The organism is Maribacter sp. Asnod2-G09 (assembly GCF_045063795.1).
Classification (GTDB): domain Bacteria; phylum Bacteroidota; class Bacteroidia; order Flavobacteriales; family Flavobacteriaceae; genus Maribacter.
Genome location: NZ_JBEFOA010000004.1, coordinates 922,292 through 979,962 on the forward strand (window position 1 = coordinate 922,292; position 57,671 = coordinate 979,962).

The 57,671-nt window shown below is 35.1% G+C and carries 45 protein-coding genes and 1 tRNA gene (2 of these 46 running past the window's edge); 26 read left to right on the forward strand and 20 right to left on the reverse strand.

The window, feature by feature from the left end; all coding sequences use genetic code 11:
* On the forward strand, positions 1–170 hold the 3' end of the coding sequence (locus tag ACJJVT_RS11065) for a glutamine synthetase beta-grasp domain-containing protein (RefSeq protein WP_405398664.1). It extends 853 nt beyond the left edge of the window; only the last 170 of its 1,023 coding nucleotides appear in the window; its start codon lies beyond the left edge, outside the window; the stop codon is at positions 168–170.
* 88 nt (positions 171–258) lie between these two features.
* Here ACJJVT_RS11065 and ACJJVT_RS11070 read toward each other — a convergent pair whose 3' ends face one another.
* Entirely contained in the window at positions 259–1,197 is a 939-nt protein-coding gene (locus ACJJVT_RS11070) for a calcium/sodium antiporter (protein WP_405398666.1), read from the reverse strand.
* A gap of 581 nt (positions 1,198–1,778) precedes the next feature.
* Between ACJJVT_RS11070 and ACJJVT_RS11075 the strand changes: the two genes are divergently transcribed.
* Positions 1,779–1,931, forward strand: coding sequence for an SsrA-binding protein (locus ACJJVT_RS11075; protein ID WP_405398668.1), 153 nt, complete (start codon positions 1,779–1,781; stop codon positions 1,929–1,931).
* Here the strand turns inward: ACJJVT_RS11075 and ACJJVT_RS11080 are convergent.
* Complete coding sequence (locus ACJJVT_RS11080; RefSeq protein ID WP_405398670.1) at positions 1,928–2,440, reverse strand: adenine phosphoribosyltransferase; 513 nt, start codon at positions 2,438–2,440, stop codon at positions 1,928–1,930. The two genes, ACJJVT_RS11075 and ACJJVT_RS11080, sit on opposite strands and share 4 nt — an antisense overlap.
* A gap of 76 nt (positions 2,441–2,516) precedes the next feature.
* Between ACJJVT_RS11080 and ACJJVT_RS11085 the strand changes: the two genes are divergently transcribed.
* Both ACJJVT_RS11085 and ACJJVT_RS11090 read left to right on the forward strand, forming a co-directional pair.
* Positions 2,517–2,590, forward strand: a tRNA-Arg gene (locus ACJJVT_RS11085).
* Between the two features lie 230 nt (positions 2,591–2,820).
* Positions 2,821–3,483, forward strand: coding sequence for a phage integrase SAM-like domain and Arm DNA-binding domain-containing protein (locus tag ACJJVT_RS11090; protein WP_405398671.1), 663 nt, complete (start codon positions 2,821–2,823; stop codon positions 3,481–3,483).
* A gap of 179 nt (positions 3,484–3,662) precedes the next feature.
* Here ACJJVT_RS11090 and ACJJVT_RS11095 read toward each other — a convergent pair whose 3' ends face one another.
* From ACJJVT_RS11095 to ACJJVT_RS11150, 12 genes are all read right to left on the reverse strand, one after another.
* Positions 3,663–4,304 (reverse strand): bifunctional 4-hydroxy-2-oxoglutarate aldolase/2-dehydro-3-deoxy-phosphogluconate aldolase, encoded by a 642-nt coding sequence (locus ACJJVT_RS11095; RefSeq protein ID WP_405398674.1) that lies wholly within the window; start codon positions 4,302–4,304, stop codon positions 3,663–3,665.
* Positions 4,294–5,247 (reverse strand): 2-dehydro-3-deoxygalactonokinase, encoded by a 954-nt coding sequence (locus tag ACJJVT_RS11100; protein ID WP_405398675.1) that lies wholly within the window; start codon positions 5,245–5,247, stop codon positions 4,294–4,296. Before ACJJVT_RS11100 ends, ACJJVT_RS11095 begins: the two co-directional genes overlap by 11 nt.
* A gap of 111 nt (positions 5,248–5,358) precedes the next feature.
* Positions 5,359–7,050 carry a sodium:solute symporter family protein gene (locus tag ACJJVT_RS11105; protein WP_405398677.1) on the reverse strand — a complete coding sequence of 564 codons (1,692 nt, stop codon included), beginning with the start codon at positions 7,048–7,050 and terminating at the stop codon, positions 5,359–5,361.
* Between the two features lie 61 nt (positions 7,051–7,111).
* Positions 7,112–8,425: a mandelate racemase/muconate lactonizing enzyme family protein gene (locus ACJJVT_RS11110; RefSeq protein ID WP_405398679.1), complete on the reverse strand. Its 1,314-nt coding sequence runs from the start codon at positions 8,423–8,425 to the stop codon at positions 7,112–7,114.
* Between the two features lie 68 nt (positions 8,426–8,493).
* Positions 8,494–8,940 carry a YhcH/YjgK/YiaL family protein gene (locus tag ACJJVT_RS11115; protein WP_405398682.1) on the reverse strand — a complete coding sequence of 149 codons (447 nt, stop codon included), beginning with the start codon at positions 8,938–8,940 and terminating at the stop codon, positions 8,494–8,496.
* A 48-nt stretch (positions 8,941–8,988) separates the two neighbouring features.
* On the reverse strand, positions 8,989–10,173 hold the full coding sequence (locus ACJJVT_RS11120; RefSeq protein ID WP_405398684.1) for a mandelate racemase/muconate lactonizing enzyme family protein: 1,185 nt from the start codon (positions 10,171–10,173) through the stop codon (positions 8,989–8,991).
* The gene (locus ACJJVT_RS11125) at positions 10,161–11,081 is read right to left on the reverse strand and encodes a dihydrodipicolinate synthase family protein (protein WP_405398686.1); all 921 of its coding nucleotides are present in this window, start codon (positions 11,079–11,081) and stop codon (positions 10,161–10,163) included. Before ACJJVT_RS11125 ends, ACJJVT_RS11120 begins: the two co-directional genes overlap by 13 nt.
* Positions 11,082–11,374: 293 nt before the next feature.
* Entirely contained in the window at positions 11,375–12,391 is a 1,017-nt protein-coding gene (locus ACJJVT_RS11130; RefSeq protein WP_405398689.1) for a LacI family DNA-binding transcriptional regulator, read from the reverse strand.
* A gap of 1,979 nt (positions 12,392–14,370) precedes the next feature.
* On the reverse strand, positions 14,371–15,933 hold the full coding sequence (locus ACJJVT_RS11135; protein ID WP_405398692.1) for an arylsulfatase: 1,563 nt from the start codon (positions 15,931–15,933) through the stop codon (positions 14,371–14,373).
* A gap of 255 nt (positions 15,934–16,188) precedes the next feature.
* Entirely contained in the window at positions 16,189–17,967 is a 1,779-nt protein-coding gene (locus tag ACJJVT_RS11140; protein ID WP_405398694.1) for a RagB/SusD family nutrient uptake outer membrane protein, read from the reverse strand.
* Positions 17,968–18,015: 48 nt separating this feature from the next.
* The gene (locus tag ACJJVT_RS11145; protein WP_405398696.1) at positions 18,016–21,120 is read right to left on the reverse strand and encodes a SusC/RagA family TonB-linked outer membrane protein; all 3,105 of its coding nucleotides are present in this window, start codon (positions 21,118–21,120) and stop codon (positions 18,016–18,018) included.
* Between the two features lie 1,594 nt (positions 21,121–22,714).
* Positions 22,715–23,899 (reverse strand): glycoside hydrolase family 88 protein, encoded by a 1,185-nt coding sequence (locus tag ACJJVT_RS11150; protein ID WP_405398698.1) that lies wholly within the window; start codon positions 23,897–23,899, stop codon positions 22,715–22,717.
* A 349-nt stretch (positions 23,900–24,248) separates the two neighbouring features.
* Between ACJJVT_RS11150 and ACJJVT_RS11155 the strand changes: the two genes are divergently transcribed.
* Entirely contained in the window at positions 24,249–25,319 is a 1,071-nt protein-coding gene (locus ACJJVT_RS11155; RefSeq protein WP_405398699.1) for a beta-agarase, read from the forward strand.
* Between the two features lie 124 nt (positions 25,320–25,443).
* Here the strand turns inward: ACJJVT_RS11155 and ACJJVT_RS11160 are convergent, their stop codons facing one another.
* The 4 genes from ACJJVT_RS11160 to ACJJVT_RS11175 all read right to left on the reverse strand — a co-directional run bounded on the left by ACJJVT_RS11160 (position 25,444) and on the right by ACJJVT_RS11175 (position 29,595).
* Complete coding sequence (locus ACJJVT_RS11160; protein WP_405398700.1) at positions 25,444–26,400, reverse strand: 2-dehydro-3-deoxygalactonokinase; 957 nt, start codon at positions 26,398–26,400, stop codon at positions 25,444–25,446.
* 8 nt (positions 26,401–26,408) lie between these two features.
* A complete protein-coding gene (locus ACJJVT_RS11165; protein WP_405398702.1) occupies positions 26,409–27,572 on the reverse strand; it encodes a mandelate racemase/muconate lactonizing enzyme family protein in 1,164 nt (387 codons plus the stop codon).
* Between the two features lie 15 nt (positions 27,573–27,587).
* Positions 27,588–28,889 carry an MFS transporter gene (locus ACJJVT_RS11170; protein WP_405398703.1) on the reverse strand — a complete coding sequence of 434 codons (1,302 nt, stop codon included), beginning with the start codon at positions 28,887–28,889 and terminating at the stop codon, positions 27,588–27,590.
* A 442-nt stretch (positions 28,890–29,331) separates the two neighbouring features.
* Positions 29,332–29,595, reverse strand: coding sequence for a hypothetical protein (locus ACJJVT_RS11175; protein ID WP_405398704.1), 264 nt, complete (start codon positions 29,593–29,595; stop codon positions 29,332–29,334).
* A gap of 181 nt (positions 29,596–29,776) precedes the next feature.
* Between ACJJVT_RS11175 and ACJJVT_RS11180 the strand changes: the two genes are divergently transcribed.
* The 6 genes from ACJJVT_RS11180 to ACJJVT_RS11205 all read left to right on the forward strand — a co-directional run bounded on the left by ACJJVT_RS11180 (position 29,777) and on the right by ACJJVT_RS11205 (position 39,104).
* Entirely contained in the window at positions 29,777–30,001 is a 225-nt protein-coding gene (locus ACJJVT_RS11180; protein WP_405398706.1) for a RagB/SusD family nutrient uptake outer membrane protein, read from the forward strand.
* A gap of 315 nt (positions 30,002–30,316) precedes the next feature.
* Positions 30,317–34,549 carry a two-component regulator propeller domain-containing protein gene (locus ACJJVT_RS11185; RefSeq protein WP_405398707.1) on the forward strand — a complete coding sequence of 1,411 codons (4,233 nt, stop codon included), beginning with the start codon at positions 30,317–30,319 and terminating at the stop codon, positions 34,547–34,549.
* A 43-nt stretch (positions 34,550–34,592) separates the two neighbouring features.
* On the forward strand, positions 34,593–36,122 hold the full coding sequence (locus ACJJVT_RS11190) for a sulfatase (RefSeq protein WP_405398708.1): 1,530 nt from the start codon (positions 34,593–34,595) through the stop codon (positions 36,120–36,122).
* A 67-nt stretch (positions 36,123–36,189) separates the two neighbouring features.
* Positions 36,190–37,425, forward strand: coding sequence for a DUF6786 family protein (locus ACJJVT_RS11195; RefSeq protein WP_405398710.1), 1,236 nt, complete (start codon positions 36,190–36,192; stop codon positions 37,423–37,425).
* Between the two features lie 33 nt (positions 37,426–37,458).
* A complete protein-coding gene (locus ACJJVT_RS11200; protein ID WP_405398711.1) occupies positions 37,459–38,475 on the forward strand; it encodes an SMP-30/gluconolactonase/LRE family protein in 1,017 nt (338 codons plus the stop codon).
* A gap of 2 nt (positions 38,476–38,477) precedes the next feature.
* Complete coding sequence (locus ACJJVT_RS11205) at positions 38,478–39,104, forward strand: bifunctional 4-hydroxy-2-oxoglutarate aldolase/2-dehydro-3-deoxy-phosphogluconate aldolase (RefSeq protein WP_405398713.1); 627 nt, start codon at positions 38,478–38,480, stop codon at positions 39,102–39,104.
* A gap of 205 nt (positions 39,105–39,309) precedes the next feature.
* Here the strand turns inward: ACJJVT_RS11205 and ACJJVT_RS11210 are convergent, their stop codons facing one another.
* The gene (locus ACJJVT_RS11210; protein ID WP_405398715.1) at positions 39,310–40,167 is read right to left on the reverse strand and encodes an AraC family transcriptional regulator; all 858 of its coding nucleotides are present in this window, start codon (positions 40,165–40,167) and stop codon (positions 39,310–39,312) included.
* 158 nt (positions 40,168–40,325) lie between these two features.
* Here ACJJVT_RS11210 and ACJJVT_RS11215 point away from each other — a divergent pair, with 158 nt between their 5' ends.
* From ACJJVT_RS11215 to ACJJVT_RS11285, 15 genes are all read left to right on the forward strand, one after another.
* Positions 40,326–41,483, forward strand: a complete 1,158-nt coding sequence (locus tag ACJJVT_RS11215) for a cytochrome P450 (RefSeq protein ID WP_405398716.1) — start codon at positions 40,326–40,328, stop codon at positions 41,481–41,483.
* Between the two features lie 17 nt (positions 41,484–41,500).
* Entirely contained in the window at positions 41,501–41,809 is a 309-nt protein-coding gene (locus tag ACJJVT_RS11220; protein WP_405398718.1) for a 2Fe-2S iron-sulfur cluster-binding protein, read from the forward strand.
* A complete protein-coding gene (locus ACJJVT_RS11225) occupies positions 41,809–43,053 on the forward strand; it encodes an NAD(P)/FAD-dependent oxidoreductase (protein ID WP_405398719.1) in 1,245 nt (414 codons plus the stop codon). Before ACJJVT_RS11220 ends, ACJJVT_RS11225 begins: the two co-directional genes overlap by 1 nt.
* Positions 43,054–43,075: 22 nt before the next feature.
* Positions 43,076–44,191 (forward strand): Zn-dependent alcohol dehydrogenase, encoded by a 1,116-nt coding sequence (locus tag ACJJVT_RS11230; RefSeq protein ID WP_405398720.1) that lies wholly within the window; start codon positions 43,076–43,078, stop codon positions 44,189–44,191.
* Between the two features lie 6 nt (positions 44,192–44,197).
* Positions 44,198–44,995, forward strand: coding sequence for an alpha/beta hydrolase (locus ACJJVT_RS11235; RefSeq protein WP_405398722.1), 798 nt, complete (start codon positions 44,198–44,200; stop codon positions 44,993–44,995).
* A 207-nt stretch (positions 44,996–45,202) separates the two neighbouring features.
* A complete protein-coding gene (gene galK / locus ACJJVT_RS11240; RefSeq protein ID WP_405398723.1) occupies positions 45,203–46,363 on the forward strand; it encodes a galactokinase in 1,161 nt (386 codons plus the stop codon).
* 84 nt (positions 46,364–46,447) lie between these two features.
* The gene (locus ACJJVT_RS11245; protein WP_405398724.1) at positions 46,448–47,674 is read left to right on the forward strand and encodes a glycoside hydrolase family 117 protein; all 1,227 of its coding nucleotides are present in this window, start codon (positions 46,448–46,450) and stop codon (positions 47,672–47,674) included.
* A gap of 107 nt (positions 47,675–47,781) precedes the next feature.
* The gene (locus tag ACJJVT_RS11250; protein WP_405398725.1) at positions 47,782–48,573 is read left to right on the forward strand and encodes an IclR family transcriptional regulator; all 792 of its coding nucleotides are present in this window, start codon (positions 47,782–47,784) and stop codon (positions 48,571–48,573) included.
* 196 nt (positions 48,574–48,769) lie between these two features.
* The gene (locus ACJJVT_RS11255) at positions 48,770–49,786 is read left to right on the forward strand and encodes a zinc-binding dehydrogenase (protein WP_405398727.1); all 1,017 of its coding nucleotides are present in this window, start codon (positions 48,770–48,772) and stop codon (positions 49,784–49,786) included.
* Positions 49,787–49,804: 18 nt separating this feature from the next.
* Positions 49,805–50,569, forward strand: a complete 765-nt coding sequence (locus tag ACJJVT_RS11260; RefSeq protein ID WP_405398964.1) for an SDR family NAD(P)-dependent oxidoreductase — start codon at positions 49,805–49,807, stop codon at positions 50,567–50,569.
* A gap of 39 nt (positions 50,570–50,608) precedes the next feature.
* Positions 50,609–51,997 (forward strand): sulfatase, encoded by a 1,389-nt coding sequence (locus ACJJVT_RS11265; protein WP_405398728.1) that lies wholly within the window; start codon positions 50,609–50,611, stop codon positions 51,995–51,997.
* Between the two features lie 11 nt (positions 51,998–52,008).
* The gene (aldA, locus tag ACJJVT_RS11270) at positions 52,009–53,463 is read left to right on the forward strand and encodes an aldehyde dehydrogenase (protein WP_405398729.1); all 1,455 of its coding nucleotides are present in this window, start codon (positions 52,009–52,011) and stop codon (positions 53,461–53,463) included.
* Between the two features lie 42 nt (positions 53,464–53,505).
* Complete coding sequence (locus ACJJVT_RS11275; protein WP_405398730.1) at positions 53,506–54,597, forward strand: mandelate racemase/muconate lactonizing enzyme family protein; 1,092 nt, start codon at positions 53,506–53,508, stop codon at positions 54,595–54,597.
* 9 nt (positions 54,598–54,606) lie between these two features.
* The gene (locus ACJJVT_RS11280; protein ID WP_405398731.1) at positions 54,607–55,650 is read left to right on the forward strand and encodes an aldose epimerase family protein; all 1,044 of its coding nucleotides are present in this window, start codon (positions 54,607–54,609) and stop codon (positions 55,648–55,650) included.
* Between the two features lie 32 nt (positions 55,651–55,682).
* Positions 55,683–56,696, forward strand: coding sequence for an L-rhamnose/proton symporter RhaT (locus tag ACJJVT_RS11285; RefSeq protein WP_405398732.1), 1,014 nt, complete (start codon positions 55,683–55,685; stop codon positions 56,694–56,696).
* A 64-nt stretch (positions 56,697–56,760) separates the two neighbouring features.
* Here the strand turns inward: ACJJVT_RS11285 and ACJJVT_RS11290 are convergent, their stop codons facing one another.
* Positions 56,761–57,671 carry the 3' portion of a family 16 glycosylhydrolase gene (locus ACJJVT_RS11290; protein ID WP_405398734.1) on the reverse strand. Its footprint extends 58 nt past the window's final position, so the window shows 911 of its 969 coding nt (coding positions 59–969); its start codon lies beyond the right edge, outside the window — the gene reads right to left on this strand; it ends in the stop codon at positions 56,761–56,763.

A 57,671-nucleotide genomic window follows, 5' to 3' on the forward strand; every position in this document is an offset into this window, starting at 1 on the left:
CAGATTTCTCTTGGGGAGTTTCAGATAGAGGAGCTTCAATACGTATTCCAATTATTGCTGTTGAAAAAGGATATAAAGGATGGTTAGAAGACAGAAGACCTGCTTCAAATGCTGATCCATATAAAATTGCAGCTAGAATTATTAAGACGGTTAAAACTGCAAAGATTTAATACCAAATTAATTGTTGATTATACTAAAAACGCCTTGGAATCTTTCCAGGGCGTTTTTTTATTGATAGTATTTTAAAAATAATATTACTTATCCAATAGTCACATATATAAAGGCTAGATAAACACTAATCAATATTAAACCATCTCTCCAACCCAACCTCAATCCTTTAGGTATAAAAACTAATGGAAGAATTAGGAAAGATATGCCTAACATCCAGAAGATATCATTTGTCAAAAGACCCTGATCCATAACGGTAATTGGTGTAATTATAGAGGTTATACCTAATACAGCAAGCAGGTTGAAAATATTAGAACCAATTAGATTTCCTAAAGAGATTGCTTTTTCTTTCTTTATCACTGCAATTATAGACGCTGCAAGTTCAGGAATACTTGTACCGACAGAAACTATCGTTATACCTATTACACGCTCACTTACACCAAAAACAGTTGCCATACCCACTGCACCATTAATTAACATCTCAGAACCTCCCCAAAGGGCACCACCACCTAAACCTAAAAATAAAGCCGTCTTATAGGTAGGCATCATAACATCTGGTTCATCTTCTTCATCTATAACCGCAGGCTTTTGAAAACGTAACAGATATACCAAGAATAGAAAAAGAAAGACTACCATTATTATACCTTCATATTGCACGAGTACTCCGTCAAAGTATATAAAGAAGAAAAACAATAAAGAAGCAAGCATCATTACAGGCCAGTCAGTAGTATAGAAACTCTTACTTACATCTATAGGGCTCAACAAAATAGTAATAGCAAGCACTAAACCTAGGTTAGCTATATTAGATCCCACTACGTTACCAAGTGCCAAATCTGGAAATCCGTCCAGAGCTGCATTAATACTGACAATAAGTTCTGGTGCCGATGTCGCGAATGACACCACTGTCATACCTATTACTATTTTCGGAATTTTAAGTTTTAACGATAAATCTACCGCAGCTTTCAATAACCAGTTTCCACCTGCTATTAATAATACGAGTCCACCAACGATGAATAAGAAATCTTGCATGAAAAGAATTTTGGCAAATATAAATAGAAGATACGTGATGGCATATGACAATTGATGTCATCTAAATTTTAAAACTAAATCTCCATTTAATATCGTGTTCCGATTTGTAAAAGACAATCCATTTTTGTTTGACAGGAATGAAAAGGCAGAAATTCATCACTTTTATAAAATATTTAGTCTACGATTCTCAAATCGGACAAGAAAACCCTCTACAATTATTACTAAATATAATCTAAAACAAAAATATAATTATGAAATGAAACTAAATTGTAGGTAACTTATTTTTAATTATAACACATTCCGTTTTTACAGTTACACATTAGCATTCGAATACATTATTTTAACAAATTTCATTTGTCGGAACAGTACTACAATGATATCTTTCGAGAACAATCAAACGAAATTTATCAACCACTAAAACTTTACTCTATGATTGCCCTAATAAAACTTCTTGTAATGCTAATTTTAAGTATAATAGTAACTCTGGTATATCAATAAATATTTATCATATCCTAAAACATAGAAACCTAGCGACTTGATCAATCGTTATGTTATTTATGTATTTTTGTTAAAATTTTAAATTGAAAAAGAAACTCTACAAACTAATTGCAAAGCTCAATAAAGCTCTTCTACCATCCTACAGTAAACAACGGTTAGATTTATCTAAGGCAAGTAAGTTACAATTGGCGCTTATCGGTTGGCGCTATTTGATTACCACAAAAGCATTAGATTAATATTTCATTAAAGATTTTACAGGGTAAGAATTTATTTTAGTACCACCTTCTAAAAAAGTTAATTCAATAAGAAAATTACATTGTACAATCTCTCCACCTAATTTTTCTATTAATTTACAGGTCGCATTCGCTGTACCACCAGTCGCTAACACATCATCATGTATTAAGACCCTATCACCTTTCTCTATTCCATCAATATGAATTTCTAAGGTATCGGTACCATATTCTAAATCGTAAGTTTCCCTAAGGGTCGCAGATGGCAACTTACCTGGTTTCCGAACAGGCACGAATCCGGCATTAAGCTTATCGGCTAGCAAGGGTCCGAATATGAATCCTCTACTTTCCATACCAACCACTTTGTCTATTTTTTGACCCTCTAGCAGCTCATAAAGTGCATTTGTCGTTTCTTTAAGAGCTTTAGGGTTTTGCAGTAACAAAGTTATGTCCTTAAAAACCACTCCTTCTTTAGGAAAATCGGGCACATCTCGAATTAAACTTTTAAAATCCATTTAATATTGTGTTCTTTATTTTGTGGTAAATGTAAAAAGAAATATATTTGCACCCCGTTAAGGGAAAAATAAATTCGGCCTCGTGGCGCAACTGAATAGCGCACTTGATTACGGCTCAAGAGGTTACAGGTTTGAATCCTGTCGAGGTCACAAGTTTAACTTACTAAAAGAGTCAAAACCCTGCAAATTTTATGATTTGCAGGGTTTGTTGGTTTTAAGGGCATCATATGAAATCAATTGATTTGATATGTATTGGCAACAAATCGACAACAAAAAAGTTAATCGACAACAATTGTTGTCGATTTGGCAAAACCGTTGTAATTTTAAAAGTATAGTTGATTTGACTTTCGTCTCTAATAATTAATTAAAAGACGACAACTATGAGTACTTCAAACACATTTTCAATCCTATTTTGGATTAATTCTTCACGTGCTAAAAATTACTTAACCACAGTTCAAGCCAGGATTACTGTAGATGGTAAAAGAGCAACCATTAGTCTTAAATTAAAAGCAGATATTCGTTCTTGGGATAATGAAAAACAACGAGCAAAAGGTAATAAAGAGAAATCTAGAAGGCTAAACCTCTATCTAGATCAGGTTTATGCTCAGCTTATACAATGTTATCAAGAATTGAGATTTAAAAACCAATTGATAACAGCCCAATTAATTAAAGCAACATATTTAGGTTTTGATGGTGACTCTAAAACTCTTTTAGAACTTATAAAATACCATAACAATAAAATTTCAAACACCCTTGCAGTAGGTTCGATTCGAAATTTTAGCATTACTGAAAACTATATAATCAAGTTTATAACTAAAGAGAAAAAGACAAGCAACATTTTTCTTAAAAAATTAGATTATAAATTTCTTTGCGATTTCGAATGCTATTTAGCCAATTGCTGGCCCAAAGGTCATCCAAAAGGTATGGGCCAAAATACAATCATGAAGCATATACAAAGGTTGAGAAAAATGGTAACCTTGGCATATCATATGGAATGGATAGATAAAGACCCTTTCGTTAGATGGAAACCTGTTTTTGCTTGAAACTATAAATCTATTTAATGGAGAATATCAACTTTAAAGTATGAACTCTTTCTATATTGAAATAACCTTGACTCAAGACGGAAATCAAATTTAGCTTTACAACGTATTACAGATAGGTAAAAGTTTGAACAATTATAGAAGCGATTTAAAACCATATGTTCGAATTAAATAGTTAGTTTTTATTTCACTTGAGTCTGTAATTTTACTTTCCTAAAATATTCTGCAAGACCTATAAAATTTTTTTCTTCTATTAACTTTTTATCGAAGAGAGAACTACCCATCCCCACCCCAAACACACCAGCTTCAAAAAAGGATTTAACATTCTCTAAAGTAACTCCACCGGTAGGCAAAAGTTTTATTTCATTAAGTGGGGCCGATATGTCCTTTATAAATTGGGTTCCAAGCTGAGTTGCAGGAAATATCTTTACAGCAGATGCCCCCAAACTCCATGCTTTGTATATTTCAGTTGGAGAAAAGGCACCAGTAAAAATAGGTATATTTTGCCCAACAGATTTAAGGATAACTGCTTCATCTATAATTGGGGTTACAATAAACTGGGCACCCGAACCTACAGCCATATCGTAATGTTCCATATTACAGACAGTACCTGCTCCTACATTGAGGTTGTGAAATTCACTCCTTAGTATTGAAATTATATCTGTAGCCCCAGCTGTATTCATGGTTATTTCAATGGTGTGAAGACCTGCCTTTAAATATGCATTGACTATATCCCGAATAACATTGATGGACACTCCTCTTACAATTCCAACAATAGGAGCATTATTGTATAGTTCCCAAGAAAATGAATTTTTATCTGACATGTTGTTCTAAAATTTTTCTCTGCCCAAATAGTAGGGCCGTTTCTATAAATTGTGGATCAAAACAAACGATTCGGTCCAAGGGCAGGAAAGATTTCAAGGCCAATTGGTACAATTCGTTCTGTATTCCGGTAACTGCAAGGTACACAGTTTCGTTTTTTTCCTTCAAATAGCTTAATTCTGCTCCTATTAACAATCCCGATAGAAAATAATAGTTTTCATTACTGGAAACATTATGTATTAAACTATTTGCCCTAATAGTAAATAAGGAGGCCATCTGTTGGTTGGCAATTCCTTTATTAACACCCTGAATAAAACTATCCTTAAATGACGAGCTCCATCCTACTTCTTCCACTGAAGCCGACAAAATACTGTGATTCCCTATAACCTCGAACAATTCGCCCGTCATATAGGTGGTAAAATCTATAAATCGCCCAGCATCAAAATAGATATGTTTGCTATGGGTGCCAGGTAATACCAGAATACCCTTTTCATCCCTAGGCAGATAATCAGTCAGTCCAATAGCTTGGATTTCTTCCCCTCTCATTACATCGCAATTTGTTCTAGCCCCAGAAATTAAAAGAAGGTCCAATTTATTATTGATTGAAAGCCAATTGCTTATTAGGTCTTCCCCACTAAAGGCAATGGGCAATTTGCAGTACTCCAATTCCTGCATCCCTAATGAGGAGGACAACATTCCAGAAGCAACCAAATAGTTGTTTTTTAATCTGTTTAAATCCAACTTTTCTAGCTGCCCCAACAAATAATCTGTAAAAAAAGCTTGCTGAGACCGTTCACTTTGAAGCTTAAATAACTGATAGCACTTTTTAATTCCTAAATCGGTCTTTATTTCGGACATCACCTTTAATGAATGGAAATCCACCAAACTGAGTCTAAAATTGGATGTCCCCCAATCACAACTAATAAATTTTTCTGGTAGCCCCATATTTCTTACAATACTTTAGTTGCCCTTTTTTTCAATAAGATAATCCTCAAATACATAAGCAAAGCAAACCACTTAAATAATTAGGCTATTAGAGCAGATAGATTATCAAGATTAAAGTTTTTTGTCCTTTAATATCATTTTTCTCATACCTAGGTGTATTAACAATGAAATGAGCAAAAGCCCAATACCAAGGATGGTTATAATCATTCTTCCACTATTGCTCATATAGGTAAGAAAAAACAGTCCTATTGCACAAATAACCAAACTTACGATAACAACTTTCCCCGGGAACGTGTCAAATGCTCGTGCTACCTCACCAGCCTTTAAATCCTCTATTGACGAGATGCGTAACTCTTCTATAGCATTCCACCCTTTGTCAACCTTGTTTTTACTAAATCGCTGAAATATAATTAGCATTAGAATGGGAAGCAAAACCCCCACTAAAACATCAATATCCTTACTTTGAATAGAAAGACCAAAGCGAAGAAAGGCACCAATTGCAAAACTCGTTAAGGTGACAATGCACATTTCTTTTATGCCGATCTTACGACTGAACATTCCCCACAAAGCAGGGGCCAACAAGGGCACTACCATTAAAGAGTTGATAGAGATTACAACTTTTTCAGCCCCACCCATAATCGGGACCAGTAGAGCGCCCATAATTAAGACCAGTCCGAGTATTGCGGTAAAAATGCGCCCCACTCTAACCAAGACTCTTCCCGATGCGTTCGGGTTCATTAATGGACGATAGAAATCGTTGGTTAAAACACCGGCAAAGACATTGAGTTGTGAACTTACCATACTTGCCGTGGCAGAGAACATTGCGGCAAACATAAGTCCTAAAACACCAACAGGCAAAACAGATTGAGCAGCCATTATATATGCTTGTTCCGGGTTAGCATTAGGGTTTACCCCTCTGTAAATCAGTGGAGGCAGTAACCATAAAATAGGTGTTACTAGGTACATAATCCCAAAAAGATAGGTTGATTTTTTTGCATCGGAAGGGGATTTAACAGCTAAAAAACGTTGAACAAAAGCCCATTCCGCCCCAATAATAAAAAAGTTAATGGTAACCCATCCAAATAAGAAAAACCATCCATAATCACCCGATGTAGGGGAGAAAAAAGTTTCTGGAAGGGTAGTTACCAATTCGTCAAAGTTATCAACTTTATCTATCATCAAAACGGCAACTAAGAATACAACTAATGTAAGAATGATAAATTGAACGACATCGGTCATTAGAACAGCCCATAAACCACCTATCATTGTGTACATAATAACGATCAATCCAAAAAATATAACCGCCCAAGTGAGGGATAGGTTTCCAGTGGCTGCATTCCTAAAAAAATTTCCCTCGTCCAAAGGGATTAAGGCTACTAAGACAATTGCTAGTGCATATAACGAAACCGCTACAGCCAACATTTTTTTTAGCAACATTGTCCAGGTATAAAAATGGAGCCCAATTTTTCCGAATCGTAAATTTATATATTCGGCCGGGGTGGTTACACCAAGCTGATTCCATTTGCCTGCCACAAAATACCCTGCCAATAAAGCAGCTATTCCATAACACATATTGATAAGTATCGCTACGATTCCTAATTTGTATGCAATCCCCCCCCAAACGACAAAAGTACCTGCTGAGAACATCGTCATAAAACCACTGAGTCCAGAAGCCCACCATGGTGCTTGTCTCCCTGCAGCAAACATATCTTTTTGGTTAGAGTTTCGCTTTGCAGATACTAAAGCAATGGCTAAAACTCCTAGAATATACAGTATTAGTGTATAGTAATCAAAACTTCTCATACTAGTATTATTTTATTTTAGAGGTAATCCGTTTTCTTTTTTTTAACTCTAGTTAAAAAAGCTATTCCCTTACAATAAGTTCTTTTAATTTAAATTCATCAAATTCAATTCCCAACCCAGGACCTTCTGGTACATGAGCATATCCCGGTTCATACTTAATAGGATTTTTTAGCAGTATATTTCCTCTAGAACCAAATGCAGAAGTATTTCCAGCGATATTTCCGCCTTCTATCATTGCGGCATTTGGGGTAGCCACCATTAAATGTATAGAAGCTGCTACATATGGTGGGAATCCACTACTTACATGTGCAGACCATAACACTCCGAGTGAATCAGCTAAATCTGCAATTCTTTTACATTCCGTTATACCACCCGCACGGCCCAAATCAGGGTTTATAGCATCGGCTCCGTTTTTTATCAAAAGATCACGAAATTGAAATCTATTGCTATATGTTTCTCCGACGCAGATAGGAGTATCTATTGCTTCTGCTAATATTGGATATTTATCATATTCTTCAGGTAAAAGTGCATCTTCGAACCAAGCAATATTACCCATTTCATCGAATTTCCTGCCTACTAGAATCGCTTCAGAAAGGTTAAATGCGCCTAAAGAATCAATGAAGAGCTGTCCCTTTGTACCTACAGCCTTGGACATTGCTCTTATTCGTTCCATATCATCAGCGGTAGAACCTTTACCAAATCCTGTTTTAATTCCAGTGAAGCCCAATTTAATGGCTTCAGCTGCTTCCTCCGGAGTTTTGCCACTGGTATATGTTGGGATTGTACTTCTAAACTTGCCTCCCAGTAATTGATATACTGGTGTATCTAAATATTTTCCTAAAATATCCCATAATGCAATATCAATACCTGCAATAGCTGTTGTAAAATAACCAGTAGAATGACCTCTCATTCTTTCACTAGAATACATTTTTTCCCATAGAGGTAAAATATTCAGAGCATCTTGCCCTAATAATATTGGCCGTAACAAGTCTGAGATTACTCTTTGGTGCACCCTAGGAGCTGTTGGGGCATGACACTCGCCCCATCCTATAATCCCTTGGTCTGTGTGAATTTTTACCAATAAAGTTTGAGTATGTCCTTTTGGTCGTGACGGGCTTGCATGGTCCAATCGATGACCTACCCCAGGTTTTCCTTTCATAAAACCTATTGGCGGCATATCGATTAATTCATCAGGTTTTGCATCATCATTTGGGGAGCGAACTATAAACGTTTCAACATCTGTAATTTTAAGAATAGGTTTTACCCCTCTTCTTCTTTCTTCATTAATAGTATTTGCAAAAATACCTGTCAAAGGAGTTAAAGCCGCAAGTGGAGTTAGTGATGCTGTTCGCAATAAGTTTCTTCTAGATATCATGGTTTATAATTTAGAGTTATATTTAAGTTTTAATAGCTTTAGTATTGTTTTTATAGTGGAGTTAATAATTATATTTTCACCTTAACAACAACCTTCTTTATATCTGAATTTTTATTTGATTTTACACCCGGCATATGTAAATCATCTGGGAAAAAAATAGCAAACATTCCTTTCTCGACGCGAATCATCGATGTAGTGCTTTCATATAAAGAATAGTCTTTTTCTTTATTGATATATATGGGTATTTGATCTGTAAAGGTTGTTACTCCTATAAGCTCAACACCATTAATTATATATTGAATATCAATGTACTTATTGTGCCCTTCTAATTTGCAATCTATTTTTTCCTTTGTTTGGTAATTTTGTAAAATAGCGTAAATATTATCATTATCTACAGTGTATTTTCCAGATTCCATTTCGGAAAAATCAGTTTCATTAATATATGCAAAAGCCTGCGCTAATCTTTGACTAAGGTTTATATAGAGTTTGTGGTTTTCAATTTTATCAAGTATCATTTTTTTTTATTTAGAGCATGACTACTGTTGAGTATCAGTGATCGGATTTTATAGTAATTTCATTTTAGATTTCATTTCTTGTGTAGGTTCAGCACCTATTCCATAACCAGATGGTAAGCTGTAAAAACCAGACTGACATGTTATGTTTCCAGTGGTAAAATGATTGAAAGCTCCGAATATAGAATGCTGGTATTCGTGAGATACCACATTTTGGATAGCAGCACTCGCTTGTATACTAGCATTCAAAAAAATACCAGAGCCAATAGTTGCGTGTGGAATAATCGATAGGTGATGTGCTTGTGCATATCTAGCTATGCGCATAAATTGCGTTACGCCAGTATGCCCCATCTCAGGTTGAATAATTTGACATGCTCCTTTGTCAATTCTAAGTTTAGCATCATAGACTGTTCGCCATTCTTCCCCAGAAGCTATAGCACATTTTGTACTACGAGAAACCCATCCTAAACCATTTATATCTTCTGTTGCCACTGGAGCCTCTATAAACCAAGGCCGATATTTTAACATTTTATCTACCAACAAAACAGCTTCATCTCGGTTATGTGCCCAATGCATATCACAAGCTATTTTTGCATTTTCACCAAGATAATGTCTTAATTCTTTAATTTCTGATGTTATACCTTCATCAGCGATTGGAAGCGCAAATTTAAAAGAATTAAAACCACGCTTTTGCCAAGAAAGTGCTAACTCACAACGTTTTTCAAGTGTAGATTCTGGTAAACCAGAAACATAAGCTGGAATAGTCGTACTTCTTATACCCCCTAAAACACGAGCTAAAGGTTGTTTCGATAATTTACCAACGATATCCCAAAGAGCAATATCAATTGCGGCCAGTGCATCATGGTAAAAGCCACCATGGTAACCTCGTACCCGCATCATATCATAAAGATCTTCATATATACATTCTACATCAAAGGGATTTCTACCAATTACAAACCCTTTTAGTAAGTCTTTAATAATAGTCGCAGTAGCATTATGTGCTACCAGCCCGTAGGTTTCTCCCCAACCAACTACATCGCTATTAGTCCATATCCTAACAACAATGGAGGAGTTTTTTTGTGGATAAACAGTTTTATTTCCATTACGAATAAAATAACCGTATTCGTTAATGGTTTCGCCCTTTCTTAATGACCCTAAATATGGTGTTTCCTGCTCTAGTAAAACAGAAAACACTTCAACACCAGCAATAGTTTCGTTATTATTTAAGACACCCATGTTAATGCTTTTGATTTAATTAAATCTTCTAACATATTATTAATATCTTTCATAGCTTGCTCTTCAAGTTTTGTTATTGGAGCGCGCACATGTTGCATATTCGTAATTATACCTCGTTTATACAAAACATATTTGGTAAGTCTCGTGCGATATATTACTTGTGCAGTAAGAAGTGGTAAGCTAAGTCGGTACAGTCTACGTGCTGTGTCATAATCTCCATTTTTATAAGATTTAAATAGTGCAACATGTAAGTCTGTAATCTCTGCCGCAGGTAAGGCTCCAATGGCTCCCCTATTAAGTTCATCTATAATATAGCGAGCTCCTCCACCCCCAAATATTCCAATTAAATGCGGAATAGAATTTTTTAATAGTGAAGTAATTCTGGGACCAGATGGTAACGTTTCTTCTTTTATATAAGTAATTGAAGGATTACTACTTACTATTTCAAGAATAAACTCTACATCTAGGCCGGCACCCATTGGAGATGGAGCATTCTGTAGCATTATTTCACAATTTGGTAAGTTTTCGGAAATATGTAAAAAGTATTCTTTATGCTTAGTAACATCATTACCTAAATGTGAAGGAGCCATTATCATAAACCTAGTAATTCCAAAACTACAAGCTTCCTTTCCTAGTGCAATAACATCATTAGAATCTGGAGCACCAATACCTGCTATTAATGGAACCTTCCCATTTACTTCATCAACCAAAAGTTTTAATAAGATCCCGCGTTCTTCTTTTGAGAGAAAACTATATTCACTTGCCATACCAGGAAAAACAATTCCATCCGCTCCCGATTCAAGAGAAAATTGAATAACTTTTTTTTGAGATTCTAGATTTATTTCGTCATTATCGTTGAATATAGTCGGGATTACAGGAAAGATTCCTTTTAATGTGTTTACTTTCATTTTTTAAAATTTAAAGACTTATTTTATTTTTATGCCTATTCTTAATCTTTTTGATTTGAGTTCTCAAAAAAAAGATAATTCAGGATAAAATATGCTATAATTAAATTTAAAACGGTTTCGGGAACGCTTTAAATTTTCGGGAACGTTTCCGAAATACTTGTGGATGCATAATTTCATACAATCATAATTACACCCTTTTTGCAATTACGATGATTGTAAAAAATAAGATAAAGTCTATTGAAAGTTGTAATTATATAGGCTAAAAAGAGGAAAGAATTTTTGACTAAGTACAATTATGGTTTAGCTACAGAAGATTCTCTAATGTTTAAATCCCCGTTCATTATAATGGTTTGATGTTCTTCACTCTCTTTACTCATTAAATTTAATAATAACTCGCCTGCTTTTCGGCCCATTTCAGAGGTAGGTTGTTTTACACTACTTAATTTGGGGGTAACCAATTCCGCCATTCTGGTCTCTGTAAAACTCATTATTGCGATATCCTCTGGAATTTTATAACCATTTCCTTGGAGTGCTTTAATTACTCCCATTGCCACGCGATCATTGAAACAAAAAATGGCATCTGGGATATCCTGATTATATATTAAATCTTGGGCTGCTTCTATGCCATCATTGGTCATTAGACCTGCTTCTAATATTTTATAGTTTTCTTTTGGAAATTTATATTTAGACATTGCTTTTTTGAATCCATTTATTCTATCTTCAGATACTTCTTGCCCTTTTGGGCCACATATATAGTATATCTTTTTATAATTTTGTAGGATTAAGTGTTCCGTAGCGAAATAGCTCCATTTTTCATTATTGAACAGAACTTTTGATGCTTCCAATGATTTTTCAGCTCGACTAACAAAGACAATTGGATATCCATTATCAATAAGCTTCATATAATAATCCATATTGCTGCCTTTTGATGAAGTAGGAGCGATAATTAAACCATCTACCATATTACGAGTTAACATAATAACATTCTTTAATTCTACTTCGCTATTTTCATCTGATTGCATTAAAATTACCTGATACCCTGAAATCATTAGAATTTCCTGTATGCCCAGTGCTATTTCTGCATAATGTTCATTAATAAATTCAGGAACAATAATACCAATATTAAATGTTTTTTTTTGACTTAGTCTTTGTGCAATTGGATTTGGGAAATATCCCATTTCTTTGGCTGTTTTTAATATAAGTTCTTTGGTTTCTTTTTTGATGTCATATTTATCGTTAAAGGCTCTTGATATCGAGGAGGTAGATAAGTTTAATTTTTTTGCTACATCTTTAATTGTGATATATTTCATTTTTTAGGTTTTTTCATGCATCTTTAATGTAATTCTAAAAATATAGATTGTAAAAAGATAGAGGTTAGTAGTTGGTCTTAAGTTAATCTTTTTTGTCATGCTTTTTCATTGTTGACTAATTTGTTATTAAGGTGATGGATATTGTCCCTTTGCTTAGCTATTTGTTCATCCTAATAAATATGAGATGAAGTATCTCTAGTGAATGAAATCACCAATTCATAAATAGGTAGTTTTTATAAAATATTTCAACTAGGAAATTAAGGCTATAATTAATGTCTTATGTTTTTACATTGGAAAAATAATTTTCCTTTAGATTATACCAATAGCCTTCCATTTATTTCTGATTAGTTTTAAGAATTATATGATATTGGAGATGAAGATGTCCTGTATGGATGGTGGGTGAGAATTATTTCCCAATTGACTTACATGCGCTTTATTTTCCGTCCTCCGTAATTTAGATTTCGGTAACCCCTTTCTTTCTCTTAGCATCAAATTTTACCCGTCTTTTCTAATTACATTCCGCCGATTACGTACTCGTCAACATTTTCGGTCCTATTAATGTAATGGTTTAATACTGTGAATTATCCTGTATTCAGAAGATATCTTTGTAATAAATATTTAACCTTTGTCCATCCATATCATTTTGATCTGCCAATTCTGTTTATACATTGCAGTGGTTCTGTGTACGCAAAAAAACTATTACCCGTTAGCCTGAATTTGAATCAATATGGAGCGCCCATATATTATAACATATTTGATATGGTTACAGTAAGAATATTAATTTAATTAAGGAATGACTGCTGTTGAGTAACAACTATCCGATTTAGCTATAATATCATTTTAGATTTCATCACATATACAAGTTTAACATTGCCCCATCCTCGCTCGATAGTCTATAAATCTTGCGCCATGTTTTATGTCGTCTCTTGAAAAATGCATGTATTCCTAAAAAATGCAAAGCTGCAACTCATTAGCAATTTAATTCTGAATTGTCATACTCGCTTGATGGCTGAACTCAAAATAAGAAGTCCTATGGTCCAACGGTACTTGATATATTTCAGCATAGACAATTTCATTTTCTATGTTGAAATCAAAATAAATTCTTTATGACTATTTTCTAACCTCAAGTTTAAATCTTATTGGGTATGTAATATTTGTAGAATTGCCCCATACATGCAGGGAATCTAAAAATTTCTTTTTGAGGATTATTTCGTAAGTTCAGTGCAATATATCTTTTACACCGTCGAGAGCGGAAGATTCATAATATGAAAATTTCTTGTTTGTTTCGCATCTCCATTTCGATGTGCACTATTAATGGCTAAATGTAAATCAATGATTTCAGTTGCCAGAACAGCCCCTAAAGAACTTAAGGTAGAACTCATCAATTTTATATGTTGAACAATCACTAACAAAAACTACTAATAAATGGAGCATATCATGGTTCAAAAAATCCTTAATCGTTGGTACGGAAGGGAGGGCTTCCTCTTTGATATATTTATTAGCAGCATTGTTATTTAAAATCTGTTTCAATACTTCAGCATTTAGACCAGCTCCTTGGGGAAAAGGAGCATTTTGAAGGGCTATTGCTCCCACGGATAATACCACAGTGACGTCTTAAATGATTACTTCGTGTTTATCAGTATCCATTTCAGCACTTGGGAGCCATGAGCGTGTAATGTAGCCAATACTAACCATTCATCACCCCTTTACTCTAAAGGATAGTTTATTCTTTATTGGAAGCTCTAATTCCGGCTATAACGGGAAATCGCCTATCCAGTTTTGAAACAAGTATTCTTATCAATTCAATACGCTCAACGGAGGTCAGATAATTTCATTCACTTGCCATTCCTAAGAAAACAATTCTATGTACTCCCTAAGCAATTTCGAACTGAATTTTTTTTGTTCTACCAGATCGATTTGGAAATCTTCAGAGAAAAAAGGTGGGTATATCAGGTAAGATACCTTTTAATATAATTTTATTATTTAAACATCCACTCTAATTCCGCCCATTTCTCAGGCCCATCATTTTTTTGTGGGATGCCAGGCGTACTTCGCCCTTGGGTTATATATTTTTCTAAAAGAGATTGTAATTCCTTAACTTTTTGGGGATGCTCTGCAACCAAGTTCTTTTTTTCGGTAGGGTCTTCCTTCAAATTATACAATTGAAACTCCGGTAAACCCTGCATCTCTTCTTCAGTACTAGGAGAAGACCATCCTCCCGAGCCCGGCCATAAAATGAGTTTCCATTCTTCCTTCCTGATGGCAAAACGACCAGTACCAGAATGATGTACCGTGGCTTCTCTAAGAGGTTTATTATAACTCTCTCCTTTCAAAATGGGAAGTATACTATAACTATCTTCACCCGCGGTATCAGGAAGTTTGACATTGACCAATTCAGAAGCTGTGGCCATAAGGTCTATTGTACATATGGTTTCATTTGAAATACCTCCCTCATTTATTTTACCAGGCCATTTAACAATAAAAGGTACACGATGTCCACCTTCGTATATGTCACTTTTTTGTCCTCTGAAAATATAGCTACCATTATGTCCTGCTTTTGAAAGCTCATCACCACGAAAATCCGCCCTTGGCGATTGACCATTATCGCTAGTAAAAATCACTATAGTATTTTTTAAACTTTCTTCTTCACGAACTGCTTCCGTAATCTTGCCGACGACATGATCAACCATTAATACAAAATCACCAAAGGCATTTGTTTTGCTTTTACCAATAAATTCTGTAGAAGGAATTATAGGAGCATGAGGTGCCGTCAAAGCACAATACAAAAAGAATGGTTTGTCACTTTTTGCTTGGTCTTTGATGTATTCGACTGTTTTATCACCTAAATTTGGAAGTACTTCTATATGATTAAAATCCGGTGCTACAGGGCCTTTTCTCCAAAATGCCTTTTCATCGTAATTTACCGAGGAATCTTTAGGTATTGATGTAGCAAGGTTATTTTCAATGTATACATACGGAGGAGAAGAAAGCGATGCTGAAATGCCGTAGAAATATTCAAAACCATGCGTGTTAGGTCCATTTAGTATTGGCTTGTTAAAATCAGTTTCGGGAGCCTCTATATCATTATTCTTAATATTTGGATTGCCCACGAACTGCCAATCCCACCCTAGGTGCCATTTACCAATCATACCCGTACTGTAACCATTTTCTTTGAACAATTCCGCTATCGTCTTGCGTTCATTATTAATAATAGGTTTAGAATAGCCTTTTAGTACACCATGCTTTAATTTAGACCTCCAACTATACCTGCCTGTGATAATACCATATCGCGTAGGCGAACAAACTGCTGAGCTGGTGTGTGCATCGGTAAAAGATATTCCCTCTTTAGCCAATCGGTCAATGTTTACGGTAGCAAAGGCTGCATTTTCATTATACGCGGATACATCTCCATAGCCAAGATCATCGACCAAAATCAGTATTACGTTAGGATTTTGATTTGATTCTTGAGCAAAATTTCTTTGTGCTAAACAACTAATTGTAAACAGTGCTAGTAAGTGAAATTTAGTTAGTTTTTTATACATTAGATATTAAATTAGTATACTTTAATAATATTTATTTTTTAAGATTATTCATTATATTGCAACTCACTTTTCAGGGTTGTTTTCTTTTGTAGAATGCCAGAATTACTTTGCCCTTGGGTAATATATTTTTTCAAACGAGAGTTCGACTACGCCCTGTTTTTATCTTAAAAATTTGTGCGTTATGTCAAATTTGAAAAAATAGGGTAGAATGTTACCATACCACCCTAAAACTAAACAAAACAACTCAACTCTTTGCTAATATCCCGGATTTTGAGTTACGACACCACCACTTGCATCAATTTCTGCCTGAGGTATAGGCCAAAAATAATTTTTTCCTGGATTAAATGATCGTACCTCAAGCTCCCTGAAATCTAAATTCCCAAGCTCTTGACGAGGTTGTGTTGGTGCACCAAGATAGGTAATAAACCCATCGTCATCAATGACGGGAACAAACCTAAGTTCCCCACCGACTTTGCTAAATCCGTTTGCTGGGCTACCCAGTAAAGTAGTATTCATAACTTTCTCAGCAATTTGCCACCTTCTGATATCAAAAAGTCTAAGACCCTCGTTTGCAAGTTCAACTTTTCTTTCTCTTCTAACTATTTTTCGCAGTTCCGTTGGATCAGTAGTAGTAATAGCAGGATAAGTAAGCCCACTTCCGTTATAAGCTCTTTCCCTAATTTGGTTGATCACGTCCACTACACTATCATTTACAGTTCCCGCTTCTATATTCGCCTCAGCATAATTTAAGAGCACTTCTGCATAGCGCATAAGATATATGGGTTGCTCAGATCTTGTAGGATCTGCTCCTGTTCCCGTTACTGATCCAAATAAGATAGGTTCCTCAGAATACTTTCTCCAAAAATAACCCGTAAAAGATGTGAAACGGTTCGAGCCGGCAGATGTGTATTCAATGCCACTAACTGGGTCATTTATTTTTCTTCCTGCAGGATTTGCCGAGTTTACATTAAAAACTCGTTCTATATTAACTCCTCCTTCGACTCGCCATGTTGCGATACTATCACTGTGTTGCTGAATAATAAAATTAGTAAATTCACTACCAGGTAACACAATAGATGCACTTAATCTAGGGTCTCTATTTTCAAATGGACTTGCTGGATTGTACATTGGGTCTTCATCGATGGGTAATCCATTTATGGTTTCATAGCTATCGATAGTTTGTTGAGCAGGCACATAGGCGCACCAACCACCAAAACGGGTTCCTTGCAATTTTGCAAGAGCATGAACACGAGTGCCTTCCGTATATGAAAGATCCAGTAGCACCTCGGAAGAACCAACACCTGCAACGGTAAATAAAGATTTGTAGTCAGGAAAAAGACTATGATTACCAGAGTTGATTACTGCGGAGGCTGATTTGGCCGCTAAAGCATAGTCACCATTATATAATGCAATACGCGATATCAATGCTTTTGCCGCATCTGCAGATGCCCTACCGCGTGCAGCATCAGGCTGTACCTGCGGCAAAACGTCAGCTGACTCCTCTAAATCTACCAATATAGCGGCGACAATATCTGCTTTCGGGGTTTTGGGCAATATAAGATTGTCTAATGACGAAGTTACTTCTGTTCTAAATGGCACGTCACCGTATAGTTCTGTCAAGTAACTATAGAACATAGCCCGTAGAAAAAGAGTTTCAGCCCTAATTTCTGCAAATCGAGCCGGATCTGAGAACTCTTGTGCCTTATCCATATTACTCAACAAGTTGTTTGCTCGTTGTATACCTGTGTAAAAACGATTCCAAAAATCAACAACAATGTCATCTGTGGATGACAAACTACCCGTGGTAACCGGAACGGTACCTCCAAAATTACCTCGGCTGAACGCATAATCTGTACACTCATCCAAGAGCTGAGGAAAAGGTGCCCAAGAAACATAATTTAAGCTTTCGTATACGCCAGCAAGTGCTATTTCCAATTCAGTTTCTGATTGAAAGAAAGTATTACTCGTTGGACTACTAGGGTCTTCCAGATCCAGAACGTCTTCACAGGACCCTAAACAAATAAGGCTGACCATTAATAAGATTTTATATTTTATATTTTTCATATTGTAAAAAATTAAGTTTTAAAAAATTACATTAAGTCCCATGCTAATCACTTTGGTCATGGGATAAATAGAGCCTGTACTGAAAGCAGGTATTATCGGATCTATACCTTCAGGCATCTTACTCCAAGTAATTAAGTTTTGGCCCGATACAAATATTCTGGCACTGGACAGGTCAATTTTCTCAACCAAATCTCTTGGTAATTTGTAACCTAAGGTAACATTTCTAAGCCTTGTGTACGAGGTGTCGTGCAACCAAGTCTCATTAACTCGCCAGTTTGGGTGTGTGCTTACCGCATGCAAACGTGGGTATGGAGAGTTCGTATTTGTCGGTGTCCAATAATCGGACTGCCATTCTTGTACTTTACCGCCGTTATAGAGGGGCCACCCTATCTCATTACTAATCATAACATCCCTTCCGCCTTCATGAAGAAAAGATACTGAAAGATCGATTCCTTTGTATTCCGCAAACAGCTCTAAGCCCCAATTTTTATTAGTAATGCTACTTCCAATTGTGGTGCGGTCATCATTATTTATTTGTCCATCACCGTTTAAATCAACATATTTAATGTCTCCTGGCTCTATGGATCCAAAACTAGGTGTTGGTAAATTTGTATTTAAATCTCCCCCTGTAAAATCACTTTCTTGATATAAACCATCGACCTTAAGACCATAAATAGCGTTGATTTCTCCCCCTACCCGGTTGATAAGGTCATCTGGTGGTAATTGATCAAGACCTCCCAAACTTTGAATTTCATTGTCAAAGCTGGAATGGTTGAAATTAAAACCATATCGGAAACTATCACCTACAATATCATTCCAGCCAAGGACTAACTCATAACCTTTGTTAACAACTTTACCTGCATTTTGGGTCGGTGGCTCAAGACCTACAGATGGTGGTATTGTTACATTTAAGAGGATATCTTTTGTTGTCCGAACATAGTATTCGGCTGTCATGGATAATTTACTCTTGAAAAGTTTGGCATCAACCGCAATGTTTTCGGTTTCCCCAGTCTCCCATTGCAATTGCTGATTTGCCATAACCTGTTGTGCGCCACCAGAAACTGGTGTACCTCCAAGAGTAGCATCAGCGTTACCCAACCCAAATAGTGCCGTATATGGAAAATTCACTTCAACTGCTGCTAATTCTCCATCAGCACCTTGAACATTTGTTGCTGCTCCCCCTTCATTTGGAACTGCGTTTCTAAATATAAATTGGTTGCCCAACTGGCCCCATGACGCTCTCAACTTCAGAAAGTTGATAACTTCATTATTCTTTAAAAAACCTTCCTCTGAAATGACCCAACCAAGCGAAAATGATGGAAACGTAGAAGAGCGGACTGTGGGTCCGAAACGTGAGGAAGCATCACGTCGAACATTAGCCTCCAACAAGTATTTGTCTTTATAAGCATAATTAACCCTACCAAACACAGATTCAAGTCCATTCAATGTAGAGCTTCCTCCATTTAATTGTGTGTCAGGTGGACCTTGGTCTAGACCTCGATAATCGCTGAGCGAAAAACCCTGCCTGCTTGCATACCAAATTTGTGAATCGAACTTCAAAAATTCATATCCGGCTATAGCCGATACACTATGATTCCCAAAGTCTTTACCCCAATTGGCAACGACATTAAGAGTTTCTTGAAAAGTCGTATAGTTTTCCTTATATAAGTCATTTGATCCATGCTGTTTTTGTTGAGCCCCGGAATTCTCATAATAGCTATATTGAGAATTAAAATTATCACGGTTTCTTTCGAAAAACTGCGGAGCGTATGTTCCCGATATGGAGAAGTTATCAAAAGGTCTGTAAGTAGCCTTTAACAATCCTCTAAAATAGTTGGAAATATTATTGTGCAACGAGCCTGAATTAAGAATAGCGATTGGGTTCTTGTCACCGTTACCTGCTGAATTAGTACCGTCATCATTGATGGCCGAAAACAAGGGTTGTAGTCGGTATACTTGTCTAGTTAGGTTCGTTAAAGTTTCTGGTTGGCTTTGGTCCTCTCTCCTAAAATTCAAATCAAAGGCCAAATCTATTTTATCACTTAAATTGTAATCCATGTTGAACCTACCACTATATCTTTTAAAATTAAAGTGGCCAATATTACCATCTTGATCGGAATACGATATAGAACTGGCAACTTGTAATTTTTCAGTCCCCCCACGTACTGAAAAGTTATAATATTGTTGTATTGCGGCCTTATTGAAAAGCAAATCGACCCAATCAGTATCGGGTGCAGCCTCTGTACCAATTCCAACACCAGAACGGTATAGGTCTAGTGTTTCTTGTGAATATGAACCGGGCTCTGCCACATTAAAGGTTTCCATATACCCAAGGGAATTTAAAAATTTCAAATTTTGATTGATACTTTGAACACCCGTATATGTATTAAAGGAGGTCGTAATTTTACCTATTTTACCCCGTTTTGTTTTTACTAAAATAACTCCGTTAGTAGCTCTAGCCCCATAAATTGCGGAAGCTGCAGCATCTTTTAGAACTGAGATTGATTCGATATCATTCGGGTCTATACCATTAATATCATCAGGAATACCATCAACCAGGACTAACGGATTGTTTTTAGAGCTATTACCAAGGGTGCCTATACCACGAATACGTATAACAGCCCCATCTTGACCAGGTTGACCACTTGATTGTGTAGCTGTAAGACCAGGTACCAGACCTGATAGGGCTTGTGAAGTCTGAGTGACTGGCTGTCTAGTAATCTCTGCGGATTTGATAACCGATACCGACCCTGTTAAATTTACTTCCTTTTGGGTACCATAACCGACTACCACCACTTCATCTAATTGCTGCTGGTCATTCACCAAAAGGATTTTAATCTTGACCTGCTGACCTATCGGAATATTTTGTGTAACATATCCAATATAGGAAACTATAAGTATATCTTCAGTAGATGCGTTAATACTAAAATTACCATCAAAATCGGTTTGAGTTCCAGTTTGGGTACCCTTAATCAAAATATTGGCCCCCGGAACAGGACCTTCCTCGTCAGATACTGTTCCCGTTATGTTCTGTTGGGCATAGCCTTGATGAAGTCCCATTAAAATGAGAAGCAGCACTGTCCGAAAGCTACCTCTCAAAATTCTTAAAAATTGTTGATTCATAATTACTTTGTTTTTAATTAGTTATTTTGTTTTAAAAGTTATTGTTTCATGTGAATTTGATTTATTAGGTTATTGATTTTAAAGAAAATGATAATTCGATGAAAATCTACCATGATTAAATTTAAAACGGTTTCGGGAACGTTTTAAATTTTCGGTAGCGTTCCCGAAATACTTGTAGATGAAAAATTATTGACTGCCTTTTAATTGTTATGAATAATAAAAAATGATTACCTAAAAAGAATTTGATAATGAAATTAAGACATCAAATTAACTGAACTTCTTACAGTTTATGGTTATCAAATGAAATTAGTGAATTGAAATTAGTCAATACTAGTAAAGAGGTGGAGTTGAAAATTTTATCTCCCCTACTTCATCAAAATATGGAGATATTAATCTTTAAATATAGTTTCTTAATAATGAAATTCAATTTTCTTCGCAAACCTAAAATTTCATAAAAAGCCATTTAAAGTTATATTAAAAAATAAAACATTATCGTTTTGAAATCCTTAGAAATAAAAAAAAGAATGAAAATCTTCCCTTCCATTACTCGATTATCAAATTGCTATTCCAAAATTGAGTTGTAAATTATGATGTTAAACATATTTCTTGAACATCTCATTAGTTATCTTACATGCGAACCAAGCTCAATGACCAATGACCCAAAAATGTCAACCCAATCACTTGTTCAGTTCAGGGGATTCCTACTGCAAGAGCCGAGAAAGAGTGCCCCTTTAACTTCTTCACCAATACATCTATGCTCAATCATGCCCGAGCTAATCCGTAGATTGGGTTCTTTAGACACCCGAAATCTATAGTGAGTCCTATTTCTACTTCATGCATATGGCACAACCTATTAATTTTTTATACTGATTTGGAAGATTATTATTTAGTATGTATTTTAGTTAAAAATTAGTATTAATACAGTAAACCTTTTCGTAAACGATATTATAAAATTCAAGTATATAGTAGGGGGCAATTAGTGATTTTTTCAAATTCATAACCCGGAGGTCGTTGGTTCGATTCTAGTCCCCGCAATTAAGTTTAAAGTATTCAAATCAAAATTTTATTTTTAAGAAGTTAATTAGCATCAAATAAAAAAATATAAGATTTTCAGTAAAGCGAAAAATATTTTCTTTATCAATACATTAATTTGAAGCGAAGGGTTTATATAACAAATGACCTATTGTACTCTCTTTGATAATTTACGAAAAGTTCATTATATCATTACTTTAATTAATCCTGACAAAAGAGTTATTAAACAATAATGACTTCTACTTATGAATATTAAATATTTTTTGGTTTTAATTTTGACAACCAAAGTATCTTATATAATACCGAGTGTAAAACATGAACGAAGTCTCGTGAAACTTGAGAATTAACAAATTCACACATTTAATCTCTATATTTGAATTAAGAGGTGATTATTTCAACTTCTTTTAAAATGTAGTAGGGAGCAAATCGACAACAGAAAATATAAAATTTCGCAGAAACCTTTGTATTCAGGCATTTCTAATAATAGGTTTGAATCCTGTCGAGGTCACAAAAAACCCCATATTTTATGGGGTTTTTTTATTCTCAATAATGACGTTTAGCATTATATTTTTTCATTTCTAAGCATTAATTCTAAAAAGTAATAATCTCCGTATACAATTGGCTCATCCATCTCATCATTTTTAGGCCAATTACCAGTACTATGATCTAAGATAAAAGGAGCTTCTATTTCTGAGGATAGTACATATTCATCGCTTTTCAATGTATTCAATACTTTATCTGCATAATCAAGATAGCTAGTATCATTAGTGTATGAAGACAATTCTACTAATGCAGATGCAGTTATTGTAGCCGCAGAAACGTCTTTAACCACATTAGGTATTTTTGGATCATTAAAATCCCAATAAGGGATTCCGTCTTCAGGTAAGTTATCATGATTTAAATAGAACAAAGCCGATTTTTCTGCTTGTTCTAAATACAACACATTCTCTGTATATCTATAGCACATGGTAAACCCATAAATACCCCATGCCTGCCCCCTAGCCCAAGCTGAATCATCATTAAACCCTTGATGGGTAACTTTATCTTTAACCGCACCAGAAATAGTATCATACACAACAACATGAACTCTACTGTTGTCTTGCCTAAAATGATTTTTTAGAGTCGTATTTGCATGTTCTACTGCAATTTTATGAAATGTACTATCTCCAGAAATCTTGGTGGCCTCAAACAAAAGCTCAAGATTCATCATATTGTCTATAATTACAGGAAACTCCCAGATATCACTATTAAAATCCCACGATCTTAAACTGCCTACTTTTTCATTATATCGGGTTGCTAGTGTAGTAGCACTTTCTATAATTACTTCTTTGTACTTCTCATTCTCAGTAATTTCATACCCTTCCCCAAAACTACAGTACATTTTAAAACCCATATCATGCGTACTGCCGTTGGTTTTTTCTTTTTCCATAAAGGCTGTCCATGCTATTGCTTTTGTTTTAAAAGCCTCATCACCTGTTAGCTTATACAATTGCCAAAGATTACCAGGGTAGAATCCGCTTGTCCAGTCATTAGAAGCAACTTTAAAAATTTCTTGTGTTTTAGTATTATAACTTCTTGGAAATTCTAATGAATCTATTGGATAATCTAACAACTTCTGATAGCGAATTTGCAAAACCGAATCTGCCGAAACAATATATATTTCAGAAGATTTATTAGGCACATCTTTGCAAGAAATTGTGGCAAAAGAAATTAGAATAACGAACACCTTAATTACTTTACTTACCATAGAGCACAGTTTTAATTAGTACCGAGTAGCACATATATTACAATTGTAATTATACAAAATAATATTTGCGGTTCTTTCAGAGTAATTCCAGTTTTTTTATATTATGATATAAATAATTTAATATGTAAAACAGCTATTCCTATTAAAACTGTAACAGATTTTCACATCTGAGATAACAAATGGCATCGAGCAATAAGCCGCAGGAATTAATAACTATAGACATTAAAACAGCTGCATCTCAAAAATTAAAATTGCTAATTCAATCAGTTGTTCAGTTTTAGTACAGTTGAATAGTAGAGAAAAAAATTACTTGTTTTTTATCTTTAAGCAAAGTGTAAAAATTCTTGTAATGAAAAAAATAGTATTGCTGATAGTGCTTACAAATTTTATTGTATTTAGTTGTTCAACTTCTACTTCAAATGAACCAAACACAGAACAGAAAGATGTGGATGACCAAGTTATAACTGAGGAAGAAGAAGAAGAAGAAGAAGAGGTTATCGAAGAAACCTGGATTACAATACCCGTACCCGCAGATGCAGGTTCTGGTATGACTTGGGAGTTTCAAGAAAGCGTTTCAGATGATTTTGAATATGAAGCACAGGCCTCGAACAAAGGTGTTATATTTTTAGATAAATGGGATGATTGGTATCATAATGCGTGGTCAGGACCGGCATCTACCACTTGGTCTAGAGAACATTCATCTGTAGAAAATGGAACCTTAAAGTTAATTGCTTCACGTTTTGAAACCGAAAGGGTCAATGCAGGTGTCATACATTCTAAACAAACTGTTCAATACCCGGTATACATAGAAGCTAATATCAAAATAATGAATTCGGTATTGGCAAATGGAGCTTGGTTACTAAGCCCAGACGATACTCAAGAAATTGATTTTATGGAAGGCTACGGTGCAGATTTTTCAGAGAGTGCAAATGATGATCTTTCATGGTACGCACAAAGAATGCATGTTAGCCATCATGTTTTTATTAGAGATCCTTTTCAAGATTGGCAACCAAGCGAGCTAGTGAACGGTAATGGTAATCCTTCACCGAACCCCACGTGGATAACTCGAAATGACGGTGCCGGTAATATTCTTTGGAAAGATTCTTTTCATAGATACGGAGTCTATTGGAAAGACCCATTCAATTTATACTACTATATTGATGGTGTACTAGTAACTAAAAGAGAAGGAAAAGATGAAATTGATCCTTTATATCTGACGAATTCAACTAACCCAGGTGATACTACTAATGATACCAGAACTGGCTTATCTAAAGAAATGGATATTATTTTCAGTGTTGAAGAACAAGGGTGGAGAACAATAAATGGTAAGGTTGTTATACCTACCGATACCGAATTATCAAATACCGATAATGCATTTACTATTGATTGGATAAGAATTTTCAAACCAGTTGAAAACTAGTTTAAATTGATTTTAAAACTAAGTCTCTTTTCAATAAAATTATTGAAAAGAGACTTAGTTTTTTTGTTTAAAAAAAATATTCCAAAAGACTAGATATAAACTAGCACACTAATGTTATTTTTTCTTAATTGAGTTTACTTATCATTTTTAACAATGAAAAATGTCCCTTAACGACTGCATTAGTTTCAATTGCATCATCTAAGATTTGATGTTTTTGATTTGGAAACAACTCGGCTAAAGCTATCTCGTATAATTTTAAAAGTGGAGAACAAGTAAATAAAATAAATTGTTCATTGTCATTTTCTATATATGACAACTCATCACCAATTAACAAACCACTTAAAAAATAGAACCCTTCATTTTTAGATGTGCCATTTAAAATATCATTGGCACGTATAGTAAATAAATGAGCAGTTAACTCTTTTCTGAAACCTGAATGCAACCCTTTTAAAAATGCTTTTTCTGATACAGTTGACCACTGTTGTTCATTTACACTATTAGAGAGAATGCTATTTTTAGATAATAGCTCAAAAAGCTCACCCGTCATATAGGTTTTAAACCCTACTATTTCATTAGTATCGAAATAAACATGTTTACTATGCGTACCAGGTAAAATCAAAATACCTTTTTCATATTTAGTAATTGTGGTATTTAATCCAATAACTTGGGCTTCTTCACCACGCATAACATCAACAACATCCCTGACTCCAGATATTAAAAGTACATCTGAAGATGTTAAATTATTGAACAACTTCCAATGCAAACCCTTCCCAGTAATTGAAAAAGGAATGTCGGCATAGTCCATTTCAAACATACCAATACTAGAAGAAGCCATACCCGAAATCACAATTAAATTGTTTTGATATGCTACAGGTAAATTATCAATTAAGTCTATTAATGTATTATAAAAATAATCGAATTGCTCTATTTGAGTCTCTTTCAAATACTCTTGATAAACAGTCTTTACACCTGCATTAGATGCAAAATTCGCAAGCACATTCAGTGTTTCGGTTTCAATGACTTTTAATCGAATATTTGTTGTTCCCCAATCACAACTTATAAAGGTTAATGGTATTTTCATATTCTAATTTACCAATTTGTAAAAGAGCCATCATTTCTGTACAATCTTGGCACTTCTGTCATTTTAAACTTTTGTTTTACTGCTAAGTCTTCATTAAACTCAACACCTAAACCAGGAGTATTGGGAACGCGGTATCTCGCGCCATCTAATTGATGCTGCACTGGATAAAACTCTGGTGCATTTGTACCCATATATTGCGCGGGAGTATTTACTTCTTCTAAATAACTAAAATTAGGACATGCCGCTGCCAAATGAATAGAAGCAGCCGTACAAATTGGACCTAAAGGATTGTGCGGCATTAAGTCTACATAATGCGTTTCGGCCATTGAAGCTACTTTCATCGCTTCTGTCAATCCACCAACATTACAAACATCTATACGCGCGTATTGTGCAATATTATTTTCTAAATACGGCATAAACTGCCATTTGCTTGAAAACTCTTCTCCTATAGCAAAAGGCACATCGATCATACGCCTTAGTTCTTGATAAGCCCCTGGGTTTTGATCACGAATGGGTTCTTCAAGAAAATCAATAGTACCGTCTGGCATTTTTTTCATGAACGAATAAGTCTCTGCAATGTTCAGTCGTGTATGGTAATCTACGCCAATGGTAATTTCAGGACCAACTTCTTTTCGTAATTCGGTAATCCAATTTGCAAGTGTTACTATAGATTCTCTAGGTTCAAAGCTACTTTTATCTTCTTTAGATTCAAATTCGGCAGGTGCAAGCCTCAATACTTTCCAGCCTTCTTTTACACATATTTTAGAATACTCTAAAAGTTCTTCTTTAGTAGTAAACCTAACCGAGGCAAAACATTCTACAAAATCTCGCTGCTTTCCTCCTAAGAGTTCATATACAGGAACTCCTAAATCTTTCCCTTTAATATCATATAATGCAATATCTATTGCTGAAATAGCAGCCAACAAAACCCTGCCACCTTCAAAATATTGACCTCTATACATTTCTTGCCAAAGGGCACCAATTTTTCGAGGATCTTTGCCAATTAAAAAACCTTTAAAATGTTCAATTGCCCCAACTACGGCAAGTTCTCTGCCTGACAATCCAGAACATCCCAAGCCGTACAAGGCATTATCAGTTTCTACTTTTACGACCAATTGTACTCCTCCGCCCTCTATATTAATAGGATACGATTTGATATCGGTTATTTTCATAAGTGTAAATAGTTTTTATTTTTCGGGGATTATTCGTTCCACTTTGCCTACAATAAATGTATAAGATATTAAACCCAACAATGCCAACATGCCTATAAAAAATAAAGCAGGACTAAAGTCGCCATCTTGTACAAGGTATCCAATGACAACAGGAACTATGACAGCAGACAACCCACCTATAAAATTAAATGTTCCTCCAATTAGACCTATGTTATTTTTTGGTGCAATTAATGATACAAATATCCAAGCAATACTAGCCAACCCATTTCCAAAAAAAGCAATGGATAAAAACACAATAATCAACGTAGTATCTTCAGTATAGTTTGCGCCTATAATTGCAATTGATAATAACATTCCGGTTATAATTGGTGCCTTTCTTGCCACCTCTCGTGTAAATCCTCTTTTTATCAAATAATCAGAAGTAAAACCGGCTAGAAGTACGCCAAAAAACGCAGCCAAATAAGGAATTGATGCATAGAACCCAGATTTAATAAAATCTAACCCTCTAAATTCAACCAAATAAGTGGGAAACCAAGTCAGAAAGAAAATAGTCGTCGACCCCAAACAAAACTGCCCAATATATAAGCCCCAAAGTTTACGATATTTGAAAGCATTCGCTAAATCTGACCAATCAAACTTTTGAGTTTCGGTCTTATCTATGCTAACGACCAAACCACCACCATCTTTGATGTGCGCTAATTCAGCATCACCAAGTTTTTTATGGTTTTGCGGATCTCGGTAGAAAAAGTACCAAACTGCCGCCCAAATTAGACCTATTACCCCAGATACGATAAACAACCCTCTCCACCCCAAGGCATCTTGAATTAATGTGAGCACCGGTAATAAAAAAGCCATACCTAAAAATTGACCTGATGTATAAGTTGCGATAGCAGATGCTCTTTCGTTTTCGGGAAACCATCTTGTTACTATTAAATTATTGATTGGATAAGATGGTGCCTCAAACATACCAATGCTTGTTCTAAGCCCAAGAAGCGCTATAAAAGAATTTACCAAGCCTTGAACCAATGTTGCAATAGACCATAACACCATAATAAGTGGATATAGTAATCTTGACTTTACCTTGTCGGCAACAATACCCCCAGGTATTTGAAGTAAGGAATATGTCCATCCGAATGCTGAGAAAATATACCCCATTTGAATAGCCGTAATACCCAATTCCTCTTTAATAGCTCCTGCTGCTATTGATATATTTGTACGGTCTAGATAATTGATAACTACGGTAACAAATATCATTGTCAATATCTGATATCGTTTTTTACCAACACGTCCTTTTGAGCTTAGCCCTATTTTACTCATATTTATTCGTTTAAGTATACTTATTCGCTCCTAGCTTATTCTATTTTCTAAACTCGAATTGACAATTTCATATTAATGTTTAAATTGTATTTCGATAATGTATCATTATGTTTTTTACACCTTAGTTCACTACCCTTGTTACCTTAATGTATTCATCAAATTATCGTCATTAGAAACCATTTAGAATTTAAATTTGTATGTGGTTTAGATTTAAAATTATTAACACAACCCAAATACAAATCAAAATGAATTTTATCAACAACGAACATATAAAAACATCACCTTCGCTTGCTTCAAATCTAGTTCTTAACATTAAATAGATTGGGTAATATTGGTTCAAATACTATAACAAATAACTTAAAAAGGCTACAGAGAAGGTGTATAAAAAATTTTACAATCAAGCCTGTCATGGTTTTTATTCTAATCTCAGCACTTACAATACTTAAGGTTTAATAGAAAAAAGCTGAATGTAATTGTTGTTGGCTACCAATACCGCTTCGGTTTCACCAAACTTAATACGCTTCATATATTTTGCGTCATGGGGAGTAAAAAAACCACTTTCCAATACGGTTATCGCATTAAAATTTCCTTTACCATTTCCTTTTAGAAAGAAGCCTACTTCTGCATCATTTCTAGGTGTTTCTATTTGAGTAATGAAGAGCAGAGGTTGCTGCAGCTGAAATGACTTAGAGACCGCTAAAAACATGGTAAACATGATACGCGAAAGGGCTCAAGACGATATGGTAATGGGCAAAGTAAACAATACCACCTTTGAAAGTAGCTTTATACCTGACATAGAAGTAGATTAACCAGCCGCCAACTAAAACCTTGGTTTATATACTTCTTTTCCAAACGTTGAATATTCAAATAAGGCTATTTATCATGAAATGCGATTAGAGTTTGCATTAGAAGGTATGCGTTTTCAAGATCTTATACGCTGGGGTGTAGAAGAAGAAACAATGAATACCAATTTCCAATCTGAATTATCTGGCGGAAAACTACCTTGGTTACAAGGTGCATCGTTTACTGCCGGTAAAAATGATCATTTTCCTGTAACACAGTCACAAATAGATTTACAACCAGGTGTTTTAACTCAAGATCCTGCGTATTAATTTAAAACAATCGAGTAATTATAAATTGAGTTAGTTTGTTTAAAGGCGACCCTTTCTGTTTAGTGTCGCTTTTTTACTTTTAAAACTAAAATATTTTCAAATATTGACACGACACCAATTTTACGAAATCAAATTAACAATAAAGCACTATACAACAGAGACTTCACTAACATCTTTTCCAATTATATATAGATTGGTTTAAATACTCATTAGACCTACGATTCCATAAAAATGAAGAGAATTTACCTAGAAAAATAAAAATAATGCAAAAATAGAATGGTATTTTTAGATGTTGCCTAAAGGTTAAAAAACCACATGAATAAAACAATCAAATTTTATACTTCTCAGTTATGGTTAATTATAATGCTGCTCTGCAACGTTGTAGTTTTCACTCAGAGTCCTGACCTAAAATTTGAACATTTTATAGATAACAACGGACTTACACAAAATTCTGTAATGAAAATTCTTCAAGATAAAGAAGGATTTTTGTGGATGGCTACTCCCAACGGTCTGTATAAATATGATGGTAAAACTTTTACCATTTACAGACACGAGTACAACAACCCTAACAGCTTGATCAATAACTCGGTTTATGAACTCGAACTAGATGCATCTGGAAACATTCTTATTGGTACAGGAAGAGGCCTTAGTAAGTTCAATAAGGTAACCGAGACTTTTTCAACATTTCCTTCGATATTAAAAGACAAACGTATTAGTGCTATTTATCCAGATGAAGATGGTTCTCTTTGGGTTGGCACCTTATATTCTGGAGTTTATCATTTTGAAAACACAGATGAACTGGGTACTATGCCCGAGCGTTACTTTTTTCAATCTGATGCTAATGTTACAATTAAGCCTAATAAGGTTCACTCTATTACAAAAGATATTTCTGGTAATGTTTGGGTAGGCACCAATAGAAGTCTGTACAAATTAAAAAAAGAGTCTAACGATAATTTCGTTCAGTTTAAGGTATTGAACGAAGATGTTAAATCTCTATTTTTAGACAAAAACGGAAAACTTTGGGTGGGTGTTGAAGGGCATTTTTTAATTGGTATTGAAAATGCAGAAAATATAAATTCAATTAACGAATTAAAATTTAAGCGCTATAGCTTTCTTCCTGAGTTGACAGACACCACTGAATATGGAGGTTTGATTGAAATAAGTCAAGCAGATGATTCTAATCTATGGCTAGGTATACACGGCTTCGGTCTTTATTGGTTTAACACCGATACTGGTGATTTTAAAATGTACGCACCAAATCATTTAGACTCGCAAAGTTTAAGTAGTGCAAATGTTGAAACAATATTGGTAGATAGCTTTAATGTACTTTGGGTAGGCACTGAAGAAGGCGGGTTGAATAAATGTGATCTAGGTCATAAGGATATTACCTTTATAAGAAAAAATGAATTGATTGAAAACTCTTTGAGTAATCCTTCGGTCAACGCAATAACTACGGGAGACGACAATTCCATTTGGGTAGGTACTGAAAATGGTCTCAACAACATTAAATTCAAAGGTGAAGGTTTTGAGGAACCGATTTTCAATCATTATTTTTTGAATGACAAACTCACCGAATCAAAACAACCTATACCACAACCAGTTTGGTCTATTCTTAAAGATAAAGACAATGATTTTTGGTTAGGAAGTACAGAAGGAATTCTACATATGACCGTGAACCCCAAAACCAGAAAAATATCATTAAACCCCACTGAAATCAATGACATTGTTGAAGTATTTTCTTCGCTAGAAGATAAACAAGGGGTATTATGGTTTGGCTCGTTCCTTGACGGTTTAATAAAATGGGAAAAGAAAAGAAAACCCAATAGTAACAAATTTGATTTTTCTAATGCAGTTTACTACCTACCCAATTCGAATGATGCCAATAGCATAAGTGGTATAGAAATAAGCTGTATTTATGAAGATAGCAAAGGCATTATATGGGTTGGCACCTTGCAAGGTGGTTTAAATAAGGTTATCCCCGGTAAAAATGGTCAACCAGATACTTTTATTTCATACCAACATGATCCAAAAGACCAAAATAGCCTAAGTCATAATTCTGTTTTTTCAATTCTTGAAGATAAAAACGGAAATTATTGGATCGGTACTTTCGGGGGTGGTCTAAACAAAATGATCTTTTCTCAAACTACTAATCAAAAACCTATATTCAAACACTATCGAGAAGAAGATGGGTTGGCAAACAATGCGGTTTACGGTATTCTTGAAGGCGACGACGGAAAAATATGGGTTAGCACTGACAAAGGTATTTCATCTTTTGACCCCTTGAAAGAGACCTTTAAAAGCTTCAATAAAAAAGATGGGCTACAGAGTAACAATTTTAGAAAAAATGCCTATTTAAAAAATAAAGACGGATACTTATTTTTTGGAGGTCTTAAAGGACTGAATATTTTTCATCCTAACAATTTAAAAGATAACACCATACCTGCCATACCCAAGATTACCGCAATTAAAATAAAGAATGAAGTCGTAAAAGTTGGTCAAGAGTTTAATGATCGTATAATTCTAGATAAATCTATATCTGCATTAGAGGACAAAAAAATAGCACTCAATTACGATGAGAGCGTACTCACCTTTGAATTTGCCGCACTACATTATGCTGCTCCCGAAAAGAACAACTTTTTATATAAGCTTGAAGGTTTTGATGACGAGTGGCATAAATCTAAAACAACGGCATTTGCACATTACACCAATCTACCACCAGGTGAATATACCTTTAAGGTTAAAGCTTCAAATAATGATGGTATTTGGAGCGAGTTTCCTGCAACAATGGGTTTTAAAATATCACCTCCTTTCTGGCTTACTTCGTGGGCATATATTGTATATGCATGTCTTCTAGCTCTAATTCTTCTTGGTCTAAGATCATACTTTCAACTTAAGTCTAACCAAACAACTGCTATAAGGGTTCAACAAGAAATAGAAAAGGCCAATAAATTGAAGCTTCAGTTTTTTACAAATATTTCACATGACTTTAAAACGCCCATTACCCTTATAATGAATCCACTAGAAGAAATCTTAGAAGATTCCAACATTAGTATTTCATTACGTAAAAGGCTTGGTGTTATTCAACGTAATGCCGATTATTTGTTGAGACTTGTTAATCAGTTAATGGAGTTCAGAAAAATAGAAGTTGGCGAAACTAAATTGGTAGCCACCAAATCTAACATTGTAAATTTCGTTAGAGAAATTACATTTTCATTTAAAGCATTGGCCTTAAAAAAGAATATCAGTTTATCGTTTGAAAGCCAATCATATGCTTCAGAGGTTTGGTTCGATTGGGATAAGCTTGAAAAAATTCTAAATAACCTTATCTCTAACGCGATCAAGTTCACTGAGAATGATGGAAGTATAATTGTACGTTTACAAAACCCTAAAGATAAATCTACTTTAGAGATTAGAGGGGTAGAAATAGAATCTGAATATGTAAGTATTGAAATTGAAGATAACGGACCAGGAATACCTCATGAGCAGCTTCCTCATATTTTTGAACGTTTTTACCAAGTAAACAAAACCAATGATAATTCTTCAAATTCAGGTTCTGGAATTGGACTGGCCATTACCAAAGACTTAATTGTTTTACATTATGGTACAATTGAAGTAGATTCCAAAATAGATATTGGAACCCGGTTTATTCTAAAACTACCTACAGGAAGCGAACATTTATTACCCGAGGAAATTGCACCCTATTCAGCTCCTCAAAAGAAATTAGACAATGTTATTGAAACACCACAACCGAACAACGTTGAACTCGCTAAGAAAAAAACTGCCAATAAAAAGAAAACGGTATTGGTGGTTGATGACAATCAAGATATTAGAACTTTAGTTAAGAATGGTTTGCAAAAAAAATACCATGTATTAGAGGCTGATACGGGTAAAAATGCTTTGAAAATGGTTCTACAAAAACTACCTGAACTTATTGTAAGTGATGTGCTCATGCCTGAAATGGACGGTATTGAGCTATGCCATGAACTGAAATCAAATATTCGTACTAAGCATATTCCCATAATTTTACTTACCGCCTTAAATTCAGTGGAACATAGAATTAAAGGCATACAATCTGGGGCAGACGCTTATATCCCCAAACCATTTAAAATGAAACTGTTATCTATTACGGCAGATAAGCTCATAGAATCTAGAGAATATATGCGTGTTCGTTTTAAGACAGAAGAACAATTAACACCTAAAAAAATAATTCTTGATTCTGAGGATAAGAAATTTCTAGATAAGATCATGCTGCTCATGGAAGAACACATGAGCAATGAAAACTACTGGATCGAGCAATTGGTTCTCGATATGAATACTAGTAGGTCAACTTTTTTTAGAAGGTTAAAAAAATTAACAGGCCAACCCCCTAATGATTTTATTAGGCTAATCAGACTCAAAAGAGCTGCGCAACTATTGCAACAGGGAGAACTAAGTATTGCCGAAGTAAGTTATAGTGTAGGTTTTAACGACCCTAATTATTTCGGAAAGTGTTTTCGCAAGGTCTTTGGTAAAGCACCCTCTAGATATGTATCAGAAAATGAAGTGTAAAATATAAAAGTAGCCATCATTAACAATCAATAAATACTTAATTATGAATAACATTATTTCTTACAAAACTATGCGCTTCAATACAATTCTCATCTGTATTCTAAGCATTTTCATGTTATCCTGTGAAGAAGAAAAATCAACAATAACGACCAAGAGACCTAATATCGTATTTATCATTGCAGATGATGTTAATTGGAACGATTTAGGAGTGTATGGCAATAATACTGTTAGAACCCCAAACATTGACCAATTAGCAAAAGACGGAATGCTATTTACACAGGCATTTTTGACCACAAGTTCATGTAGCCCTAGTAGAACAAGTATTATTAGTGGATTATACCCGCATAACACAGATGCCGAACAACTGTCTTGGCCTTTACCCGAAAATAAAAATACATTTGTAAAACAGCTTCAAAATTCAGGATACTGGACAGGGCTCGCAGGTAAACATCATCTTGGGCAATCGGTAAATGATGATTTCGATACCATTTATGAAATGCAATGGAAAGATGCACCTCTTGGTCTAGACCGCAGACTGGTAGGTGACGGCAGTGGTTGCGATGAATGGATAAAATTACTTCGAAGTAGGGAAAAGGACAAGCCATTTTTTACATGGCTGGCTTCCTTTGATGCTCATAGACCTTTTTCTGAAGGTATAATCGATAATCCACATAAACCAGAAAACGTAATTTTACCTCCTTATCACCCTGATACCAAAAAAGTGCGTAAAGATTACGCCCTTTATTATGACGAAATTTCACGAATGGATGATTATGTAGGTAAGGTAATTGTTGAATTGGAAAACCAAGGTGTGGCTGACAACACCATCATTCTTTTTATAACAGATAACGGAAGGGCTTTTCCTAGAGATAAAACTACGCTTTACGAAGGTGGAATTAAAACTCCATGGATTGTGAAATGGCCTTCAAAAATTAAACCAGGTAGTACAAGTAACAATCTTGTAAGCTCAATCGATATTGCGCCTACATTCATGAAAATTGCCGGTTTAGAACCATTAAATGATTTTGAAGGCATTGACTTTACTCCGCTTTTGAGTGAAGATGCAAAACCTGTTAGAAATGAAATCTATGCCGAAGATCATTTTCATGATTTTGAAGATTACACAAGAGCTATTAGAACTACCAGTTATAAATACATTAAAAATTTCTATCCTGACCTTCCTAATACTCCGTCTGCAGATGTCATTAGAGATTTGACCTGGAAAAGCATGTTGAGCGAAAAAGAAAATGGCACATTGAACGAAGCTCAAATGAGATGCTTTATTATACCTAGACCGACCGAAGAACTTTATGACATTGTAAAAGACCCGAATGAGCTCTACAATCTTGCACAGAACGAATCTCATACAAATATCTTAAACGATATGCGTTTGCGATTAAAACAAATGCGTAAAAGAACAAATGATTCATTACCTATCGCTAGAACGAATGATGATTTTTTTAGAGATACAGGACTCCCAACCAAATACAGGTTAAGACCAAGGCCATCTAAAGAAGTAATGATGAAAGCTATGTTGGCAGGTGAGGTACTTATTAATCCAGACTTTGAGTAAGTATAAAAACAACATTATCAAATTTTATGATTCCGAAATCAATATTAACCAATCTACAAGTAATTAAATGAGAAATCGGCTGGTATTAAAAATCAAGGCTGTAGTTTCTATAATTACTTATTTGTTAAGCTATAAAGCATTGGTATTACTAATAACTATGATATCCTTATTAGGATGTAATTCTACATTTACGCTTAATACTTTTGGTAGTGACCTTAAGGTATTAAATAACATTGATGACATTCATGTACTCAAATCAGAAAACACGATGGTGGCGGTTTCGGGTGGATTACAAGGGCGTGTTTTTACCAGTAGTTCTAGTGGATTAAAAGGTAAAAGCTATGGTTGGTTCAATAGAGAAGCTATTTTAAACAGAAGCTTTAAGAACAAGTTTAGTAATCTAGGTGGTGAAGACAGAATGTGGTTTGGACCACAATATGGTGAGTACAATCTATTTTTTGAATCAGGTGATACATTCGAAGATGCAAACTCACGCATTGCACCAGATTTGGATACTCTACAATTCAAAATTAAATTAAAAACAGATAAAGAAGTTGTAAGTACCGGTCGAATGCACATTAAGAACTATCAAAATTATGTGTTCGATGTTGATGTAGAAAGAAAAATCTCTATTCTAGATAAAAATAAAATAGAACAAAATCTTGGTATTTCTCTAGGTGAAAACGTTTCTTACGTTGGTTTTGAATCCGTTACTTCAATGACCAATATTGGAGTAAATAAATGGTCAAAGAATACTGGACTAATTTCAATTTGGATTCTTGGCTGCATTATTCCTACCAAAAATACTATTGCAATAATTCCTGTTACAGGTCAAATAGATGAAGTAACGAACTATTTCACCCCCTTAGATGATTCAAGAATTCAAATAAAAGACGGCATTGTTTATTATAAAGCTGATGCCAATTACTTGAATAAAATTGGTATTCTTCCGCAAAACACTGTTCCGGTTTTTGGTAGCTATTCTCCAGGATTGAATCTACTAACAATAGTAGAGTTCACCTTTGAAAATAGTCCATATTATGTGAATTCAAAAAAAGAAAATAACACTGAACCCTATGCCGGTGATGTTATAAACATCTTTAACGATGGTATTACCCAAACGGCAGGTCCCTTTGGTCCATTTTACGAAGTTGAAAGCTCTTCAGCCGCTAAAGAACTTGAAGTGGGAGAAGAAATTATACATACTAGTAGAACCTATCACTTTGAAGGCGACGAAGCGTATTTAGATCAAATCTCACTAAACGTTTTGGGTGTAAAATTATCAGACAGGGTTAAGCTATAATTTATATTAAATAGAAAAAACAATAAAAAATAAATGAAGTCTCTTATTAAGCTAGTAATTATAAGTGCTTTTTTCTTGGCATGTAAAAATAGCACCCATGTTAAGACATTGACCACAACAATAGAAAACACATCATACCCGACGATCGGATATCTAGAAAAAATAGATGAGGCATTTTATGACCACGTTCCAAAATCTGCAAAAATTGAAGTTATTGCAGATGGTTATGTATGGACAGAAGGTCCGGTTTGGATTACCGATGAACAATGTTTATTATTTTCTGACGTACCACAGAATATCAACTATAGGTGGACAGAAGAAAAAGGAGCAGTTCAATTTTTAAATCCAAGTGGCTACACTGGCAAAGACAAAAAACTTCAAGGCTCTAATGGCATGTTTTTAGACCAAGAAAACAATCTAATTCTTTGTCAGACCGGAGATAGGGTGGTTGCACGTTATTTAGGAGATTATAAAAACCCTGTTTCTGAATTTGAGGTAATTGCCAGCGAATTTGAAGGTAAAAAGTTCAACGCTCCAAACGATTTAGTAATAGATAAAAAAGGGAGAATTTATTTTACCGACCCCAATTTTGGGCTAGAAGAAGGTTCTAAAGAATTAGAATTTGAAGGAGTCTATATGATTGGTACGAATAGAGAAGTTAAACTACTAACATCTAAATGGCCTACACCCAATGGAATAGGCTTATCTCCAGATAGTTCACAATTATATATTGCGAATTCAAACCCTCCGTTATTCGTTAGTTATGATATTTCTGAAGGAGGTGATTTATCTAATGAAAAGATTGTTTTAGACCTTCAAGAAGCATTAGACAAGAGTATTTCTAAACAAAAACCAGATGGTATGGCCATTAAAAAAGACGGTACCATATTTCTAACAGGTCCAGACGGTGTTTTTGTAATAAACAAAAACGGCAATCATTTAGGCACGATCAAAACAGACAAGCTAACATCTAATTGTGTATTCAACGAAGATGAGTCTGTATTGTATGTTTCATGCCATGAACTCATCTTAAGAATAAAATTAAATTAAATATGAAAGAATTTTCAGAAGTGCTTTTTAAAGAAACTCCTATTGTTGGTATTTTAAGGGGCTATGACCAAGAGACAGTATTAAATATTGCCAGAACCTTCGTAAGCGAAGGTTTTACAAATTTAGAGATCACAAGAAATAGTCCAGATGTTTACCAGATCATTGAGGCTTTAGTAAAAGAATTTGAAGGTAAATTAAATATTGGTTGTGGTACCGTACTCACCAAAAAAGATGCTAAAAAGGCATTGAAAGCGGGTGCTTCTTTTATAGTAACCCCAATTGTAAATAAAAACGTAATTCGTTTTTGTGTTAAAAAACATGTTCCTGTTTTTCCTGGGGCGTTCTCACCAACAGAAGTCTATACCGCATGGAAATTAGGTGCAAAAATGGTTAAAATTTTCCCTTCAGCAAACCTTGGTCCTAGCTATATAGCTAATGTAGCAGCCCCATTAGACTTTATAGATTATATGCCTACAGGTGGAGTTTCGCTAGAAAACATAGAAGAGTTTAAAAAAGCTGGTGCAAAAGCATTTGGTATGGGCGGTTTACTTTTTGACCCAGAAATGATAAAAAAGAATGATTGGGAAGCGTTAGCCAAGCATTTTAGAAAATTTAAAGAAGCAGTATAAATTATATACGTACAATCGGTAATTTAAAAAGTCTTGATAATTGAATTATCAAGACTTTTAGTTTTGCAGCAAATCTTAAAATACAATTAAAACTAACTTGGTATTGGTAGCCTTTTCTTTTAATATTCTTCAACTATACTATTATAGATTTATGAACTATATACTCATAAGGCTCATAAAGAATTCAAGATAAGCATCGAACTATTTATGAATTCATTTTTAGGTATTGACTTTTAAAAACCTTAGGTGAGCTGTTCATATATTTTTGAAACTGTCTGTAGAAAAAAGGCAGACTTTCATACCCACAATCGTAAGCAATTTGGCTTACTTGTTTGTTTGTTTCAATTAGCATTTTACTGGCAAGGTTAATACGGTATTCATTTATAAATGTAAAAAATGACTTGTTAAGCGATTTTTTAAAAAAACGGCAAAACGCTTCATTACTCATAGATACCAAAGTAGATACATCATCTAATTTTATTTTGGAATTATAGTTCTTCTCCACATAATCGTACACTACATCAATTCTATTGTTTGCTTTTAAATTAAGATTTGGCGAGAAACTGGTAGTCGTTAATAACTCGAATGAATTTACCAATGCCAATTCTTCTAGTAATTGTAAAAAACTCAATAATCTGTCTAAGGGTTTTTTCTCTATAATAGCCAACAATCTCTTTGCTGATTTTTTTGAGGAATAAGAATGAAACAATATTCCTTTCGCAGCTTTTTTCAACAATAAATTAATTTGATAAAACTCTTCTTTTTGAAACCAGTTCTCCCCTAAAAACAAATCGTTCCATTGAAAAACAACTGACTTCACATTCCCAATATGTAAATCTGTGTTTTTCCAGCAATGCGGCAAATTTGCACCTATTAAAACAAAATCACCTTCTTCGAACTTTTGAATGCTATTACCTACGTACCTCATCCCTTTCCCTTTTACAATATAAGTTAGTTCGTATTCTGGGTGAAAATGCCAAGGCGCATCAAACTCAACATCCTCATAAACAAACGCATATAATGCACTTTGCTTAGAATTTATCTTTTCAAATTGTGCTTTCATATAATAGCAATTATAATCTATTATGATATATAAAACATCAATATACCTACTAAAATATCAAAATAAGCACTATATAGGCTAATAAAGATTAATTAACGCACCAATAGTTTATTCATATTTGCGAGTATACTTTTTAAAAATAAATAATAGTCAACACCATGGATAAGAGCAAGTTTCTAGACCCTTTTGAAAAGGAAAGAATTGAAAAAGGATTTGGCAAGATGGACGATCAGGGTGAAGAAGTCACCATGGTTTTAGTTCATAAAGATGTTAGAAAGTGTGCGCATAATGCAAAAACCTATCAATCAGGAGCTGCACCTGGGCGAATCGTTATCCCATCCGAAGAAAATATAAGAGATATACGTCAGATTCCGTTTGAAGTAGACCCGCCATTACACAAAGGGTTTAGAGATATTTTAGACCCGTGGTTCAAACGACCTCTAGAGGAAGAATATACCGCAAAGCTTAAGAATCAAATTCAATCTTTAGTCAAAGAGGTTTTAAGAAGGGACTCTTTAGACATTGTTAGTGAATTTGCTTTACCATTACAATCACGAGCATTAACTCTTTTATTAAACACGCCATACGCGCAAGCTGAAACATGGATCTCATGGGGTACACATGTTTTTAGAAGTGAAGGCTCTGCTTTAGATGCTGACAAGGCTAACATTTTGTATGATTATATTGATAAAGAAATTGAAAGAGCAAGTGCTGCCCCAACAGACGATTTGTATTCTGTGTTACTGGCATCTGAGGCTAATGGTAAAAAGCTGACCAAAGAAGAAGTTAAAGGTGTTATTATTCTAACTTTTGCTGGCGGTAGAGATACCGTTATAAATGCCGTTACAAATTCCATTTCTTATTTTTCCGAACATCCAGAATCATTAGAAAGGTTGCGCAATGAGCCTGAAATATTGAACAACACTATAGAAGAATTAATTAGATATTTTTCGCCGCTAACACAAATGGGAAGAATTACAACCGAAGATACTACCGTTTGTGAACATGCACTTAAAGCAGATAGTAAAATATCACTTTGTTGGGCTTCTGCCAATCGTGATGCCAATGTGTTCGAGAATGCAAATGAAATTGTTATCGACAGAAAAATAAATCCGCATGTAGCATTTGGCTTTGGCACACATAACTGCTTAGGAGCTACACATGCTAGACAAATACTAAAGATTTTGATTTCAACTTTATTAGATGAAGTCAAATCAATAGATATCCTAGATTACAAAGAAAATATTGAAGATTTAGGTCACTTTAAACGTAAAGTAGGCTTCGACAGTTTACACGTTAAATTCAACTCTAAATAAAAACTAATACATTAAATATGGCAAAAATAACATTTATAACTAGCGATAACGAAACCATTATAACGGAGGCAACTACGGGTAGCGTAATGGAACTTGCAGTACTAAATAAAGTTAAAGGAATTGATGGTGATTGTGGAGGAGTTTGCTCTTGTGCAACTTGCCATGTTCATGTTGAACCTGCGTTTTGGGACAAAGTTGGAGCACCTAGTCAATTAGAAAGTGACATGCTAGAATTTGATGATAATGTTAGCGAATACAGTCGCCTATGTTGCCAAATAGATGTTTCAGATGCTATTGATGGGGTGGTTTTAAATGTTGCCAAATAATGTCTACCGAATCATCAAATAAAATTTGTGTCTTAATCGGTGCAAGTCACGCTGGTGTAAATTTTGCTTTCGCCTTACGAAAAGAAGGTTGGGAAGGTGATATTATTTTATTTGATCGCGACCCAGAATTTCCATATCACAGACCGCCTTTATCTAAAGCATACTTAACAAGTGAAGTAGGTACTCAGCAAGATTTACTGTTTCCGAAACAAAATTATGAGACTGATAAGATTACCCTTAAATTAGGTAAAACCATCAGCTCAATTAACCGTAAAGAAAAAAGCGTCACTGTTTCTGATGGTTCGGTTCAGAAGTATGACAAATTAGTTCTCACTACAGGAGCACGCCCTTTTATACCACCAATAAAAGGACTGAATAGCGCAAAAAATGTTTTTGCGATGCGAACGGCAGAAGATGCTCTTAATATTAGAAAATCTCTTAATAAAGACCACAACAAAGTAGTCATTATCGGCGGTGGATACATAGGTCTAGAAACTGCTGCATCATTGAGTAAACTAGGCGCTTCAGTAACGGTATTGGAACGCGAAGAACGTGTACTATCTCGTGTTACCGCCCCTGAAATGTCTATCTATTTTAAAGAGTTACATCAGCAACATGGCGTATCAGTGCTATCAAATAAGAATGTTACATCTGTAGATTTTAATAGTTACATTAATGAAATTCAATGCGACGATGGTTCTAGCTACAAAGCAGATATCATTATCGTTGGTGTAGGTATTAAAGTTAATACCGAATTAGCTGAAGAAGCTGGTTTAGAAATTGAAAACGGAATTAAAGTTGATGCCAACTGCAAAACCAATGACCCAAACATATATGCTTTAGGCGATTGTACGTTTCATTATAATCCGCATTACAAAAAATATATTAGATTAGAATCTGTACAAAACGCTGTAGACCAAGCAAAAATTGCTGCAAAAACTATTTGTGGCGAAGCTGTAGCATATGACTCCATACCTTGGTTTTGGTCTGACCAATATGATGTAAAATTACAAATGGTGGGTTTATCGCAGGGTTATAATCAAACTATTAAGAGAATAGAAACAGATAGAGATAACTGCCAATCGGTTTGGTATTTTAAGGATGATGAATTACTTGCTGTTGATGCAATAAACAATGCAAAAGCCTATATGCTAGGTACTAGATTTATTCAAAAAAATCAAAAGATTGACAAGAACAAGCTTTCAGATATTTCAATTGCCATAACACCAACCAGTTTTATTTAAAATCAGTACTAAAAAGAAAAACATGTCAATACAGTCAAAATGCGCAATAGCAACAGGTGATGGTAAATTTATCATAGATACAGTTACTATAGCAGAACCTAAAGCAGATGAAATAATTGTTAAAATAAAAGCTGCCGGACTTTGCCATACCGATCACGACTCTCTAACATGGGGCAAACCAATTGTTATAGGTCATGAAGGCGCAGGTATTATAGAACAAATTGGCAGCGCTATTACAGATTTTAAGGTCGGCGATAAGGTGATTTTAAATTGGGCTACTCCTTGTATGAAATGTTTTCAGTGTCAAGAAGGCAATCAGCATATTTGTGAAAACAATTCGCCTGTAACCGCTGGCGGAAATGGCTTTACTCCTGGTCACGCTCATTTAGAAGGCACAAAATGGAATGATAAACCTATTGAGCGTTCTTTTAATATTGGTACTATTTCAGAATATGCTTTGGTGAAAGAATCTGCATGCGTCAAATTTGATGGTAATCTACCTATGCCCTCTGCAAGCATTATTAGTTGCGGAGTTATGACGGGTTATGGTTCTGCTGTGAATACGGCAAAAGTAACCGCAGGAAGTTCTGCCGTAATTATCGGAACAGGTGGCGTTGGCTTAAATGTTATACAGGGTGCTAGAATTTCTGGAGCATCAAAAATTATAGCTATTGACATTAACGAAGAGCGTCTTGAAATGGCAAAACAGTTTGGGGCAACCCATACTATTCTAGCAGATAAAAATGATGAAGGTTTACTACAGGCATCAGAAAAAGTAAAAACACTAACCGAAGGTAGAGGTGCTGATTATGCTTTTGAGTGTACAGCCGTGCCGGCATTAGGTGCAGCACCCTTAGCAATGATTAGAAATGCAGGTACAGCTGTACAAGTTAGTGGTATTGAAGAAACCATTTCTATAGATATGAACTTATTTGAATGGGATAAAATTTACATTAATCCGCTTTACGGTAAATGTCGCCCACAGATAGATTTTCCAAAATTAGTAAGCTTGTATGATAAAGGAGATTTGATGCTAGATGAAATGATTACTAGAACATACCCTATTGAAAATCTAAAACAAGCTTTTGATGATATGCTGGCAGGTAAAAATGCTAAAGGTGTAATCGTTTTCGAATAAACAAATATGTCAAAATTTAGAACAACAGAAATATCAGATCCTGAATTTGAAAGTAATCATCTTAGATTTATTACTGTAAAGACTCCTAATCTTAAAGGTCGTGGAGATATTTGTGTATTTGTCCCCCCAGGTAAAAATCTAAAAGACTTACCTATAGTTACGCTTTTGCACGGTGTGTACGGTAGTGCTTGGATTTGGGCACACAAAGCAGGTGTACACTTTACCGTTTTACGTATGATGGCCGAAGGGCTTATACAACCAATGGTTATTGCAATGCCTTCTGACGGATTATGGGGAGATGGTTCTGCATATCTACCACATAATAATATTGATTTTGAAAAATGGATTATTGAAGATGTAATCGATGCAGTTATTGAAAATATTAACGCTACAAGTTCATCATCAAACTTATTCATTTCTGGACTATCGATGGGAGGTTACGGTGCTATGCGCCTGGCTGCTAAATATCCTGAAAAATACAAAGGATTTTCAGGGCATTCTTCTATAACGAACATTAACCAGATGCATTTATTCGTAGAAGAGGATGAGCGAAATTATAATCAGACCAAAGAGCTCAACGAAGATGTTTTCAAGTTGATGGAACAAAATAAAAAACAACTACCTCCATTTCGTTTTGATTGTGGTAAAGATGATTTACTAATTGAATACAATAGAGCTCTGCACACAAAACTGGACAACTCAGATATTAATCATACCTACCAAGAATTTGAAGGTAAACACGAATGGACATATTGGCAAAAACATATTGAGCGGACCTTGATTTTCTTTAACGGAATAAAGTAAGCTCGTTTATTACCGATTTAGAATTTATTCTACCATAAATGTCTATTGTTCAGTTTTTGTCAAGTAAGATTTACTTGAGAACATGTACAGTATCTGTACATTGTTAGACCGTAAAATAAACAGTCGATTATTGGTCATGTAATATTTGAAACGGCTAAAAAAAATAGTGCAATCAAATTTGAAAAAGAAAAACTACAGTTCCCGAATATGAAAGAAATAGAATTTAATTCGAAAAAATGGGATTTAATTATCGACTCTCCGGGTAGAATAAATATTATCGGTGAGCATACCGACTACAATAACGGCTTTGTACTTCCCACAGCCATTGATAAAAAAAATCAACTCAAATTCAACAAAAATAAAAGTGCCACGACCTGTAATATTCATAGTTGCAATTTTAACGCAAGTCTAACTTTTGAACTTGATAGTATTAGTACGAGCGATAACCAGTGGGAAAACTATGTTTTGGGAGTTATATATGAATTACAGCAACTGACCGATAAGCTAAAAGGGTTCGATTGTATTTTAGATAGCGACATACCTGTAGGATCAGGTATTAGCTCTTCGGCCGCTTTAGAATGCGGAATTGCATACGGACTGAACGAACTCTTCGAATTAGGACTCTCGAAACAAGAAATTGTAGCATTATCTCAACGTGCAGAACATAATTATGTGGGTACAAAATGCGGAATCATGGATCAATTTAGCTCTGTAATGAGTAAAGCAGGGCATGTAATCTTGTTAGATTGTAAATCTCTTGATCATGAGTACGTTCCCATAGCAATTGCTCCATATAAAATTCTTTTATTGAATACCAATGTTTCGCATAATTTAGCTTCTGGCGAGTACAATGTTCGTCGAAGTCAATGCGAAGAAGGGGTTGCAATTATTCATGAAAAATATAATGAGGTAAGTTCTTTACGCGATGTTTCGATGACCATGTTGGCTGAATTTAAAAATGAACTTTCTGAAGATGTTTTTAATCGCTGTACTTATATCATTGAAGAAAAAGAACGTGTGTTGAAATCGGTAGAAGCCTTAAAAGAATCATCTCTACACCAATCAGGAAAATACATGTTTGAGACCCACCATGGTTTACAACACCTTTATGATGTAAGCTGTCCTGAACTCGACTATTTGGTAGATTTCTCTAAATGCTTTGACGAAGTTATTGGATCAAGAATGATGGGTGGTGGTTTTGGTGGTTGCACCATAAATCTAATACATGAAGATGCGGTAGCGCATTTCATTGAAGAAGCCACCAACGCATATTATAATAAATTCAATATTAAACTGACCGCTTTCGAAGCAATGCCTAGTGAAGGTACTTGTATCAAAACCAACAATTTATATTGCAATCTAGCTTGATTATTCAATTAAAAGGAAATTTAGCTCAATATGATATATTTTCAACGCACTTAACTTAATTTACAAACCAAACAACAAATAAAAATGAAAAAAAATAATATTAGATTATTATCTCTAGCGTGTTTGTTCATCTTTACCGCATGTTCAGAAACTAAAAAATCTGAAAAAGAAACAGAGAAGGTGGAAGAAAAAATAGCTGTTACCGACGAGCTGATAGATGAATTAGGTATTACCAACCGAGACTCATTAAGTGCCGCATCTAAAAGAGCATTACAATGGCCACAAGATTTAGGAAACGAATGGTTTATTCAATTCTCTAATCTTAAACCTTTAAAAGGTGACCTCGCATACGAAGAAGGTGTTGTACGTAGAGACCCTAGTGCCGTTATTAAAGAAAATGGAAAATACTACGTTTGGTACAGTAAAAGTATTGGTCCATCGCAAGGTTTTGGAGGTGACGTTGCAAATGAAAAAGTTTTTCCATGGGATCGCTGCGATATTTGGTATGCAACATCTGAAGATGGAGAAACTTGGAAAGAAGAAGGGTTAGCAGTAGCACGAGGAGAAAAGGGAACTTATGATGACCGCTCAGTGTTTACGGTAGAAATTATGAAATTTGAGGACAAATATTATTTATGCTACCAAACGGTAAAATCACCTTATAATGTACGCGTAAAAAATCAAGTAGGGTTGGCGTGGTCAGATTCACCTAACGGACCATGGACCAAAAGCGAAGAACCTATTCTAAGTCCGGCAGATAATGGCATTTGGAAAGGAGAAGAACAAAACAGATTTCTAGTCGAGAAAAAAGGAGACTTTGATAGTCATAAAGTACATGACCCATGCATTATTCCTTACAAGGGCAAATTCTACTTGTATTATAAAGGAGAGCAAATGGGTGAAAAAATTACCTTTGGTGGTAGACAAATTCGTCATGGGGTTGCCATTGCAGATAACCCATTGGGCCCATATGTAAAATCACCGTACAACCCAATTAGTAACAGCGGACACGAGATTTGTGTATGGCCTTATAATGATGGTATTGCTGCCTTAATTACTACTGATGGTCCTGAAAAAAACACAATTCAATGGGCTTCAGATGGTATTAATTTTGAAATAATGTCTGTAATTCCGGGGGTTTCTGCGCACGCAATTGGTTTAGATAGATCAGCTGACAATGAAAAAGAACCCACTGAAATTTTACGTTGGGGGCTTTCACACATTTATAATAATAGCGATTATCAAAGTATAATGAGCTTTACATCTGAAAGAAAAACTACCCATGCCGCAAAAGGAGTAAAAACAAAATAAGATAAACTGTTTTTTATTAAAAGAGGAACATTTAAAAATGTTCCTCTTTTTTTATGCCTGTAATGATTAGTTAAATAATAGTAATTTTACCGAACAATGTTTTTTCAATGAACAAGACCAAGCCCAATTTAAAATCAGATTATAATGTTCCAAATCTTGAAAGAGGTTTATTAGTCATTGAGTTACTAGCTACAAAAAAAAGCGGCCTCACTTTAGCTGAAATTACCGAAACGCTATCCTTAACTAAAACTTCCGCTTTCAGGGTAGTAAGCACATTAATTTTCAAGAACTATTTACAAAAAAACGAAACTACCAAAAAGATAACATTGTCTAGAAAAATGCTTTCATTAGGTATTTCTTCTATGACCGAACAAAGCATTGTTGAAATGTCTATTGATGTAATGCGCGCCTTAAGAGATGAGTTAAAAGAATCTGTTATGTTGGGTATTTTATTAGGAGACAAAGGCACTATTTTAGAGCAAGTATCTTCATCTTATCCTGTAAAACTATTTGTAGAGCAAGGCACCCAATTCAGTTTACATAGCTCTGTGGGCGGTAAATGTATTTTATCATATTTACCAAAAGAGGAATCTGATGAAATTTTAAAAAAAATTACACTTACCAAATTCACAAAAAATACCATTACTTCTAAAAAAGATTTTAGAAACACACTACAAGAAGTGAAGAAAAATGGATTTGCCATTGATAACGGTGAAGATATACAAGGTATTCATTGTATCGGCGCACCAATTTTCAATGAATCAGGGTATCCTGTAGCAGCCCTTTGGATCACTGCACCGCACGGTAGACTGCCACATGATGAATTTGATGCCAAAGGAAAAATCATAGCTCAATATGCGCTTGACATTTCAATAAAATTAGGATATATCTCGCATTAGATTCTTAAGAAATCACTTCTACTTCTCAGATACCATAAGCTCTTTTTAAGGGCTTTTTTTATATCTAAATATCTCCTTTTCTAATATTTAACAATTAAACTTTAGTATATGATAATTTATTAGTTGCTGGTTATATAAATAATTGTATATTTATTTCAAATATGAAACTAGTTTACTATTTGAAACAAATTAAGTAATGAAAGCAACTATTTACGAAGGCAATAAAACATTCACTGTCATAGACAAGGAAATTGAGCAACCCGCCCAAGGTGAAGTTAGAATTAAAGTAGCATATTCTGGTGTTTGTGGTACCGATGTTCACATCTACCATGGCATGATGGATAAACGTGTAGCAATGCCACAAACTATTGGGCATGAAATGTCTGGTACTATTGATGCCGTTGGCGAAGGTGTTGAAGGGTATGTTGTGGGAGAGAAAGTAGTAGTACGCCCATTAGATGACAGAAAAGTAAAAGCTTCTGACAAAGGTTTTAATCACATATGTGAAGAATTAAAGTTTATAGGAATTGACAGTCCGGGGTCCATGCAACAGTATTGGAATGTACCGTCTTTCGTACTCCATAAACTAAAAGCAGAAACAGATTTAAAACTGGCCGCTTTAATAGAACCCTTATCAGTAGCAACCCATGATGTTCGTAGAAGTGGGTTGGTAAAAGGTGAAACTGCGGTTGTTTTAGGTGGTGGACCAATTGGATTATTAGTTGCCATGGTAGCTAAAGAAGTAGGTGCTCAAGTAATAATATCAGAAGTTAACCCTAAACGAATTGCAAAGGCAAAAGAATTAGGTTTTGACGCAGTTAACCCTATCGAATTAGACTTAGTTGAATATGTAAAAAGCAAAACCGAGAATCGCCGTGCAGATGTAGTTTTTGAAGTAGCTGGCGTACAGCCCGCACTAGATATAATGTGCGAAGTAGCAGGTATTAGAGGTAGAATTTTAATGGTGGCCATTCATGGTGAGAAAAAACCAGTTGATTTATTCAAATTTTTCTGGAAAGAATTGAGCTTAATAGGTGCTCGAGTTTATGAAAAAGAAGATTACGAAAAAGCCATTGAACTGATTACTCGTAACGAATTACCATTTTCACAAATGATAACAGATGTTCAACCTTTAACGAATATTCAACAAGTATTTGAAAACATAGATAATAACCCCGACGGACTAAAAGTCTTGATGGATTGTCAATTATAAATAAAATAAACAATGAGCATATTAGACAGTTTCAACCTAAATGGAAAAGTAGCACTAGTTACAGGTTGTAAAAGAGGTATTGGTAAAGGAATGGCTTTGGCATTAGCAGAAGCCGGTGCCGACATTATAGGTGTATCTGCAACTTTAGAAGCATCAGGTAGTGCAGTTGAAAAAGAAGTTTCCGCATTAGGTAAAAAATTTACGGCTTACCAATGTGATTTTTCAGATAGAAAAGCACTTTATAAATTTATCAAAGACGTAAAAGCCAACCACCCTACAATAGATATTTTGGTAAACAATGCGGGTACAATTTTAAGAACACCGGCAGCAGAGCACCCAGATGAAATGTGGGATAAAGTAATAGAAGTCAATCAAAACGCACAATTTATCTTGACACGTGAAATTGGGAAAGATATGATTGCTCGTGGTTCTGGAAAAATAGTATTTACTGCATCACTGTTAACATACCAAGGTGGCATCACTGTACCAGGTTATGCGGCTAGTAAAGGCGCTATCGGTCAAATGATTATGGCATTTGCAAACGAATGGGCAGGTAAAGGCGTGAATGTTAATGGTATTGCACCAGGTTATATATCCACAGACAATACAGAGGCATTGCGTAATGACCCCGAAAGAGCTAAATCTATTTTATCGCGTATACCAGCTGGTAGATGGGGTGAGCCAAAAGATTTTGCAGGACCAATTGTATTCTTATGCTCAAAAGCATCAGACTATATGCATGGATCAATTACCCTTGTTGACGGCGGATGGATGGGTAGATAATAATAATTCAAAAAAAGGTATACAATGCATCATCGGTACATGAAAATAATATTAATTCTGTTAGGCTTTTTTAAGGTGAGTTTTTTAATTGCTCAACAGCAACCAAATATTGTTTTTATTTTATCCGATGATGCAGGCTATGCCGATTTTGGGTTTCAAGGAAGTAAGGAATTTAAAACCCCAGAGTTAGATAAGCTTGCGAATAAAAGTATAAAATTTACGCAAGCCTATGTAAGTGCTGCAGTATGCGGACCATCAAGAGCAGGGATGTTAACCGGAAAATACCAGCAAAAGTTTGGTTTTGAAGAAAATAATGTACCTGGGTACATGAGTATATCTTGTTTGGCGGATGATGAAATGGGTTTGCCATTAGATCAAAAAACAATAGCTGATCATTTAAAAAAACAAGGATACAAAACTGCACTTTTTGGAAAATGGCACCAAGGCAATGCCGACCGCTTTCACCCAACTAAACGTGGATTTGATGAATTTTATGGTTTTAGAGGCGGTGCCCGTAGTTATTTGCCTTTTGATAAAAACAATCTACTCACTAGAAACGAGGACAAATTAGAACAAGGCTTTGGTAATTTCTCAGAACACAAAGGCTATCTCACAGATGAACTAGCCAACGAAGCAATTTCTTTTATTGACAGAAATAAAGAAAATCCGTTTTTCATCTACTTGTCTTTCAATGCAGTACATACTCCAATGGAGGCTACTGCAGAAGATTTAAAACAATTCCCAAATTTAACAGGGAAAAGAAAAACATTGGCTGCCATGACTTTAGCTATGGACAGAGCTATCGGAAAAGTATTAAAAGAACTTAAAAAAAGAGGAATAATAGATAATACTTTAATTGTTTTTACCAATGATAACGGTGGACCATCAGACGCTAATGAATCTGACAATAGTCCGTTAAGCGGTACAAAAGCAAATCATTTAGAAGGTGGTATTAGAGTACCCTTTCTAATGTCTTGGGCTAACCAATTTAATGATAACAAGACCTACAGTTACCCAATTAGCACCTTAGACTTATTCCCAACTTTTTTATCGGCGGCAGGCGGAAATAGTTCTGAAATTGAAGGATTAGACGGCGTAAACCTTCTACCCTATTTAAAAGGTGAAAAAACAGAAGCACCTCATGAGTTTCTATACTGGAAAAAAGAAAACAGAGCCGCCATTAGAAATCAAGATTGGAAACTAATACGTTTTTCTGATCGCCCGGCCGAATTATACAATATTAAGGAAGATGAATCTGAAACCAATGATTTAGCTGCAGAACATCCTGAAAAAGTAAAAGATCTCTACAAGAAATTATTCAAATGGGAACTTACATTAGAAAGACCTCTTTGGCAATTAAGACGAGAATTTGAAGGTAAAGCAGCCGATAGAATGGATGCTTATAGAAAAACGAATACGAAACAATAATACAATATACTATGTCATCAATTAAGGAATACAAGCTTTTTATAAACGGAGAATGGAGAACATCAACATCAGGCGAAACAATTGATATTATTAGTCCTTCTAATGGAGAAGTTGTAGCACGTGTACAAAACGGTACTGCTGAAGAAGCCATAGAAACTCTTGAGTTTGCCGATAAAGCGCAAAAAGAATGGAAAAAACTACCTGCTAGAACAAGAGCAGATCTATTGTATAAGTTGGCAGATGAGATTGATGCCAATACAGAATATTTAGCTGAATTATTGACCAAAGAACAAGGTAAACTTTTAAAGGTTGCTCGTTTTGAGGTTGCTGTTACTGCATCATTCATTAGATATGCTTGCGAAGGTGCACGAAGAATAGAGGGTGATATTATTCCATCAGACAATCCGAACGAACAGATATGGATTCAAAAAGTTCCTCGTGGCGTCGTCGTTGCCATTACAGCATGGAATTTCCCGTTAGCATTAGCGGGTCGTAAATTAGGACCGGCTCTAGTTGCAGGTAATTCTATTGTAATTAAGCCTACTTCTGAAACACCTTTGGCAACTTTAGAACTTGGTAACTTAGCAAACAAAGTAGGTATTCCTGAAGGGGTAATCAATATTTTAACTGGTCCGGGTAGAGCAATGGGTAATGCACTAGTTGAAAGTCCTATTTGCAAAATGGTGACTATGACAGGTTCTACGCCTGTTGGTCAGCAAATAGCAAGAAATGCAGCTCAAAACCTAACACATGTTCAATTAGAACTAGGTGGTAAAGCCCCATTTATTGTATTTGAAGATGCAGATATTGATGCTGCCGTAGATGCCGCTTTACATTCTCGTTTTGATAATTGTGGGCAAGTGTGTACCTGTAACGAAAGAATGTATTTACACGAAGGTATTTATGATACGTTTATGGAAAAATTCATTGCTAAAACCAAGGCAATAAAAGTTGGGGATCCTATGCTAGAAGATACGGATATGGGCCCTAAAGTAAATGCATCAGAATTAAAGCATATGGAGCATTTAGTAGCCGTCAGTATTGAAGAAGGAGCAACTGTTGCTACCGGAGGAAAAAGACCTACAGGTGCCGAATTTGAAAAAGGGTTTTGGTTTGAACCTACTGTTTTAACCAATGTAACGCAAGATATGACGATTGTTCATGAAGAATCTTTTGGTCCAATTTTACCGGTTTTAAAATTCAAAACTTTTGAAGAAGTTATTGGCTATGCAAATGACTGTGAATACGGTTTGGCTGCAATGGTTTTTACCAATGACATGAACACTATCATGAAATGTAATGATGAATTGGAATACGGCGAAATATATGTAAACCGTGGTCATGGTGAACAACACCAAGGTTTCCATAATGGTTACAAATTATCTGGTTCTGGTGGTGAAGATGGCAAGTATGGTTTTGAACAATACATGGAAAAGAAAACCTTTTATATTAGACATAAAGCATAAGTAGTAATAAGTGTAATTAATAGCACCTTTTATTTAATTAAGATGAGTACAAAAATTAAGAGTGTAATCGCCAAACTTTTTAAAGTTCCTTTACCTGAAGTAATGAACGATGCAAAACATGGAGATCACACACATTTCGAATTAGTAACCACTACCATAACTTTAGAAGACGGTAGTGAAGGTACCGGGTATACATATACAGGTGGAAAAGGAGGTTTTTCAATAAAAGCCATGATTGATTATGATTTTGCCAACGTTCTCGTGGGTAAAGACGGTACAGATATAGATGGTATTTACGATTTTATGGAGTGGCATATACATTATGTAGGTCGTGGTGGTATAGCATCATTTGCGATTTCGACCATCGATATTGCCCTATGGGATATAAAATGTAAAAAAGCCGGTCAACCTTTATGGAAAATGGCAGGTGGTGAGGGCAATACCTGTAAAGCATATTGTGGCGGTATAGATTTACAGTTCCCTATAGAAAAGCTTTTAAACAATATGAAAACCTATTTAGATAACGGATTCAATGCCGTGAAAATCAAAATAGGAAGAGAAAATTTAGAAGAAGATTTAGAACGTATTAAAGCTGTCAGGGAATTTATTGGTCCAGATGTAACCTTTATGGTAGATGCCAATTATTCTATGTCCATAGAAAAAGCAATTAAAGCAATTGAAGGATTTAAAAAATATGACATCACTTGGTTTGAAGAACCCATAATACCAGATGATTATAAAGGCTTTGCTGAAATAGTAGAAAAAACAGGATTCCCTTTAGCTATGGGAGAAAATTTACATACCATTCATGAATTTGAATATGCTTTTGACCAAGCTAAACTATCCTTTATACAACCAGATGCATCTAACTGTGGTGGTGTAACCGGTTGGCTTAAAGCTGCCCGTTTAGCAGACAAGCACTGTATACCTGCTTGCTCTCACGGTATGCAAGAATTACATGTTAGTTTAGTTTCTGCCCAACCTAATTCCGGATGGTTAGAAGTACACAGTTTCCCCATTGATCAGTATACTACAAGACCTTTAGTTGTTGAAAATTGCAGAGCTGTAGCTTCTAATGAGCCAGGAACAGGAGTAGTATTCGATTGGAAGAAATTAGCCCCTTATCAACAATAAAAAAAACGTATGAAACCTATAAAAAGTGATTTCGGAAATTTAGCAGGAGAAAAAGTAGATTTATATACCTTGAAAAACGACAACGGTATGGTGGTAAAAATTACTAACTACGGTGCTACTATTACATCGATACAGATTCCTGATTCCAATGGAAAATTGAAAGAAATTGCTTGTGGTTTTGATACGATAGAAGGTTATTTTTCTGATGACTATAAAGCAAATTCACCTTATTTTGGTTCAACAGTGGGCAGGTATTGTTCTCAAATTAAAGATGCTAAATTCAGCCTAAATGGCAAAACATATGATTTGGCAAGTAATTGTGGACCAAATAATTTACATGGTGGCGTTGTTGGTTTTGACAAAAGAATATGGGATACCACTTTTGAAGACAATGATCAGTCAACCGTTAAAATGTCTTTATTAAGTAAAGATATGGAAGAGGGATTTCCTGGTAATGTACAGGTTAATGTGTCTTTTACTTTGACAGATGATAATGAGTTAAAAATGGACTATAATGCAACGACCGATGCAGATACTCCCCTATCCATTACAAACCATACCTATTTTAATTTAGAGGGATTTTCTGAAACTATAGAAAACCATAACGCTCAAGTACATACCAATAAACGTTTGGAGCTTGATGATACTGGAGCTGCTACTGGAAAAATCGTCAATGTTGAAAATCAGGCTGACGATTTAAGAGTTTCAAAACGAATTGGAGATGTTCATGAAGCCATAAATGACGGGTTTGAACATTTTTATGTTTTCGATAATGAAAAAGCAGATTTAAACCAAGTTGCCTCTATCTCAAGTGAAAAAGAACAAATACGTTTAGATGTCTTTTCTACAGAACCGTGTATGCTGTTGTATACTGGTAAATACACCTCAGATGATTTAAAAAGGGAAAATGGAATTCAATACGGAAAATACAAAGGGTTTTGCTGTGAAACACATAGATACCCTAATGGTCCAAACATTGAAGGTTCACCCAAATCGATTACAAAAGCAGGTGAAAATTTTAAAAGCGAGACCGTGTTTAAATTTTCATTTTAACAACAACTAATCAACTCACAAAACAACCAATTATGACAGAAGGAGTTTTACTGGCTATTTTTGCCGGACTAATGTTGGGGCTTTATGCTCTACCCGAAAAATTTACGAAAGATTTTAAGTACGAAAATACTTGGAGTTTGTTCTTTTTATTAACCATGTTCGTTGTACCCATTATAGCATCGGTCACCTTAATCAATGGCTTTGCAGATATTTTCGGCAATATGCCAACAGATATTTGGATTAAAATGGGGCTTACCAGTTTTCTTTGGGGCGTTGGGGTTATGATGTGGAGTAAGGCGATAAACCATATTGGTCTATCATTAGGTTTTTCACTTTTTATAGGTACTATAATTTTAGTGGGATCGGTATTACCATTTATTGAAGATGGTTTACCACCTACAAACAAATTAACAACCATTCTATTAGGCTTATTCGTTGTATTAATAGGAATTTTTGCGAACGGTAAAGCTGGTTTTATTCGTGAAAAAGTTGAAAAGGCTAATGATGAGAACAGTGAACAAAAAGGCTCGATGGCCACAGGTATTTTAATCGCTGTTATTGGCGGTTTACTTGCAACCGGCTTTAGTTATGCGAATGCAGCTGGTAGACCTTATTTACACGAAGCTAGCCAAGCTGCCGGTAATGCAGAGTGGATTACCGCCGTTGCCGTAATGTTTCCAATTTTTATTAGTGGCGGCATAGTAATGACCGCTTATTTTCTTTGGCAGTTAAGTACTAAAAAGGCATGGGGAGATTTTAAAACTCCTGCATTCGGCAAAAACTTTGTATTAATATTAGTCATGGCTTTTTTCCATTATGCTGCGTCTGCCCTATTTGCTTTTGCGGCATACAAATTGGGTGCATCGGGCAATACGGTAGGGTATGCTATATTTAATACAGCTTGTGTGGTAACAGCTATTATAAGTGGCATTATCACTAAAGAATGGGTCAATGCCTCACCAAAAGCCAGAAAGTTCTTATACATGGGTTTAAGCTGTATGGTAATAGGTATTATTATAGTCGCATATAGCAATAGTCTTACTTAGGCTACTTAAAAGCATAGTTCAAAAAACAGAAGCCAGATCTTATGACCTGGCTTCTGTTTTTTATTTATTCAGGTTTATACACCCGTATCCAATCCACATGCATAATTGTGTTTTCTTCATTTGTGACAGTTGGGTCATTTAAAAAATCTATGCCCTGAGTTGTTCTCCACGACTGGGCGGCAGCACTAATAATTAGGTGCATTGGTTTTGTTAAACCATTACCGTTAGTATAGTTTTCAGGGTCTATATCGCTGACAGGCGTTGTGCGAACTAAAACACCATCTACATAATACGACAAACTAAAAGGATCTTCCCAAAGAACGCCATAATTATGATATTCATCTGACCATATTGTTCCATTGCCGTCAGCATACCAAGTTTCTTGACCTGTTGGTTGATAATCTTGAAAAGGTTCACGAATAAAAACATGATGACTCAAATGTAATCGCCTTGAAAAATAGTCGTTACTTTTTGCTCCGAATGCCTCTAAATTATCAATCTCTTCCGTAGAATCATCACTTAGCATCCATACGGCAGATGATAGCACAGATTCACTGAGCTTTACTCTAACCTCCATATACATAGGATATGTTATTTTTGCTTTTGAAGTAATGCAACCAGTCAATATTTTACCATCAACAATATTAGCTTTAAAAACAAGCTCACCAGCATCTATAGAAGATTGTTCAGGGGTATATCTAGTTATTCCTGGTCCAGTCCATCCGTTAAAAAAACTATCATTCCAATTGTTCGAAAATTCAGTTGAAGATTTCCCGCTTTCGTAATTAAACTCACTAGAAACTGTAGGTTGAATAGTCCATAACGTACCTTCTGTCTTCGGACCAGGCAAAAAGGAAACTTCATTCTCAGTTGCATTATTTTCTTCTACCGCAACTTCTTCTTCGCCAACGATTTCTTCATCTTTTATTTCCTTAGAATCGGGCTCATCTATTGTAGGCTCATCGTTTTGACTAG

Bases quoted from the DNA above. Each gene is read 5' to 3' on its own strand.
- ACJJVT_RS11245 (WP_405398724.1), top strand. From the start codon at position 46,448: ATGAAAAAAAATAATATTAGATTATTATCTCTAGCGTGTTTGTTCATC.
- galK (WP_405398723.1), top strand. From the start codon at position 45,203: ATGAAAGAAATAGAATTTAATTCGAAAAAATGGGATTTAATTATCGAC.
- ACJJVT_RS11100 (WP_405398675.1), bottom strand. From the start codon at position 5,247: ATGGGGCTACCAGAAAAATTTATTAGTTGTGATTGGGGGACATCCAAT.
- ACJJVT_RS11225 (WP_405398719.1), top strand. From the start codon at position 41,809: ATGTCTACCGAATCATCAAATAAAATTTGTGTCTTAATCGGTGCAAGT.
- ACJJVT_RS11250 (WP_405398725.1), top strand. From the start codon at position 47,782: ATGAACAAGACCAAGCCCAATTTAAAATCAGATTATAATGTTCCAAAT.
- ACJJVT_RS11190 (WP_405398708.1), top strand. From the start codon at position 34,593: ATGAATAACATTATTTCTTACAAAACTATGCGCTTCAATACAATTCTC.
- aldA (WP_405398729.1), top strand. From the start codon at position 52,009: ATGTCATCAATTAAGGAATACAAGCTTTTTATAAACGGAGAATGGAGA.
- ACJJVT_RS11185 (WP_405398707.1), top strand. From the start codon at position 30,317: ATGAATAAAACAATCAAATTTTATACTTCTCAGTTATGGTTAATTATA.
- ACJJVT_RS11170 (WP_405398703.1), bottom strand. From the start codon at position 28,889: ATGAGTAAAATAGGGCTAAGCTCAAAAGGACGTGTTGGTAAAAAACGA.
- ACJJVT_RS11220 (WP_405398718.1), top strand. From the start codon at position 41,501: ATGGCAAAAATAACATTTATAACTAGCGATAACGAAACCATTATAACG.
- ACJJVT_RS11210 (WP_405398715.1), bottom strand. From the start codon at position 40,167: ATGAAAGCACAATTTGAAAAGATAAATTCTAAGCAAAGTGCATTATAT.
- ACJJVT_RS11145 (WP_405398696.1), bottom strand. From the start codon at position 21,120: ATGAATCAACAATTTTTAAGAATTTTGAGAGGTAGCTTTCGGACAGTG.
- ACJJVT_RS11180 (WP_405398706.1), top strand. From the start codon at position 29,777: ATGCGATTAGAGTTTGCATTAGAAGGTATGCGTTTTCAAGATCTTATA.
- ACJJVT_RS11205 (WP_405398713.1), top strand. From the start codon at position 38,478: ATGAAAGAATTTTCAGAAGTGCTTTTTAAAGAAACTCCTATTGTTGGT.
- ACJJVT_RS11155 (WP_405398699.1), top strand. From the start codon at position 24,249: ATGAAAAAAATAGTATTGCTGATAGTGCTTACAAATTTTATTGTATTT.
- ACJJVT_RS11120 (WP_405398684.1), bottom strand. From the start codon at position 10,173: ATGGGTGTCTTAAATAATAACGAAACTATTGCTGGTGTTGAAGTGTTT.
- ACJJVT_RS11230 (WP_405398720.1), top strand. From the start codon at position 43,076: ATGTCAATACAGTCAAAATGCGCAATAGCAACAGGTGATGGTAAATTT.
- ACJJVT_RS11070 (WP_405398666.1), bottom strand. From the start codon at position 1,197: ATGCAAGATTTCTTATTCATCGTTGGTGGACTCGTATTATTAATAGCA.
- ACJJVT_RS11275 (WP_405398730.1), top strand. From the start codon at position 53,506: ATGAGTACAAAAATTAAGAGTGTAATCGCCAAACTTTTTAAAGTTCCT.
- ACJJVT_RS11160 (WP_405398700.1), bottom strand. From the start codon at position 26,400: ATGAAAATACCATTAACCTTTATAAGTTGTGATTGGGGAACAACAAAT.
- ACJJVT_RS11285 (WP_405398732.1), top strand. From the start codon at position 55,683: ATGACAGAAGGAGTTTTACTGGCTATTTTTGCCGGACTAATGTTGGGG.
- ACJJVT_RS11095 (WP_405398674.1), bottom strand. From the start codon at position 4,304: ATGTCAGATAAAAATTCATTTTCTTGGGAACTATACAATAATGCTCCT.
- ACJJVT_RS11255 (WP_405398727.1), top strand. From the start codon at position 48,770: ATGAAAGCAACTATTTACGAAGGCAATAAAACATTCACTGTCATAGAC.
- ACJJVT_RS11115 (WP_405398682.1), bottom strand. From the start codon at position 8,940: ATGATACTTGATAAAATTGAAAACCACAAACTCTATATAAACCTTAGT.
- ACJJVT_RS11215 (WP_405398716.1), top strand. From the start codon at position 40,326: ATGGATAAGAGCAAGTTTCTAGACCCTTTTGAAAAGGAAAGAATTGAA.
- ACJJVT_RS11280 (WP_405398731.1), top strand. From the start codon at position 54,607: ATGAAACCTATAAAAAGTGATTTCGGAAATTTAGCAGGAGAAAAAGTA.
- ACJJVT_RS11130 (WP_405398689.1), bottom strand. From the start codon at position 12,391: ATGAAATATATCACAATTAAAGATGTAGCAAAAAAATTAAACTTATCT.
- ACJJVT_RS11235 (WP_405398722.1), top strand. From the start codon at position 44,198: ATGTCAAAATTTAGAACAACAGAAATATCAGATCCTGAATTTGAAAGT.
- ACJJVT_RS11080 (WP_405398670.1), bottom strand. From the start codon at position 2,440: ATGGATTTTAAAAGTTTAATTCGAGATGTGCCCGATTTTCCTAAAGAA.
- ACJJVT_RS11110 (WP_405398679.1), bottom strand. From the start codon at position 8,425: ATGATATCTAGAAGAAACTTATTGCGAACAGCATCACTAACTCCACTT.
- ACJJVT_RS11165 (WP_405398702.1), bottom strand. From the start codon at position 27,572: ATGAAAATAACCGATATCAAATCGTATCCTATTAATATAGAGGGCGGA.
- ACJJVT_RS11125 (WP_405398686.1), bottom strand. From the start codon at position 11,081: ATGAAAGTAAACACATTAAAAGGAATCTTTCCTGTAATCCCGACTATA.
- ACJJVT_RS11140 (WP_405398694.1), bottom strand. From the start codon at position 17,967: ATGGTCAGCCTTATTTGTTTAGGGTCCTGTGAAGACGTTCTGGATCTG.
- ACJJVT_RS11090 (WP_405398671.1), top strand. From the start codon at position 2,821: ATGAGTACTTCAAACACATTTTCAATCCTATTTTGGATTAATTCTTCA.
- ACJJVT_RS11175 (WP_405398704.1), bottom strand. From the start codon at position 29,595: ATGTTTTTAGCGGTCTCTAAGTCATTTCAGCTGCAGCAACCTCTGCTC.
- ACJJVT_RS11105 (WP_405398677.1), bottom strand. From the start codon at position 7,050: ATGAGAAGTTTTGATTACTATACACTAATACTGTATATTCTAGGAGTT.
- ACJJVT_RS11195 (WP_405398710.1), top strand. From the start codon at position 36,190: ATGAGAAATCGGCTGGTATTAAAAATCAAGGCTGTAGTTTCTATAATT.
- ACJJVT_RS11150 (WP_405398698.1), bottom strand. From the start codon at position 23,899: ATGGTAAGTAAAGTAATTAAGGTGTTCGTTATTCTAATTTCTTTTGCC.
- ACJJVT_RS11135 (WP_405398692.1), bottom strand. From the start codon at position 15,933: ATGTATAAAAAACTAACTAAATTTCACTTACTAGCACTGTTTACAATT.
- ACJJVT_RS11265 (WP_405398728.1), top strand. From the start codon at position 50,609: ATGAAAATAATATTAATTCTGTTAGGCTTTTTTAAGGTGAGTTTTTTA.
- ACJJVT_RS11200 (WP_405398711.1), top strand. From the start codon at position 37,459: ATGAAGTCTCTTATTAAGCTAGTAATTATAAGTGCTTTTTTCTTGGCA.